Genomic DNA, 57671 nt, shown 5'->3' on the forward strand with positions numbered 1-57671 from the left:
GAATAGAAGATATCCAATTAATATATGTATAAATTATGTTTAATTTGTTAATAATATGTTAATTTTGAATTGTTATAATTCATGCATGGATGTTTTATTTTAAGATCTATTTTAAAAGTGAATTTGGGAAGGCAGCAAAGAAAATGAATTTTTATAACAATCTGGAATCTTTTATTTTTGCCTATGAGTTAGGTTCCTTTTCTAAAGCGGCTAAAAGGCTAAATATAACACAAGCTGCAGTCTCACTTCACATTAAGAACTTAGAAATTTATCTGGGGGAAACGCTCTTCGAGCGAAATGCCAAATGTATTTTACCCACTCAGGCTGCTAAAAAGCTTTTTACTTTAGTTTCAGAACCTTTCGATAAAATCAGAGGGGTAATAGATAATTTCTCGAAATATACCAATTCAATGAGTGGGGAGATACATATAAGCTGTATTAACGAATTCGCTGAAAATCTATTAATAAACTCAATTGGCGTATGCCTTGAGCATGGAATTAAATTAAAAGTTAATTACATTCCTAAAGATTCAACGATTATTGATGATTTACAAAATAATACCATTGATTTTGGTATTACCTCGGTCAAATATGACAATCCTAATCTTGAGTTTATTAAATTATTTGATGATGAGCTTGTGTTTATAGGAACCGAGCGTTGGGAGAAGTACTTAGATAAAACGAGTGAATCTGCTTTTAACAAAAGCCTTAAATCCATGCGATGGCTTGCTTATGAGGATACCATGCCTTTTCTTAAAAGGTATGCTGAACTTGCATTGGATATATCTCCTAATTCCATCGAACCCGCTCTTACATTTGTTGATGTAATGGGATTGATTCGGTCGGTAAGAAATGGTTATGGAGTAGCATGTTTGCCAAAATCTTATTTATTACCTTATTTAGAAGATAACTCAGTCGTTCAACTGCATCATCCACAAACAGCTCCTCGATATACACTTTATTTAGTGTACAGAGCTAAAAGTTTGTTGCATAAGCGTATGAGTTTTTTTAAAGATATTGCTGTTAAATCAGGTCCGAGCCCAAGTCAGATCGTTGTTTGATATGTTGATTTTTTTGTTTTTTATAATTTACAAAATAAATGACAAAATGCTCCAATACTGATACTGAAGAAAATAATTCACTCATTCTCCAGAAAATTTTGTAAATTACCTATGATGTTCATAAGTATTTGATTGAATTGCTCGACTTTGTTGGGAGCAATATTGACAGTAGCAATATCATCCATGGTGTTTGCACGTTCCTCCAGCTTTCGACATGCTTCTTTCGCTTTTTCAGTAAGGTAAAAATTGAACACTCGCCTATCTTCTTTATTCCGTACACGAGTAATCAAATCATCTCGTTCCATCCTATCTAAAATACGAACTACACTGGGTTGTTTTAAGCCTGCACTTCTTGCAAGTTCAATTTGATTTTGTCCATCTTGGTCCCAAAGCCGAACAAGAAAAACAGTTTGTGCGTAAGTTACACCGAGTTCATCAAGATTTTTATTCGCAACTTGCTCAAAAAGTCGAGCGGCTTTTTTGATCAAAATCCCTGTATGTTCATCAATTTTAAATGGCATATAAAGTGCACCTCAAAATAATGCTTGACTATTAAATAGCTGGCTATGTATTATTTTTTTATAAAGTATCGAATTTTAAACTCAGCCGAATCGCGGGAGCAAAATTAGGGGAGATTATATCGCTCTTACTCTTATTGCTCTAGCTCTGTTAGTTATTTGATACATTTAAAAATTAAATTCAACATGTTTTTAACGAGTAAGGATGCATTGTTATGACATTAAAATTAACGAGTTCAATTGATAACTTAAACAATCAATTCATATCTGCTGTAAAAAATCACTTGCATCATTTAAAGCGATTTTCTGAGCCTGCTTTAGAATGGTTGATGATAGAGCATTATCAGTTTTCTTTAAAGAATACTCGATTCCTGTCGACGGCGGCAAACACCACAAGGCTTTTTAAAGAACAAGGTGTTTTCCAAGAGTTACAACGTAATTTTGATGAAGAAAAAAATCATGCAGCCATCTATAAAAAATCATTGTCAGAAATAGGAACTGATGTGGATAAACGTCTTGAGTTTCGTCCCACAACTGAATTTTTTGATGCCATTTCAAATCTCATTGCTACATGCCCATCAAGTACCTTAGGCGCTGTGTATGCAACAGAAACCGCGGCAATATTTGAGCATGAAGTATTCCTTGATATTTCTCATGAAGTAGTTCAACGCAGAGCGATGCAATGGGAAAAATCAAGATTGAAAGCGTTCCACGATATGCATTTGAATGGTGTCGAGCAAGGACATAAAGATGGGCTTGGAATGTTTGTCGATCGCGCGCAAGAAGATAATTATTCTTCATCAGAAGACATGAACTGCGAACAATTCATTCGAAAAAATAATGTACTATCAGGAGCAAAACAAGCGATCGATGCGATGGTTGTTTGGTGGAATGCATTACTTAAGCAAGCAGAACGTATATGACCACTAAAATACCAGCCAGCGGAAAAGTTCAGATTATTTGTGGTAAAGAGCAATTGAACTTGCTTGATAAAGTAAGTGCTTTGCGGAAACGTGTTTGGCCGGATTTTTTGCGTTTAGCTGATGAAATTGTTTTTAAGATGTATGAGTTATATCCTGATTTTCAGATCAGTTTACTTGATGGTAATAATGAGCTAATTGGAATAGCTAATTCTATTCCCTTGATTTGGAAAAAACCACTTTTTGCGCTTTCTGATGAAGGTGTGAGTTGGGTAGTTAATACAGGTCTTTATGAGAAGTATCCCATTGAATCAACTAATCTATTATGTGCCATATCGATCACCGTATCTGATACACATCGTAATAAGGGGCTGAGCAAAATGCTGCTCCAGTATTTAAAAAATAGTGCATGGAAGAGAAATTTTATTTCTTTAGTTATACCTGTAAGACCCAGCCTAAAAAGCATATATCCCTTAATCCCCATAGATGAGTATGTTATGTGGCAAAATAAGGATGGATTAATTTTTGATCCCTGGATAAAAACTCACCTTAATCTAGGGGCGCGAATTGTGAAGATTTGCCATCGCTCCGCCTGTGTCACTGCTTCAAGTTCGCAATGGGAAGAGTGGGCAGGAATGCATTTTCCTGGCGACGGCGATTATGTAGTAAAAGACGCTTTAGCCCCAGTAAAATTTGTTAATGACATAGGAACTTATGTTGAACCCAATCTCTGGGTTTATTATCCAAACGATTAAAACAAATTAAGGTCCATCTTACTTGAGCCTGGAGGATTGTTATTTATCATTACCTTTATTTCTACATCATTTCTACATCCCGTGGCTTGCCTGCGGAATCCTGAAATTTGCACTAGTGCTGGATCTCACGGACAAGCCGCGGGACATAGTAAGTAAAGTATTTTTTGAATAATGGTTCAATACATTAAGGGCTCCTAATCAAAAAGTTGACGCCTCCAGTCCGAAAGGCCTAAATTTTTTCTCGAAAAGTTAGAAATTTATGTCCCAAATAAGTGGTAAACGTAGGTGAGGCGAGCCCAATTGCGTGTGCAATTTCTAAAGATTTAATATCCATAGCGGGCAGAAAATAATGGGCAAACAATAAACTAACAAGTAACGTTTGTGACATGCCAATTAAATTAATCAGAATAAAAAAAATAATGGACCGGGTAAATGTCTGCTGGCTTGCCTTAAATACAAAGAATTTGGTAAGAATAAACGATACAACCATTCCAGTAACATAGGCTAAAATAATGGATGTGGAAAAACTGAATGAATAGCTATAGAGGATTCTGCTACAAAAGTTTACGATAACTGCTATTACTCCTGCCATTAAAAAAGCAATAAATTGTTTTGATTTAAAATAATAGAACACAGAACAATCTCTCTTTTAGTTTTATCTGCTGTATTAAAAAATAATAGTCTGTATTTTGTTCTCTTGGTTTTTTTCTAGGCCAATTTGTCTATTAACGTATGGAAGCTAATGAGGATGTTCTTATTTTTCTTATATAAAACAATATGTTATATGGAAATTCTTACTTTTTGTTTAAATTATTCCAAACTTTTTTTCCTATCCAAAAAACAATCAGGCTGATACAAATCCATAACAAAATTAACGGTAAGAAATACACAAAAAATTCAATTAAACCGTAAGTAACGCTACGTAATTGATCCACTAAGGCATGGTAGGAGTCAATAAATGCTTCTGTTATTTTCCATTGTTTTTGTTGCTCTGTTTGAATTATTGGATTCATATTCAAGTTAATATTGATCAATGAATAAGCTACTGATTCTTTGTAATATTTAATTTGCCCCTGGATTACGTCAATTTGTCCCTGTACATCACTTAATTGTCTGAACACACTAAGAACATCTGCTGTTTCTTTTGCTTTGGCCATAATCTTGGACAGCTGCTCTTTAGCAGTTTGTAAGTTGTTAAGCTGGCTTTGTAAATCGACAAATTGTTGCGTAATGTCTTCGACCGTTACTGATTCTTGGGTGACTTGTGTTGCTAATGATTTCAATGCAGTTAATGCATTATTTAAACCTTGGGCGGGTACTCTTATGCTAATATTTGCAGTGGTATTATTCGCATCGTTATTATCTTGCATTAAATTGGAGCTGACGACGTAGCCTCCTGAGTTTTCCGCTAATTGAGAGATTTTTTCCATTGCTGAATTAATGTTATCAACTTGCAATGAAATATTTGCATTACGAATAATCATACCGCGCATTACATTTTGTGAAGGTTGGCTTGCATTAGACTGATTGTTTACTTGCATTGCCATCGAGCCAACAGCGTAATCAGGCTTTCCGACTGCTGCTTGCATTGGCATGGGACTTCCCGCATACATTGTTCTGCTACTTCTGCCAAACCATTCGGAGACAAGAAATAATAGAGCGATTGTGCCAATGAACGCTAAAAAATAAAGGATAATTTTCTTCATTATTATTCTGCTCTCACAAGAATAGGTCACATAGCCCCCCCTAAGTTCTATACATCGTTGCAAGCTCGTTCGGCTCAGGTTATGTACTTGAGTACACTCCTTCACCTCCCTTTACTAGCGTCTTGTCTAGAATTTAAGGGGACGACGCTATATAAAGTGTGGCAAAGGTTGTTTAAATTGTAAAATAAATGTGTTGTCTGTTGAGGTCATATTTCTGCGGTGTTTAAGGCAATATCTACTACTCCATTTGTTGCAAACATACTGATGAAATGTTCGTAAGATTGAGCTTTATTTCCATACTCTGAGGAGACAGAAAGAATTTCTTGAGTATAAACAGCGATATCCTCTACGATTCGCTCACATCGGTAATAGGCTAAAAGTGCTTTATTGATCTCGGTTTTGCCATAGCCTTTATAGAAAAGAGTTTCTTGATAAGGTTCATTCCAAACATTGGCAATTCCGCCGCCTATAAACATCAGATCGCGCTCTTTTGGTGCCATTATCGGTTCATCCCAATCTACAATGTAGATAGAATGATGAGGACTTATTAATATATTTCCAGCGTGGATATCAGAATGGCATAAGACCAATTGATGCGAAGTGTTTTGTATCTTTTGGACGAGATGTTCCGCGCGCTCTACTAAGTGAACAATCACCGCATGGTTTTTTTTCACAAAGGTGATCAGCTTGAGCGCGTACTCATCTAAAGCAGATGATTTTTCAATGTGCTCCCAAAGTGTTCCTACATACTCTCTCCATTTCGATGTATATAATTCATGTCGAAGTTGGTGTTGAATGAGTTGTGGTACATCGATTTCATGAATTTGCTTTAAAGTTTTCCCAAGTGTGATCCATTGCTCTTTTGTTAAGGTTTGATTAAAACCATTTTGTCCGTGAATAAAGGGGTAAACAATGAGGCTAAATTCATCAGCATACAAAATGGGTTGATTTGCAGTGGTGTTAATGGGTTTAATAATTTGCTGAATTCCCTTCTTGCGCAAAAGATCCAAAACATCAATCGCTACCTCATGATGAGAACCTTTTTTTAGCTTGACGAAATAAGACTGATTTTTTGTGTCTGCTTTGTATAGTGAAGCGTTTATATCTGCACCGATTGAGAGATGGGTCAGGGTAAGTGTATCGATGTGATAATCAATTTTTAGGTGTTCAATAATTTTTTGATGCGTGAGGGATGGTTTTTCAAACATTTTTGGCTACCAAGCAAGGAATCATTTAATACTATGCGTATTAATCGCGAAGAGCCAGTAAAAAACCAGCAATTTATTGAATTAAAAATTGCTGGTTTTTTACTGGTTTTAGCCTAAAGCTTGAGGGTTATTTTTATTGCTGTTTGTCACAGAAAGCAACACATACTTTATGTTCTAATACTTCACCACCACAAGCTGAATAACATGCTCTATAGGTGGATTCGCATCGGCATGAGTTACTACAGCTACTGCTTCGATCAAAATCATTCATTGATTTGTTAATTGGTAAACCCATTCTTTTGCGGTCCTCTTTATACTGCTTGTATTCAAACATGGCGTTTTGTTGTGCTCTCATACGGCAATTGTCATTGTCCACACGACAACTTTGTTCGCAATCATTTTTACCTTGAATACACTGAGCTGTGCACATTTTTGCGATATCTGATTTTGGCGGAACAAAACTGTATTCTGTATTATAAATAGGACCACAGGCAGTCAACATGCCAACTAGAACCATAATGGAAAAAATGAAGAACTTTTTTAGCATATTATCCTCTTTTGATGAGTTATGTGAAGCAATAGTTCTGGCATGGTGGTCACGATGCACGCAGACGAGTGTCAAACAGAACAAATTAGATGTATTTTATTCATGCCCAATTGAAAAATCAAGCTGGGCTCCCATTCGTAAACATGTGGACATGGTTTGCAATCTTAAAAAAGTGTTGTTACTTTTAATCATTTTTTGATATATAATTAACCAACTTATGATTACATCGATGATCATGTTTTTGTACCATCAAAATTTTAATTGAAACAATGTCTATGGATACCTCATTTTTAGTCGGCTTTTTAACGGGTTGTCTTATTACTGCTTTAGGTGGATGGCACATACAAAAATTCATGAATAATAAAAAAAATACTAAAAAGATAAAGAATAAAAAAATATTGGATTTGGATAAGCTTTTTAATGATTATTCTCATTTTATGAATATCATTAAAAATGATGTGACTAACCCTAATAATAAGAACATAAGAGAGTTTCTTGTCGTTGAAAAAGAGGCAATATTGAATTCATTTGTACCTCGGTTTCGCTATGAATTATCTACAGAGATTCTCCCGGCTCTAAATAGATTGGAAGAATTGGGTTATATTGAAAAAATAAAAAACAATTGCCTGCATTATAAAATTGAAGAGGATTTTATAATACAACTCAAATCAATAAGGGCTGCTGATCATGCTACTATTTTGGCTCAATCCAGCGAAATGTAAACAAGCCCCATTTCGCCGTTCACAATATTTCAAAATGAAGTTTCAGAAACCACAATAGGTTTAGCCGACTTTAGATTCACCTGACTCTTGATGTGTCTGTGAAGCAGATAAATGAGTACCGTTCCCAAAAGGGCGCAGGCTGGTATCACCATCAAAGCGTGGTGGTAGGAGGACAGGCTGTATTGCTTTAGCCCATTTTCGGTGAGGTTCCCCTCCCAGTAATAATCCATTATTTTACCTATTACAGTATGAAAAAATGACCCGCCAAGCATATTGATACAATTTAAAAAGGCTATGGTTATTCCTAACTGTTTGTTGGAAACAAGAGTGGAACCTGCCGCAAATACAATTACTTGATAGCAACACATAAGCCCAATAGTGAAGAATAAAGTACTAAGGAGCCACCAATTGCTCACATTTCCTGAGAGAATCATTAGAAACGCTAAGGTTAATCCGATTCCACAAATCCCTATAACAGTATAATTTCCTATTTTTTTACTAAGAAACGCAAGTAATGGTCCTCCAAATAGCATACCTACAAAAATCAATGAGACGAGTAGGGCTGCATCAGATTTAGCAAAACCATAGGCAGCAGTTAAAAAAGATACTCCCCACACATCAGCAAACCCTTCGAGTGCACCGACCATTAACAAATTAGCTAGGGCAAGAACCCATAATATTCTTGAAGTGAACAACACAGATAAATGAGATAGGTTAAACTCATTCGCTTTTACTTTAAAATTCTTGGGAGTACGCAATACCAAATAAGCGAATACACCTACACTTATGGAGCATAATGCAAGCACTAATCCTACCCGTTGACTGCTGTAGGTCGAAAGCAACTGAGTTAATGGTTTGCCACCATAGACAGCTCCTAAAAGCCCAACACTAAAAGAAAATCCAACCATTTGAGAATATCGAGTGCTACTAAACCATTCAGAAATAACTTTGGATACTCCCAAAAAACCAACGGCTGAGCTGGCCCCGATTAAAAATCTGCTTAATAAGGCCAGGTAAAAATTATGAGTCGAGGTAAAGAGCAGGGCGCTTAAACCACAAAGTAGTGCAAAGATAAAAACTACTTTTTTGGCGCCAAATTTTTCGAGCAATAATGCCATAGGAATTTGCATTCCAGCATATCCATAATAATAAAATGCAGCTAAGAGGCCAAAATTGGCTGCATCGATTGAAAACCGAGTCATTATTTCTTGCATCATCAATCCCGGCCATAGACGCAATATAAATTGAAGTGCAAAAAACGATAGTGGAAAAAACCACATAACAAAGGGCAAGCAATTGTTTTTTAGGTTAAAAGAGTTAGTTTGAGTCATGATACCCTCCAGCTTTAATATTCAGTTATTCCAAACACCCGATGTTCCCCCTAGAGAGGTTCGGGAATAAAAAATAACTGACCGCTCTAGGGTAAAGAGGGCAAAATAATAATAATATCTACTGAAGCGATTGCGGTAGGTAAAAAATCATGGCACAGCGATAACTTTGCAGTGAACACTGCAGGAAAGTTAGTGCTTTTGTTCGTATTGCGATGATTCATGGTGATATATTTGATTAAAATTTTATCTACGCAGAATAACATATCAAATTAAACGCCATTGTGTCAATTTAATTCTTTTTGTGTGCAAATTTTGGTTTGATTTATTTTAGAATTTTCGATGAAGAGGTACTTGAAAATTACAGGGGAAAATATTTATGAAACGAATCATACGGTTTTTATTCTCCTTTCTGGTGATTTCATTGAATAATGCCTGGTAATCGCGGTATTCGATTCGAATGGTAAAGTGATTCCTTTAATTTATAGCGGCAATTACGAAGAACAGCAGAAAGCATAACATTTTTGAGTTAAATAGGATGCTTTTGCTGTTTTTTGTTGCACACAAACTTTATTGTATTCCATTTATTTCCAGCCACAATAATAGTTATATTAAAGTGGATAAAATATTTTATGTGTATTATCAAAAAATTATCTTATCTATACAGGAGACCGTCATAATGATAATTGAAATACACGTTGTTCTAGGAGGGATCCTTCTTGGAGTTGCTGCCGGAATAATGCTGTTGGTTCGAGGGAGAATTCTTGGTTGTAGTGGTATCCTTTTTCGGTCATGGGATTTTACAACTTATCGTCCAAATATTGACAATATTTCATTTATTGTGGGATTGTTTTTAAGCGGGGTTCTCTTTAATTTTCTGCAGACAGTCCCCAATCCTGCTGCTGTTTTTAAAACGAATTATGAGCTATTGATTCTTGGCGGAATATTGGTTGGTGGCGGCACCTATCTTGGTAATGGGTGTACCAGTGGACATGGATTATGTGGAATATCACTCTTACGCAAACGCTCAATAATTGCTGTGAGTATCTTTTTCCCTATTGCAATAATTACTTCCTGGCTAACACACTAAGGATATAAAATATGAACTCTCTGATCGCATTAATCGCTGGGTTAATATTTGGTTTAGGTTTAATTTTAACGGGTATGTATAGTCCAGATATTATTATTGCAGGTCTAAAAATTGGAGCTGATACATTTAAGATTAATTTATATGTTACTTTTTTTATGGCTTTATTAGTTACTTTTCTTTTGTTCCAATTGCGTAAATGGTTGACTAAGCCTTTACTAAACAGCTGTTATGAGTTACCTACCAAAGAAAAAATTGATTGGCAGCTTATTCTTGGTGCAGCAGCTTTTGGTGTAGGTTGGGGAATTACTGGGATTTGTCCCGGTCCGAATGTTGTGGGGCTTGGAATTTTTTCCTGGCCGCTTTATTGGATAAATTTTGCAGGAATTATTATTGGCTTCTTACTCACACGTTTTTTAATTTTAAAACAAACTGCTTATTCGAAAAACGACTAGACAAATAGAAGATTATAAATCATCTCATCTTTTTTTAGGAAGCTGAAGTCTCATTTGAGGGATTCTTCAAAGATACTGCTCAAAGGAAAGATGGATCTACCTCATTGTATTAACAGCAATTTTTTTATACGAACAGCTTTCTTCTTTTGATTCCTTGCTTTAAAATTACCCTGAAACACAATATTTTGCCATTAGGTAAATGAATATTGTTCATTGATATTGACTCCATAAGTGAGGCATTCTATGTGGCGTAAGCTCAAAAGATTTTATCTTGCGATAATTTTACTCACAGTAAGTCCTATTCTTTCTGCTAGGGCTATTATTGATGCTGATGTTCTCCATACTTTAAGACATTCCAGAGCTTCTGATAATACTCCTTTATCGATTCTGGTCTTTTTGCATAATATTTCAGAAAAAGAATCATTTATTGAAGAAATAAAAAAAATTCAGAATGTGAACGTTCAAGATTTAGGCTTCATGCCCGCAGTAGCAATCCAAGTTCCCAGGAGTCGTAATTTACTTTATCAAATTGCAGATTTTGATGCTGCTGCACAAATTTCTTCTCATTTTGCTGCTCAATCGGAGCTGGATGTGACTGCGCAAGTTTTAAAACTTGCGCCTTCATCTTTTTATCCTAATGTAAGTAATTGGTGGAACCATGGTTATACCGGCCAAAAAGGAATTATCGGCATAATTGATACCGGTGTAGATCCTTTGCATCCTTCTTTATCCAATAAACGATTAATAGTTCATCAAGAGCCAGGTTCTGGCTATTCTAATCTCATTAATGGCGTAAAAGAGCCCCATGCAACCGGTGTAGCCTGTATTTATGCCAGCAATCATGAAAAATACAAAGGTATGGCTTATGGTGCTTCTACAATTATTTCTGGATTAGCAGGAGAGGAAACCGCCGATCCTTCAAGTATCATGCGTACTATGGAAACTCTGGATTGGATGTTGCATCGTTCTGAACTTAAACCTACGCTTATTAATTACAGCATGGGAAATGGTAGGCTGGATTTAAATTGTCCTGCTTGTCCTGAATGGAGCGGGCTTGCAAAAGTTATAGACTATGTGGTGAATACTCAAAAAATTCTCTGGGTAAAATCAGCTGGGAATGCAGGATATATAGAGCCCACACATCAATTCACCTTTGCCTCTACCCTGACTGTTCCTGGCGATAATTATAATGGGATTACAGTTGCCAACATGAATACGCTTGTTTCTGAAAATGAAACCGTGGTAAAAACTGCAGATAGAAGTAAACATCATATTAAGAACACCAGCAGCCGCGGCCCTACACCTTTTGGTAGACGTAAGCCGGATTTAACTGCACCTGGCCATGATACTATGACTTGTGCTCCCGATCCCAAAGTGTATGGCTTTATCTATTCCAATGCAATGAACTACAAAGATGGTTATCGCCTTATGGGGGGGACTAGTTCTGCTGCCCCGCATGTAGGAGCTTCTGCCTTGCTATTACAAGATGCAGGGATTCAGAATCCTATGGCCATCAAAGCGTTACTCATTAATAGCGCGGATACCTGGACTGATGCAGGTACAGCAGATTCTGGCCATTCTAAAATTATGGGTTCAGCCTGGAATAGAACTTATGGCTGGGGTTATATCAACATGGAAAAAGCGTTTCAACAAAGAAACAATATTATTGAAAGTGAGTTGACTGTAGAAAACCCAATATGGGAATATCAAACCATGCTTAAAAGAGGGGAAAAGGTTACTTTGGTGCACGAACGACGTGTGGGATATACTTCTGAAGGAAACGAATGGGCGCTCAGTCACCTGGAGTTAACTCTTATCGACTTGGAACATCAAAAAGTAATTGATAGCGATACCAGTCCTATAGACACAGTGCACCAAGTTGCAAATTGTAAGCGTGAGCCCCAGGAAATAAAATGCTCTGAGGAGAGCAAAACGATGAGGGTTTTAATAAGGGTTAAATTATTGAATAAAATCATAGATGGTAGTTCCAGCGAACCTTTCGCAATTGTAGTTCCTCCACAGGAAAAAGAACGCTGAAATAAGCGATGCAATTCCTAATAAGTTATTTTTATGAAACAAACGGTTCTTAATAAAAAAAACTTATCCATAACTACTTCGAGGAAAAATACAGAGTTGATAATAAAAACTTTTTCTAAAAAAATTGGTTGTACTAAAAAGTCAAAGTATTCTTATCTTTCCAACAGATAAAAACGGTATTTAAGCATCTTCTTGAATTCAAATTTATATACACTATGATAAATATATGAATCGAATTCATTTTCGAATCAATCTTTGTCTGCTTTAAGCATTCTCTATGAAGAGGAAATTTTTTTACACAAGACAAAATTGAAAAACACACTCATTTGATATCTCAGAGAAAGCAAGGAGTATAAGGTGAAGCAGGGAATGACGCGGTGTAGTATATTTAGGATTTAAATTATGAGAGCTAGATTTTTCAGGCGAGTTTCCTCAAATCATGAACATTATTCCCTCATAAAAGAAGCCATTAGAGCACAAAAACCAGGTTTAATAAGTGGTGCCTTATCAGGTAAGAGTTGGCGTTATAAAAGTATGGAAAAAACCATACAGCTGATAACAATTCCTGAAGAACAAAAAAGATTACAGCAACAGGCAATAGATAATTTAAATCGTTGGGCAAAAAAAAAATCTAAAGCTCCTAAGAGAGTTGACGTTGTACCTCAAGATTGGGGAACTGCAACTCGTGAGGCAACGGAAGAGCATGGTGAAGCTTATGCGGTATTAAATATGGCGAGCTCGCTCTACCCCGGCGGGGCCGTATTAGAAGGAGGAAATGCTCAAGAAGAAAATATGTGGCATCGAACCACATGTGCACTTTCGTTGATGGATAAATGGGTTGAGTTTGATAAAAATACCAACTTATTTTTATATACGGAGGCAGGAAGACAGCTGCTTGAGGCAAGAAAGAAAATGACGGATATGGAAATCGATATCTTAAAAGAACGTTGTCCCGGAGCTTTTTCTTCTGATGAACTCTATAAGACCTTCTTTAGTAAAGAACCTAGAGTCTGTTTCAGAGGAGAGGAACTATATTTTCTCCCATCATCAACAGATGAATTTAGCTCAAGTGGGTATGAGCCTAATCCTGATATAAGCTACTTGTTTCTTCCTCCATCAAGTATTTTTCCTTTTTATGAATTAAGATCAGCTGCTCCTGAGCACTTTTCTGAATCACAATCCCAAGAGCTTCACGCATATGAAAGTAATTTGCGCCGACGAATTGCAGCACAACTGGACACATTAATTCTTGAGGGAAAGCCTTATGCGACCCTCGGTGCGTGGGGTTGTGGCGCATTTAAAAATGATCCTGAATTAGTAGCAAGAATCTATGCTGAAGAAATTAAAAAAAGAGCTCATTTTTTTCAACATATCATGTTTCCCATAATTAATACGAATTCGCATTCCCAAAATTTCGATATATTTTCAGAAATCCTCGCTGGAATAGAACTTGGTGAAATCAGTACCTCTCGCAATATGAATAAATTTTAAATATTTTCTTTGAAGTGTGCTTAATTATTACAGCGTAAGGAAGTGCTTTAAAATAGAATAAAAAATGTTTGGCTTTCCTGCGCTATATGTAGTATTAAAATAAAGTTGATGCTATTGACTGAATATTTGGCTTTTTGAAAAAAATAGGCTAGAAGCACTCAGACATTTCGCACCTTCCTATAAAAGAGTTCCTATTATAAGGACAAAAAATGATTTTAATGAACTCTTGGAATTTCCTAAAAGAACTATTTAATAATTGGAGCCATGATAGAGTTTCAAGCAAAGCTGCAGCACTTGCTTATTATACTTTATTTTCCCTTGCTCCAATTTTATTAATTTGTATTTTCATCGTAGGAACAATATTTGGTGAAGAAGCTTCTCGTAATCAAATTTTAGCCCAAGCAAGCAGTTTAATAGGAAAAGAACCCACGTTACAACTTCAAGAAATAATTCAAAATAGAGCGCATCCAACCCCTTCTTTTTTAACAAGAGTAATCAGCTTTCTAGTTATTTTATTTACCGCCTCAGGAGTTTTTACTGAGATTCAAGTAGGATTAAATGAGATATGGGGTGTCAAAACAAATCCTGATGCAGGATGGTTTGCAAAATTAAAAAGTCGTTTTTTTTCTTTTGTAATTGTTTTAGGAATTGCGTTTTTATTCTTAGTATCATTAATTTTAAGTACCGGTTTCACTCTTTTAAGTAATTATTTAAATTATATGATGAATACAAATATTTTAATGGATTTAATAATAAATCATTTCATCTCTTTTTGTGTTCTCACAGTGTTATTTGCAATGATATTTAAGTTTCTCCCGGATGTGGTATTAAAATGGCGCGATGTGTGGTTGGGGGCATTGATCACTTCTTTATTGTTTAACTTCGGAAAAATTCTCATTGAATTTTATCTTATACAATTTTCTAGATATTCTATATTTGGCGCTGCAAGCTCTTTAATTATTATTTTAATTTGGGTGTATTATTCAGCGCAAATTTTCTTTATTGGTGTGGAGATTACAAAAATCTTTTCTATAAATAAAGGTAAAGAAATTAGAGCAACGAAAAATGCTATTTTAAATAGAAACTAAAGTGAGACGTATAGGGGCTTTTTCTTTGAGTATAAAGATTAGAGCTGGATCTACGCATAAAACGCCGAATAGAGACTCTGGGATTTTCGAAGTGATAGTATTTTGCTTTATATCATGTTACGAGACACGCTTACCCTATACTCTTAAAGTATATTTCAATAAAATGAATGAATATCCCTTTCTTTTGTAACGATTTTTTTATGGGACAACTTTTAACAAAACATTTTTTAAGCCGTGTGCTTAGCTATCTTAAGAAACAAACTGATCCATCAATTATCAAAAAAATCATGGAAGACTTAAAGTTTGATTCGTTTACAATTCGTGATGAAGGGCTTAAGAACTTTTTGATCAAACTTACAGAGGAATCAATTGATTTGAGCAGGCTTATTGAGTCTGTAGAAATTGGTTTACTAAACAATACTCCTCTTTGCGAGTTACTTGCTTTTATAGAGCATGAACAGTTAATTTCAGATCATGAATTGGAAATGATGTCAAAACAGCTGCAAATTCAGCTGAATTTATTATGTTTATTTGAAGCATGTTCTGTGACTATGGTAAATAGTTTTACATTTAATGAAGATGTATATTGTTTTACTAAAAAGCAAAGGAGCACTTCATATCCAGGAAATCCACTCTTTAATTTATTTTTTGCTTCAAACAGATACAATTTTTCGCTTTTTAAAAACCTAAAGTTAGTTTCTGTTGATCCAGTAATGACTTCAGGTGCATTTACGCGTTTATTGGGAAACGATGAGCTTGGCCAAGAAGCAATTCAGGAGAGGTCAAAAGAGTTTATTAAGAAACATGGATTAGCCCTTTGGAATACGAAAATCTGTCCTACACCAATAGGTGAAAAGCACTGTGATTCAGTTAAAAATGTGAGCTTAAATATCTTGGAGGCGATTTGGGAAGAGAAACCTAACGAAGAGGGACAGCCTAATGATAATTCCTTTGCAGGTTCTGTGCTTATTCGTGTATTAGAACATACTCAACCGCCTAATGGTTTTTCCTTTATGAAGCTTGTTTTACCTGCTGGAAGTTCACTAATAGAGGATAAAAAATACAGCCTTCTTCCTGATTTAATTGTGAATCAGCTGCCCAAACGAGTGAGTCAATTTTTTATAAGTACCGAGTGGATGTATTTGTATCAGAGCTGGAACTTACTCTTTGTCATGCAAAATCTAGATTCCAAATTTCTACCAATTAAACTCCTTGTCCCGTCGGTCTTGAATGCTATCTCTGAGCAGTATATGGAAACACGTGTTTTTATGCTTTATCTTGTAGGGAATTTATACCATTACAATAAATTAAGTGCCTTTACAGAAGAGATTCAGTTATCACATGCTCAATCAATCTTAAACAAATGGGGGGAAATCAATAAAAAATATGCGGACTTTTTGTTAAAAACCTTTTGTGCTGATTTAGAGGAATCTCCCGAAGAGATTTATCATAATATTTTTGGAGAGCATACTCATTTTTCATTAGCTTACTATATAACCCATTTTATCCAGGATTTTGCTAATTTTCGAATTACCCGTGATGAATCGCAAGCGTGTAATCTTGAGCTTGCCTGAACTGCAAGAATATACTTTTGTACCTATTCTCCAGAAATCTTATCAGTTGGTGTGTTGGTTTTTATTTATCTTCGTGATACAACTTCATAGTTTTTATTTCCTAGCTTATAGACATCAGATTTAACAAAAGGATTGGGTTCATGATGAGAAAAGCTGCTTTATGTCTTTTGCTTATACTGAGTGCAATGAGTTCATCTCTATTTGCTAAGGATAAAATAAAAAATTCTGTATACCAAGGGAATGAATGTGTTGAAAATATAGAGTCATATGTCAGCGATGGTGGTATATTTATGGATCAATGTAATATACATGATCGGGATATTCCGCAAATTCTATCTTATCTCAAAGAGCATCCCGAAATTACCCGCTTGAGCCTCTCCGATAATCAGATTGGCTTCCAAGGTGCCGAATTACTCTCCACTAATACTTATATTCGCTATTTGTTTCTAAATGGAAATCGCATCGGCTCATTGGGGGCTGAGGCGTTAGCAAAAAACTCCTCATTGGTTTATCTTCTGCTGGGGGAGAATCATATTGGTCCCTATGGAGCTGAAGCTTTAGCAAATAATACTACCTTATTTTTTCTTTCTCTTGATGATAACCCCATAGGTCCTTCAGGTGCTAAATTTTTAGCAAAAAATAAATCACTGATTCATCTTTCTCTAAGAAAAGCTCAAATTGGTACAGCAGGGGCAAAAGCACTGTTTGCGAATAAGACATTGAAAAGCTTATATTTAAGTAGTAATCATTTAGGTAATGAAGGTATAGAATTTCTTGATAGGAATCAATCGCTTAAATTTATTGATTTGGTTGACAATAATATTGATAAAGATGGGGCGAAAATTATAGCAAGAAAACCGAATTTGCTTTATCTCATTATTGATCACAATCCGTTACATAATGATGGAGCAATTTTTTTAGCCCAAGCCGGGATGCTTGAGTGGCTTTCAATTGCTGATTGTGATGTGGGTCGAGAAGGAGCTCAGGCTTTATCTGAGTTAAATCATCTTACCTTGCTGAACATCGACAATAATTTCATTGATGATGAGAGCATCGCTGAATTGGCAAAAATAAGTTCTCTGAATAACTTATATGCAAATAATAATCTTATTGGAGATTATGGGGCAAAAATCTTGGCAAAAGCGGTACAGTTACAAAATTTGGATTTAGGTCACAACTCTATTGGTGATGAGGGTGCTTTGGCTTTAGCTGAAACAACAACTCTTTATACTTTAGATGTAGGGTTTAATCAAATCACTGCAATTGGAGTAAAAGCATTAAAAAACAATGAGGTACTAACTTATTTGAATACGCAGGGTAATCCTGGAGATGAAAAGTAAATACAGGGAACAGCTGTATTTGGCGCATCTTGCGAGAAAACTCTCCTAATCAATGCTTGCATACTGATGTATGCAGCGCTTGCTTGGAAAAATTTTCTCACAACCTGTCCTCAAATCCAACCGTTCGAACAAACATTCATATCGAAAATAATATTTTAAGAATCTGTAGCCTGGGTGCAGCGAAGCGGAACCCGGGTTTTACTGAGGTACATTATTTCCCGGGTTCCGCTTCGCTGCACCCAGGCTACAGATTTGTACTTACTTATTTGTGACTAATTGCATGATTCCATCAATTGCTTTATCCAAGCTTAATTGCTGTGTTTCTCCGCTTGCTCGGCTTTTATATTCCACACAATTTTGTTCCATATTCCGCTCGCTTATGATGATACGATGTGGAATACCAATTAAGTCGTGATCTGCAAACAATACGCCAGCTCTCTCATTACGATCATCAATTAATACATCGACTCCCAGCTCCTTTAGACGTTCATATAATGCATCAGCTTGCTTTTGCACTACTTCTGATCGATGCCCATTTAAAGGAATAATGACTACCTGGAAGGGAGCGATGTTTTGAGGCCAGATAATTCCATGTTGATCATGATGTTGTTCAATGGCTGCTGCAACCACACGAGTGATACCTAAGCCATAGCATCCCATTAACATGGTTTCTAATTGACCTTGTTCATTAATCACTGTGGCATTCATGGATTTAGCGTATTTATCTCCTAATTGAAAGACATGCCCAACTTCAATACCTCGACAAGAGCGAAGTATTCCTTTGCCATCTGGACTGACATCGCCTTCTTTTACATTACGCAAATCAGCAGCAAGGTATTCACTGACATCTTTATCCCAAGCAGCATATTGATAATGTTTATCTGCCTGATTGGCGCCACAAATAAAAGAATCCATAGCAAGCGCATGATGATCCACAATTACTGGAATAGATAAGTTGACTGGTCCTAATGAGCCAATTGGTGCTTTCAGAGTTTTTAAAACAACTTCTTCATCTACAAATTGTAACGGGGAATGTACTGCAGGATGTTTTATTGCTTTAACTTCATTCAGCTCATCATCACCTCTTAAAACCAAAGCGACCATAGGATGCTCCCTTCCTTTTACAATCAAAGTCTTGATGGTTTGACTGCTTGCTACATTCAGGAATTCTGCTACTTCTGCTATGGTTTTTTTGTTTGGCGTATCAACCAAAATCATTTTTTGATTGGTCGGGGTTGCTTTCTCTGGTTTTAAACTCGTAGCTTGTTCGATATTTGCTGCATAATCCCCTTGGTCGCTGTAGAAAATCAAATCCTCTCCAGAATCAGCCAATACCTGGAATTCATGCGATGCGGAACCGCCAATAGCTCCTGTATCTGCTTCAACGGCACGGTATTTGAGTCCTAGACGATCAAAGATACGGCAATAAGCCTGATACATATCTTTGTAGGTCATTTGTAGGCTTTCCAAATTTAAATGGAACGAATAAGCATCTTTCATAATAAATTCACGAGCACGCATTACACCAAAACGCGGTCTGATTTCGTCGCGGAATTTAGTTTGGATTTGATAGAAACTTGCTGGCAATTGCTTATAGGATTGTAATTCATTACGCATAATGTCAGTAATGACTTCTTCATGGGTAGGGCCAAAGCAATAGTCTCTACCATTAGCATCCTTCATGGTGAGAAGTAGGCCGCCAAAAGTATCCCAACGCCCAGTTTCTTGCCATAGTTCAGCAGGTTGTACTGCAGGCATGAGCAATTCCATAGAATTAATGCGATTCATTTCTTCGCGAACTATTTGTTCTACTTTTCGTAATACTTTTAAACCTAGAGGCATCCAGGTATAAAGGCCTGAGCCCAGTTTACGAATCATTCCTGTTCTCAGCATCAATTGATGGGAGACTATCTCCGCATCGTTTGGCGTTTCTTTTAGAGTTGCTAAAAACCATTGAGACGCACGCATTTCTACTCCTGAAATAATATTGTTCTTAATTGCCCAGCATTATACAGGAGTTTGCGTGCAAAAACAGATGAGTTGACATGATGAGATGCAGTTTGAGTGCAGGCGAAGCAGAAACCCGGAAACTTTTACCAAGCCAAAGTTATTCTGAGCTTCTACTTCGCTGTATCGATATGACGTTATATCTGAATTTTGGCTTCTTTTAATAATGCATTTAATTTAGAGGCTAAGTGCTCATAATTTTTTCCACCAAGCTGGTTTAGTTCATACTCATAATTTTTATAATGAACTTTGCCTGTTTGAACATTATAAACAGCACCAACCATAGCAATATCATTTTGTTCTATCATTCCATGCAGGATAGAACTGCGCTCATAAATTTTTTGCATGGTATTGGCCACGTTTAATTCAGTAACATTATTAACAAAGGTTGTATTTTTACTATGGCGATTTGTTTCAGTTTCGTTCTCAGCCTGGATCGCTGGCTTTATTTTATCCAGTAACCCTGTAATATGGCCTTTCTCAACCCCATCACATGCAGATTGAATGGCACCACAGCGTGTATGGCCAAGTACGATAATGAGCTTAACGCCAACAACACTGCACGCATATTCAATGCTGGCTAGAACATCGTTGTTTACCACGTTCCCCGCAACGCGTACACAAAAGATATCACCAAAGCTCACATCGAAAATCGTTTCTACTGGAACTCGTGAATCAATACAGCCAAGAACGATGGCAATAGGGTGCTGTGCTTTGGCAGTATACTTAATATCCAGTTGGTTTGAACGGTGAATCCGGTTGTCATTGAGGAAACGTTGGTTTCCTTCGTATAAAATATTTAATACTTGTGCTGGCGATAAGTTTGATTGCACGTCGTATGTGGTTACATTAATAAAATCAATATAATTATGAATCTTATAATGTTCTTTGAAGCCAATCAGATTCAAGGAGATTTTTTTATTGGGGGCTTGCTCCTCTTTAAATTCTTTTAATAACTCGGAAATTTCCTTATCAATGTACTGAGTATACCGTGCATCAATAATTAATTGTGATTCTCTAGGTATGGAAGCAAGTTCGGCAACCAGAGCTGCTTTATTAAGAAAGGTCATTTGTTGTGGAAGGACCAGGCGGTTAACTTCTCCAGTAGGGTGGATTTCCTTAAGAATGTTAATCCGAGCCTGACTGTTTGACTTTAAGATATAGAACAAACTGACGGCCAGTCCAATCAAAATACCCGTCAGCAGGTTAAATACAATAATACCAATCACCGTAGCTATAAATGGAATAAAGCGATCACTTCCTTGAGCATATATGGAGCGATAAATAGAAGGTTTATTCAGTTTATAGCCGGTATAGATCAAAATGGCAGCTAATGAGGATAAAGGTATTTTATTTAACGTGCCTGGAATCAACAGTACTGCAACGAAAATAAAAATTCCATGTAAAATAGTAGATATTTTACTTTTAGATCCGGCCTGGATATTAATGGATGTTCTAACGATTACAGAAGTAACCGGAATTCCTCCAATTAAACCTGCTGTCATGTTTCCAACTCCCTGAGCAACTAATTCTCTGTTTGTGGAAGAATAACGACGTTTTTTATCCAGTTTCTCTCCTGCCTTAAGATTCAGTAAGGTTTCAAGAGAAGCAACAATGCCAATGATAAAGGCATAGAGATAGACTTTAGGATTAGCCAGGGCAGACCAATTTGGGTATTCCAATTGGCCAAATAGATCATGGAAACCATCCGTTTGAGGAATATTAACCAGTTGCGGCGAGTTTTGTACCAGGCTTGAGCCGGTCCATAAAAAGAGTTCATTCAGAAGTACACCTAAAATAACGACAAGAATCGGTGCAGGTATTTCTTTTAGTACCTTATTTTTGGTCAAATCAAAATAGATTAATGTAGTGATTGAAAGTATCGTAATCAATATTGCCCCGGTATTGAGATGGTGATACAGAGCAAGAATAGGACTTAACGTAATTTCTTCAGTTGTTTCTAATAAATGGGTTTTGAGTTCATTAAAATCTGCAGAAAGGGTGAATGCAAGCGGTAATTGTTTGATTATGAGCAAAATACCGATTGCACAGAGTAGACCCTGAACCACATTCGAGGGAACATAATCTGCTACAAATCCGGCTCTGAAACTTCCTATCACTACTTGGAGCAAACCGGCAAGTACAAGCGCAACTAAAAATGAGTTGAAATCCCCAAGATGAGCTATGGCAGCTACTACTACCGCAGCCATACCTGCAGCAGGACCACTGACGCTAACATGTGAGCCGCTTATGCAACCGACAACAACTCCTCCAATAACGCCACTTAAAATTCCAGAAATAAGCGGCGCACCAGAGGCGAGAGCAATACCCAGGCATAATGGGATAGCAACTAGAAATACGACTATGGCTGCTACAAAATCAAATTTAAAATAGCGTTTCACATAAATTCGAAATATACGTGAGTCAACCGTTGCATTTGTAAACATGGATTTGTTTTCCTTTATATAACAAAACTAAATAAAAATTGGTTAAGAAAAATTATTTTAATTTTAGATTATAGTGTTATTTAATAAAACATTAGTGTAACAAAAATGTTATTAATTTGTTACGGGTTGGTTAAGAATTTGTAGTTCTTATTATCTTATTGTCTCATATCAACACATTATGTGTGTTTGATATGTTCATTAAATGAAATTTGGGTGAAAATTGGGAGGAGGTGTTAACTGAAAGCCCGGGTTTCGTTACACTGCAACCAGGGCCACTGAATGTTTTATGCTTCAACGGGATCAAATTCTTCCAGGCTAAAGAGTTCATTCGTATTGGTTGTTTGATTCGTAATCAATTCATGCTCAAGATTTTTAAAATGCCACATGTTTTGATCCATAAGTTGACTCGGTTTGATACTCTGCAACGCATGAAGAATATTACTTGGAACTTTAGGGTTTTCTTCAGCAAGCTGATTAATTAAATGTGTTACTTTTTTACGCATTAAATTTTCCTGCGAACCACAAAGAGTACACGGGATAATAGGATAAGATTGTTCTTTAGCAAATGTGATAATGTCTTTTTCTTGCACATAGCATAATGGACGAATAACGATATGCTTTTTATTGTCGCTAAGTAATTTAGGTGGCATGGAGCGAATATCGCCATTGTAGAGGATAGACATCATTAATGTACGAATCAGATCATCACGATGATGGCCTAGAGCAATTTTATTGAACCCATGTTCTTCAGCGTATCGGTAGATAATACCGCGGCGCAAGCGTGAGCACAAAGAACAATATGTTTTGCCTTCAGGAATTTTTTCTTTAACGATGCTGTAGGTATCCCGGGTTAGAATTTCATGAGGGATGGAGCGATCGACAAGCCATTGACGCACCGCAGTATCATCCCAACCAGGTTGAGCCTGATCCAGGGTAAAAGAAAAAAGTTCAAATTTATTTCCGGAGCGACGGCGCAACTGATCCAGGATCGTTAGGAGGGTAAAAGAGTCTTTGCCGCCTGATAAACAGACCATAACCCGATCGCCACGCTGGATCATGTTAAAATCTGCAATCGCTTTACCCGTATAATGTAATAGTTTTTTTTCAACTTGAGAGGGATTGGACATTATTAAAAACCTGAATAAAAGTTGTTATTTAGTAGCCTTGCTTTCAGCTGGGGGTAATCTGTCAACCCGGGTTGTTGCTAACCATGAATTGATCAGTTCGAGATCATTTGCATTTAGTGTTCCAGCAAGGTATTTTAGAGTTAAAACAGCATTAATTAAAGTATATTGGTCATTAGCAAGCTGATTCTGAGCTTCAAAAAGCCGCTGTTGGGCATTTACTACATCCACCATAGTGCGAGTACCTACTTCAAATTGAGCCTCTGTACTTTCCAATGAATTTTGCTGGGAAATAATCGTTTGTCTATCAGCCTTTACTTTGCTAATTCCATCAGTAATTGTGTTAAAAGCAATCCGGCTATTGACTACCACATCTCTATAGGTTTGTTCGACTTTTTCACTGGTAGCCTGAAAATTATGCTTTGCTTGCCGTGTTTGCGAGAGTACTAGTCCCCCTTGGAATGCAGGGAAGTTCAAAGCCAAACCAATACTTGATTGCTTTTGATTTGCAGGTAAGAAAGGACTGGACGTATTAACTTCATTCGTTGTTTCTGTTGAGTTGCCTTGAATAGCTACGGTAGGCCAGTTTCCTGCAGAGAGCGCTTTCATATTTTGTCGTGCGACTTCAAGAGTGTATTTGGCAGACAACAATTTATAGTTTTGCTTAAGGCCAGTATCTATCCACTCATCCACATCATTGGGTTCTGGCTTAACGAGGGGAATTGTGCCATCCCGCAGCGGCGCTATGAGTTCATAAACATGATTGGTCAACTTTCTTAAGTTTTCACTTTGATTAATTTGATTGTTACGAGAGGCAATAACTGTAGCTACTGACTGATCATAAGCCGCTTTTGCTTCATAAACCGAGGTAATTGGATCAAGGCCTACTTCAAAGCGTTGTTTTGCTTGCTCGTATTGGCGCATGTTTGCGCGTTTTTTTGCTTCGGCAAAATTTAAGGTATCTTGAGCAAACAGTACATCAAAATAGGCTTTAGCCGTTCTAAGAATTAAATCCTGAGCTGCATCGTTAAAAGTGGCTTGTGCTGCTTTAACCGATGCCCTTGCTTGTTGCACTTTTGCCCAGGCTTGATAATTGAAAATAGCCTGTGATGCAGAAAATTGCCATGTTCTGGATTTGTAATAGTCGTCTTGAATGGTAAAAAAACCATCATTCACATGCAGGAAATTTCGAGTTGTTTGTGCTGTAAGACCTGCTTGGGGAAGCAAGGCAGCCCAAGCTTGAGGCAGAGCTTCTTTATTCGCCATATAAGTATCATAGGCATTTTTGAAGATGGGGTCATTTTCAAGAGCTTGATGATAGATATCCATTAGGTCTGTTGCAGCAAATGATTGCGCCATCAGACCCAAAGTCATGAGATAGCAGATCAACAATTTTTTCATTTAAACTACATCCTAAAATACAAATTCTTTGGGCTTTGATTTATTGATCAGTAAGGGGATGTTTGTTTCAAAAAGCAGTGATTCATGCCAATTTTCATGATGATCCAGTTCATATAATCGACCTTGCATTACAGGTGATGTTCCTTCAATAACAAATAATTTTCCGCCGGGAAGTACCTGTAATCTTTGGGTTTCAGTTATTTTTTCTATTGCACCGGTGAATATGACAACATCATAAGGAGCATCTTCTAACCAACCTTGGTTGGCGTCCCCAGTAATTAATTCAACATTATCGCAGTGATGCTCTTTTAATTTCTGAGCAGCATTGTTCGTGAAATCCGCATAATAATCTATGCTAATTACTTTTTTACACAATTTACTGAGCATCGCAGTAAAAAATCCACTGCCTGTACCTACTTCTAAAACCGTTTCGTGACCTTGCAGATCGAGAGCCTGCAAAATTTGTCCTTCTTCTAAAGGTGTAAGCATGCGTTGGCCATGATTAAGAGGTATCTGCATATCTGAATAAGCAAAATTTGTAAATTGTTCGGGAACGAATTCATGTCTGAGTACTACATCATACAAATCAAGTATGGATTCGTTTAAAACATCGCCAGTTCGAAGTTGTTGCTTGACCATGTTAATACGTGCGCTTTGATAACTCATTTGTTCTACCGTGTTGATTGTTTTAGGTTAAGATTGACTATTCATTTGCCAAAATCCCCGCTTTTGCGATGTGTTCAACGGATTTCACATTTGGGGATTTTGGAATTCCGCAAATATGCTGCGAAACGAATTTGTGGAGCGAATTGTCAACACACTTTAAAAACTTTGGCACAATCTTAGCAAAAAAACAGCGTATGTGCTAAGAAATAATGCTTGAATCCCAAATTTCGTGGTGACTCTGTTTAAAGTTTGCTATGATCCACTATTTTTAATAGTTTTCTTAAATAGATTTTTGATTCCCTCAGAAGATTACTGGTCTGGGGAATTTATGATAATTCAATGAGAGGAGAATGCAGTGCTTGAGCAATTTACTGATTATTTGCAAACTGAAATAGCGACACTTAAAAATGAAGGCTTATATAAATCAGAGCGGGTTATTTCCAGTCAGCAACAAGCCGCTGTCACAGTAAATCATGAAGAAGTAATCAATCTATGTGCTAATAATTATTTGGGTTTGGCCAATGATCCTCAACTTATTGCTGAAGGGCAAAAAGCACTTGCTCAATACGGCTATGGTATGGCTTCTGTGCGTTTTATTTGCGGTACTCAAACGCCTCACAAACAACTTGAACAAAAAATCAGTCAATTTTTAAGTAAAGAAGATACTATATTATATTCTTCATGTTTTGATGCGAACACAGGTCTTTTTGAAACTTTATTAGGTGAAGAAGATGCGATTATTAGTGATGCATTAAATCATGCCAGCATTATTGATGGGGTTAGACTCTGTAAAGCTGCGCGTTATCGATATGCTAATAACGATATGAGCGCATTGGAAGAGCAATTGATCGCCGCTAAAAATGCACGATTTCGTTTAATTGCTACAGACGGTGTTTTTTCCATGGATGGGATTTTGGCAAATCTACCTGCAATTTGTGAATTAGCAGATAAATATGATGCCATGGTTATGGTTGACGATTCGCATGCCGTTGGTTTTATGGGTGAAACTGGCCGTGGAACTCCTGAGCATTTTGGGGTTAGTGATCGCATTGATATTGTTACAGGTACTCTGGGTAAAGCTTTGGGCGGTGCTTCAGGCGGTTATACGGCAGCAAATCAGACTATAGTAGAATGGTTGCGCCAACGTTCCAGACCTTATTTATTCTCAAATACCTTAGCTCCAGTAATTGCACATACTTCTTGTGTTGTGCTGGATAATTTGATGAAAAATAATCATTGGGCTGAGAAATTAAAACGCAACAGCCATTATTTTCGTGAAGGTATGACTCAATTAGGATTTAAATTAATCCCTGGAGAACATCCAATTATTCCTGTGATGTTGGGAGATGCCAGCCTGGCAGGGCGTATGGCGAACCGTTTGTTAGAGTTAGGTATCTATGTGGTTGGTTTTTCTTATCCTGTAGTACCTAAGGGTTTAGCACGAATTCGTACCCAAATGTCGGCTGCACATGAGCTGCATCATTTGGATAAAGCAATTGAAGCATTTGAAACTGTAGGTAAAGAATTTTCTGTTATTTAAAGCAAAGTCATCTTTTCTGGCTCGTGCAGAGAAGATCTTATTTGAGGTACTTTTATGAAATCATTAGTCAAGGCGAAAAAGGAACCTGGAATTTGGATGGAAGAAGTCGCTATACCTGAATATGGCGTCAATGATGTATTAATTAAAGTGAAAAAAACAGCAATTTGTGGTACTGACATCCATATTTATTCCTGGGATGAATGGGCGCAAGCAACTATCCCCGTACCTATGACTGTAGGCCATGAGTTTTATGGCGAAATTGTTGCAGTAGGGCAAGAAGTAAAAGGACTTCATGAAGGACAGCGTGTTTCTGGTGAAGGGCATATAACCTGTGGTTTCTGCCGAAATTGCCGCGCAGGTAAACGCCACCTTTGTCGTAATACTTTAGGCGTGGGTGTCAATAGACCAGGCTGCTTTGCAGAATATTTATCTATACCGGCGAGTAATGTAATTGTTCTTCCTGATAATGTTACTGCAGAACAGGCTTCAATTTTTGATCCATTTGGAAATGCTACTCACTGTGCTTTGGCTTTTGATGTCGTTGGTGAAGATGTATTGATTACTGGTGCTGGACCAATTGGTATTATGGCCGCAGCTATTGTAAGGCATATAGGTGCGCGTCATGTAGTTATTACGGATGTGAATGATTATCGTTTGGAGTTAGCCCGAAAAATGGGTGTGACTCGCGCAGTAAATATTAAGTACGAAAAGCTGGCTGATGTAACTTCCGAGTTAGGAATGCTTGAGGGTTTTGATGTAGGTTTGGAGATGTCAGGGAACCCTATGGCCCTAAATGATATGATGAAAGCAATGAATCATGGGGGACATGTGGCTATGTTAGGTATCCCGCCTCAGGAAACAGCTATTGATTGGAATCAAGTTATTTTTAAAGGTTTAGTAATTAAAGGTATTTACGGCCGTGAAATGTATGAAACTTGGTATAAAATGATTGCGATGTTACAAAGTGGATTAGATATTTCACCAGTCATAACGCATCGTTTCCCAGTTGATGAGTACCAACGTGCATTTCAAATTATGGCATCAGGTCAATCAGGTAAAGTAGTCCTTGATTGGTAGAACGCAGCGAAGATCAATGACTCGTACGTTAAGGATTAAATTAAGAATAGAGTTGTAGCCTGGAGCGAGGGGGATATCGCCATTGCTATGAAGTTAAGGGCCTACATCCTGCAATATGTTCGCAGGATCCAGAAATCGAGCAGGATACTGGATATCGCGAATTCATTGCAGTACGTAGGAGAAGAAAAAATCCTTAACCAATAACAATGGATATCTCTACCCAGGCAACAAAGACAGTTTAAAAAAGACGGAGTAGTTATGTCACAATATATTTTTACCATGAATCGTGTCAGCAAAATTGTTGAAAATCAGCGGTTTATTTTAAAAGATATTTCATTAAGTTTTTTTCCTGGCGCTAAAATTGGTGTCTTAGGATTGAATGGTTCTGGTAAGTCCACTTTATTACGTATTATGGCAGGTGTTGACACGCAATATGAGGGCGAAGCAAGACCACAACCAGGAATTAAAATTGGTTATCTCGAGCAAGAGCCTCAATTGGATCTGGATAAAACAGTACGGGAAATTGTTGAAGAAGGCGTAAAGGATATGAAAGAAAAACTCGCCCGCTTTGACGAAGTCAGCATGCGTTTTGCAGAGCCAATGAGCGATGATGAAATGAACAATTTACTTGCCGAGCAGGGCGAGTTGCAAAATGCTATTGAAGCTGGTGGCGGTTGGGATTTAGATAGAAAACTGGATGTTGCTGCTGATGCATTGCGATTACCTGATTGGGATGCTGTTGTAGGTAAATTATCAGGAGGTGAGCGTCGCCGAGTCGCATTATGTCGTTTATTGCTTTCTAACCCTGATATGTTGTTACTTGATGAACCGACCAACCATTTGGATGCAGAATCTGTAGCTTGGTTAGAACATTACCTTGAAGGTTTTCCGGGTACCGTCGTTGCAATTACCCACGATCGATATTTCTTGGATAATGCGGCAGAATGGATATTGGAGCTGGATCGTGGTGAAGGAATACCTTACAAAGGCAATTATTCTTCATGGCTTGAGCAGAAAGAAGCACGTTTAGAGATGGAGCAGAAACAGGAAGATGCTCATATGCGTGCAATGAAAGCTGAATTAGAGTGGGTACGAACTTCACCTAAAGGACGTCATGCCAAAAATAAGGCGCGTCTTGCTCGATTTGAAGAAATGAATTCGAAAGAGTTTCAAAAGCGTAACGAAACCAATGAAATATATATCCCACCTGGTGAGCGTTTGGGTGAGCTAGTTCTTGAAGGGGAGAAAATTACAAAATCATTTGGTGATCGAATTTTAATTGAAAATTTAGATTTTAAACTTCCTAAAGGCGGTATCTTAGGGATTATTGGTCCTAACGGGGCAGGTAAGTCTACATTCCTGAAAATGATTACTGGTCAGGAAAAGCCTGATGATGGAGTGATTCGTGTTGGTGAAACAGTCCAATTGGCTTATGTAGACCAGATGCGTGATGAATTAAATCCCAATAAAACAGTATGGGAAGAGATTTCTGATGGCCATGACATCATGCAAGTAGGGAGTTTTCAAATGCCTTCACGTGCCTATGTGGGACGTTTTAATTTTAAAGGTACAGATCAACAAAAGAAAATGGCTCAACTTTCTGGAGGAGAGCGAAATCGTGTTCATCTGGCTAAATTACTAAAAAGCGGTGGAAATGTATTATTACTTGACGAGCCCAGTAATGATTTGGATGTCGAGACTTTACGTGCTTTGGAAGATGCAATTCTCAATTTCCCTGGTTGTGTTATTGTGATTTCGCATGATCGATGGTTTTTAGATAGAATTTGTACTCATCTGATGGCTTTTGAAGGTGATTCCCAAATTACCTTTATTGAAGGCAATTACACTGATTACGAAGCGGATCGAAGACGTCGTTTGGGTGATGCAGCAGATAGGCCATCACGAATTAAATACAGAAAATTAGAGTCGTAAGTTTCAAGGTAACTGCTCTCTCTTGCCTACGTCCCGCGGGTTGTCCACGGGATTCAATAATGCTATGGGATTCCTGGCTCTCGCGGACAACCCGCGGGGCATAGTGTGGGGCAAGTAGTTATGTTTCAAGTTTTAATTAAGTGGAGATAAAATGAATAAGTTGTTTTGGGCAGGTTTGTTACTGTGTATTGGAGGGTTAACATCCTGTGTTGAGAATGATCCATCTACTTTAATTACTGATGATGCAGGTTATGTGCATCGGACGGTTCATTATACAAAAGACAAACGAGGTCGTGATTATTATCCTCAGAAGATTCAGGCCACAGGTGAAAAACGTTTTATTTTCGATCCAAAGGTTTCTGCATGGGCTGCTTATGATGAAGAAGGTAATCGCTTACTGACTGGCGGTGGATCAGGAGGTATTGATGCATGTGAAGAAAATTCAAATCAATCGTGCAGAACTGTTACCGGAACTTTTAAAGTTTATAATCGCAGAGGGGTTGATTGTAAGTCTGGGGAATATCCTGTAGATACTAAAGGTGGCGCAAAAATGCCTTATTGTACCTATTTCTATCAAGGATATACTATCCATGCTGCATATGAAGTTCCTGAACATCCATCAAGTCATGGCTGCGTGCGTATCTTCCCGAGTGCTGCCAAATGGTTAAGTGAAAACTTTTTCCAAATAGGTACAAAAGTTATTGTATTGGAATACCCTAACGAGCCTGGCGCCAATAAACCAGCTATTAAATCCGCATAAAACCTAAGGTAAACAATACCTTAATCTAATGTAGCCTGGGTGAAGGCGAAGCCGAAACCCAGGTTTCTGGATAAACATCACTTTTCTATAACCCGGGTTATCACCCAGGCTACCTTTTCCCATCAAGAAAGACAATGCCAAATTAAGGGGTATTAGTTGGAAGTGTGGGTTGTGTGGAGCGATTTTCTGGCAAAGTAGGTTGTCCAGGAGTAGCTGGAGTTTGGGTTGCCGAAGGATTTGCAGAAGTTGGCTGTGTTGAGGTAGTAGGAGGTGCAGTTTGAGTTGTTGGTGTGGTCGTAGTCGGTGCAGTTGTTGTGGGTGTGGCTGTTGTTGGTGTTGGTGTGGTCGTAGTCGGTGTAGTTGTTGGGGTTGTCGTTTCAATATTTGGATTCATTACCGTAGCTGGGTTAGGATTAAAATCGGGCGGTAGTTTTTGAGTTACTGTCCCCCTTGGAGCAGCAATCATTTGAGTAATTCCCAAATCTCCAGTTATCTTACGCCCTACAGTTAAGTCAACGCTGAGTAATTGTGTTACTTTTTCTTTATCATTCTGATAAACAACTTGCAGTGGCAAATTAATTTTCCATTGATTGTCTTTTGCTTCTGTTACTACAATTTGTCCCGTTACTTGACTGCTTACTGTCAGTTTTTGGGATTTAATCGCTTCCAAATTACCTGATTTTTGTAACGCCGTATTAAAACCAGTCCATCCTTGCTCAGTAAAACAGGATTGCAATTTTTGCAGTTGGGCGTCTAAGTTATTTGGATCAAAGTCAAAAGCTTGGGTAACCGCTTTAGCGGCCCATTTCATAACCAATGACTGATCAATAGTTTTAGTATCTGGAGAAATTTTATACTCACAATTGATGGCGGCAGCTGGTGCTGGTGTTGGATTTACGGAGGGTAAATTTTGGCCAGGAGGAGTTGGGGTAACGGGTGTTGGTTGCATGGCGCCTGGGGTTTGAGGAGCAGGTGTCGTTACTGACTGAGTAACATCAGCATGTACTTGAGTACCAATCAGAGCAAAAAGGGTACCCCATAGTAATGTGTTCTTCATGAAATTGACTCCTTAAATAGTATGTAGCAATTCTGCGATAATAAGGGCCGCCAGTCTAGCAGTTTTTTGTTCGTGATCCAAAGGCGGTGACAGTTCAGCAACATCAAAACTAACTACTTTGCCACTTTGAATAATGTATTTCAAGAGCGGTAAAATTTGCCAGGGAGTAAGTCCCAGCGGTTGTGGCGCACTGACACCTGGAGCAAATGATTCTGCTAAAACATCCAAGCATAGAGTCAGATAAATATGATCCAAATTGAGCATGAAATCATCAAGAAAAGCTAAATGCCAGGCTAAACTATTCGCATATAACTCTTCTGCAGTTAGATAATTAACATTAAGCTCATTAGCCCGCTCAAAAAGAGAAGGTGTGTTTCCCATTTTTTGGATACCAAGACAGCAATAATGGAAAGGTTGATTATTTTCTTTACAGTAGGCTGCGATTTGTGAAAAAGGGGTTCCCGATGTACCTGGCTGGTTTTTTTGATGTGGCCTTAAATCAAAATGGGCATCAAAATTAATAATCCCCAATTTACTATAATGAGGTGCCAAACCCTGATAATGTGCCCATGCAATTTCATGTCCTCCACCTAAGGCAACAGTTTGGTGACCTTGTTGATGGCAAAAACTAATTAAATGGGCAAACTGTGCTTGTGCCGTTTCTAGTTCATCCTCTTCACAAAAAATAGTGCCTAAGTCATAAAGAGGTTTATCTATGGAGCAAGGCAGTTTTGCCAATTGCGTTTTGATTTGATCTGGTCCTAATTTTGCTCCGGGTCTTCCCATATTGCGACGAACACCCGCATCACTGGCAAAGCCTAGGAAAACAGTTTTTTTCTCTTTGGTAATGAGATCGGTTTGTTGCACAGGAAAAATAATTTTTTGAAAGAACCGTTCTGCATTGATAGTATCTTTTCTACCTTGCCAAAGTGCAGGATTGGCCCGTTGGTAATTGGAAAGATGTTCAAACATTAAACTCTCCCTATGTTCAGATTATGATCTTTTCTCAAGCTCTTACTAATATATAAAATGTCTCAATCTAGCGAATTGTCTACAGATCCTAAGACAATTGTAGGATGTAAAACTACAATTTTATCTTAAGTGCATTTTATAAAATAAACATTCTTTTTCCTTGCTATCAAGCAGTAAATAACCATCAAAATCACTTTCCCTAAGTAATTGATAACTTAGCCTTTCTGCAGTCAAAATAAATGACTCATTGTTTTGAGCCATAAATTGATTCTTGAATTATCTAAATAAAGCAAATCCGCATTTAAATGCAATTAATAGCCGTTACTTTAGAAAAATCTTTATTATAAGTCACAGTACAGCTTTTTGTTCCATCAGGAAGTTTACGAATCAATTGAATTTTAGTATGTGTATAATCACATGCAACCCAAGTCTCTTGTTTACCAAATGTCCAAGTCAGTTTTTTAACTTTAGAGCGTTCATGATCAGGTGTAAGACTTGCATTTTCTTTAGGATGACCCGAATAAAATGTAATGCGCTCAAATTGATGAATACCATTCAATTCATCCGTAAATACATTCCAATCGTTTATTTCATGTTGTAACGATTGATTTGTTTGAATGACCGTCGGACATTGTATTGTAGCAGCATATGCCGGGTGATATAAAAAGACTAATCCATAAACAAAGTTGATACAAACAGGAACTCTCATTAATCGACCTCAGATATTATTTTATTATTTGAACTTATTATAACAGGATGATCCTATCTCAATAGCACTCTATTAAATTGAATATTAACAGAAACTGCGATGGTTCCTGTCATAAAGCAGGCATAGTAACATAAAATAATTTCAATACTGTTTGGTAAAAGAAAAGCAATACAATCTCCTTTTGAGATACCTTATTTCTAATAAAGAAGCTGCAAGATAATGCGTTAATTCATAAAGTTCCTGACAGGTATAACACTGTTGATTAATTACCAAGGCAATTTTATCGGGAAATTTTTCTGCTGATTTGCTGAGTAACGTGCTTAATCGATACATAGATAAAATCCTTAAAGTTATTTTCTCTATAGAACTTCTAAGATCGTAAAAGTTGAGCCTAACCCAGATTTCTTGCTTACAATCTATAATAGAATTCCTTCATCTGGCAATGCATGCGCATAAAATTATGCCAAGTTTGTTCAATGTCTGGTATTATCTGCGCATGGCAAATCAAAAAGAGTAAGAGGACATTGTGATTGTTATTACCGGTGGAGGAAGTGGGATAGGAAGATCATTAGCTTTTTCTTTGGCAAAACGAGATCAATCAATCTTAATCGTAGGTAGGAGAGAGCAGTTATTGCAGGAAACTGCAGCGTTTTCTTCAAAAATTCAATATGTTTGTGCTGATGTCTCAGCACATGAAGGTTTAAAGGAAATCAAAAATCGTCTGAACCATGTGAATCAAGTGAGTGCTTTAGTTAATAATGCAGGAACTTTAAACCCCTTGGTTCTCCTTAAGGATGTTGAGCCTAAAGACTGGACTCATGCATTCAATACAAATTTGAATGCCGCTCTTTTTCTCCCACAAATGCTCTATGATAAATTGACTCATGGCCGTGTTTTAAATATCAGTTCTGGGGCTGCTTATTTTGCAATTAGAGGATGGGGAGCGTATTGTGCATCTAAAGCAGCATTATCGATGCTAACTAAATGTTGGCAGTTGGAGTCTGATTCAATTGCTTTTGCCAGCGTTATGCCCGGAATAATTGACACAAAAATGCAAGAAATTGCCCGAAGTAATGAAAATCCTGCATATGAGCAGATAAATTTTTATAAGCGCTTGAAAGAGGCAAATCGCCTCATTTCACCGGATACAGTTGCTGAATTTTTGACTTGGCTTTTATTGGATGTGGATAAAAAAACTTTTGTATCCAAAGAGTGGGATATATATGATACCGAGCATCATAAAGCTTGGATCAAACCTCCTCATCAAGTTCTTTATTGGGATTTTTAATGTCTGCCTGTGACAAATTATTATTAAATGCAACTACCATTGATGCTCAGGGTAACCAGTTAACTCAGCAAGCTATTGTGATTAAAAATGGTCTTATTGAATGGTGTGGACCGCAAGCACAAATGCCTTCGCAATTTTATGAATTGTCCCATAAAGAAGAATGTCAGGGACAATTAGTTACTCCGGGGCTTATTGATTGTCATACTCATTTGGTTTATGGGGGAAATCGAGCAACCGAGTTTCAAATGAAACTGGCCGGAGTTAGTTATGCTGAAATTGCCAAAGCAGGTGGTGGAATCTTATCTACAGTACACCACACACGAGCAGCATCTGAAGAGGAATTGCTCCAACAATCCTTACCAAGACTTCTTGCCTTACGTGCTGACGGTGTGACAACAGTCGAGATCAAGTCGGGTTATGGTTTGGACTTACCTAATGAATTGAAAATGCTGCGAGTTGCAAAGCATTTAGGTGAGTTAACAGGATTAAGAGTTAGAAAAACCTTTCTTGGCGCGCATGCAATAGGCCCTGAATTTCAAGGAAACAGCCAGGCTTATATCGATGCTCTTTGCGAAGAAATGCTGCCTGCATTGTGTGAAGAGAATTTAGCAGATGCGGTGGATGTGTTTTGTGAGTCCATTGCTTTTTCACTCAAACAAACAGAGCAAGTTTTTACTGCCGCGCGCACATTAAATCTCCCTATAAAATGTCATGCTGAGCAATTATCCAATCTTGGAGCAAGCGAGCTTGCAGCAGAGTTTGGCGCTTTGTCTTGTGATCATTTGGAGTTTTTGGATGAGAAAGGGGCATATGCTATGGCAAAGGCAAACACAGTTGCTGTGTTACTTCCGGGTGCCTATTATTTTCTGCGTGAAAAACAAAAACCTCCAGTAGAGCTGTTGCGGCGAGCTGGAGTAGGTATGGCAATTGCCACCGATTGTAATCCTGGTTCGTCGCCAACTACTTCATTACGTTTGATGATGAGCATGGCCTGCCAATTCTTTTCATTATCTGTTCCTGAAGCACTAGCGGCAGTTACAAGTCAAGCGGCAAAAGCATTAGGTTTGCAAAAAGAGCTTGGTACACTCGCTAAAGGCATGCAAGCTGATTTGGTATTGTGGTCTGTTAGTGACAGTGCCGCTCTATGTTATTATTTTGCCTATCCCTTATCACATCGTATGATGATTGCAGGGGAATGGGTTTCTATAGAGAATAATTACTAGGAAATAAATGATGTTAAACTCACTAAAAACAATTTGCTTTTTATATTTTATTGTAAGTTCTTTCGCTGTTTGGTCTGTAAATCCAATATCGATTAAAAAAGAGACGCCCGTTTATATTCTTGATATCAAATACCCGCAAGAATTTAAAGATCCCCGCATCAATGCCGCAATACAGGATTTTATTGAAAAAAACAAAAAAAACTTTTTTAAAGAAATTGCTGGTGATACGGATATTCCTGCTGATGCACCAGGGAAATCAGGTTTGAATATCACTTATTCTTTGCCTTATAAAACAAAAAATGCCTTAAGCGTGTCTTTTAATATTTCGATTTACCACCGGGGAGCTGCACATCCTGCAAATACAGTGGCAGTGTTAAATTTCATTAATGGCCGCCAAGTGGATTTAGCTGATTTATTTCGCCCTGAAGTGAATTATTTAAAACCTATTGCCAGTTTCTGCTACAAAAAAATTGCTGCCAAGAAAAATTTTTCGGACAAAAAATGGATTGAAGAAGGTACCAAGCCTGTAGATAAAAATTATAAGATTTGGTCTTTTTCCTCAAATGGAATCAATATTATTTTTGATACGTACCAGGTTGCTGCTTATGTTTATGGTCCGCAGACGGTAAAAATACCTTTGTCACAAATTTCTTCTTTACTCAATCCTGAAATAATGCATCGTGTTTGGGGTCGTTAATGGCTGATACTCCTTTTATACCTGCTGATAAAAATATCGCAGAACTTTCTTTTCGAGTGATTTTTCTTGCAATCATACTGACTGTTTTGTTGGCCATGTCCAATGCGTATCTTGCTTTGAAGCTGGGGATTTTGACTTCTGCCTCCATTCCAGCTGCAATTATTTCTATGGGTATTTTGCGCTTTTTTAAAAATTCGACCATTCTTGAAAATAATGCGGTGCAAACTGCAGCATCTGCCGGTGAAGCAGTTGCAGGAGGAATTGTTTATACCATTCCAGCATTGATCATTATCGGTTTTTGGAATCATTTTGATTACCTCACTAATTTTTTCATTGCGGTTTGTGGTGGGGTTCTAGGCGTATTATTTTCCATTCCGCTCCGTCGGATTTTGGTTCATGATCAATCTTTAAAATTTCCTGAAGGAAGAGCAATTGCAGAGGTATTAAAATCTTCTGTTGAAAAAACAGGCCTTAAAGACATATTAATTGGAGGAGCGGTAGGTGCCGTTATTGAATTATTCCAAACTGGATTTAAAGTAATTGCTAACAGTTGGGGGTATTGGTTCGTCGTAAAACGATCGCTCTTTGGTCTTGGCGCTGGTTTTTCTGCTACGATGATCGGTGCTGGCTATCTTGTTGGTCATGATATGGCAATCAGTATCTTTCTGGGAGCAGTAATCTCTTGGCTAGTAGCATTGCCTGTAGTCAGCCACTTTTATCCCGAATTTATAAATCATTATCCTGCTGAACAAGCTGCAACATTTTTATGGAACAGTGAAATGCGCTATCTGGGCATAGGTGCTATGTTGTTTGCAGGGGTATGGACTTTTTTAAAATTAGTTAAACCACTCTCTAGAAGCATTCGGGCTTCACTGAAAGCATATATGTCCAAAGGGAAGGTTGATGCTGTGTTGCCGCGAATTGATAAGGACATCCCATTACCTTATATTTTAATAGGTACTGGTGCATTTGCTGCAATCTTGTTTCTCTTTTTTCAGCTTGTTCTTCCTTTAGGACAAGTAGGATTGGATAATCAATATTCACCAACTCTAGTTTTCCTTGCTGTGCTTTATGTCTTATTTATAGGGTTTATTTTTTCAGTTATTACTGCCTATTTTTCAGGTATGGTAGGTGTTACGGCAAGTCCTGGGAGTTCCGTTGTCATTTCAGGAATGCTTTTTGCTGCGTGGCTGTTGTTAGTCGCTATTGATCATTTATTGCCATTACCCTTAAGTACGCAACAAATCCAGGCAGCTGAGGCAATTACGATTATTATTGGAGCTGTAGTTACCGGCATTGCGGCAATTGCGAATGATAATACCCAAGATCTCAAAGTGGGCCAGCTTGTCGGGGCGACCCCATGGAAACAACAATTGATGTTGTTGTTGGGTGTAGTGATTTCTTCCTTAGTTATTCCGCCGGTAATGCAGTTGTTATTTAATGTGTATGGAATTGCAGGAGTAATGCCTCATTCTGATATGGATATAAGCCAATCTTTGCCTGCACCAACAGCTGCTTTAATGGCTGCTATTACGGAGGCTGTTTTCAGAAATTCATTACCTTGGACCATGATGTTGATCGGTTCTGCAATTATTCTGATTATTATTTTTCTCAATTATATTTTTAAATTACGGCGTTATTTAAATTTATCCATTTTAGGAATTGCTATAGGAATGTATTTACCACTTTCCTCTTCGTTTCCTCTTTTCATTGGCGGTATGATTGCATTGTTCGTTAAAGAACGTTTGAAACGTACAACTCCTGTTAAAGAAGAAGCAGTGATTCGCAAACAAAGAGGGACTCTGATTGCCTGTGGTCTGGTAGCAGGTTCTGCAATTATGGATGTCTTGCTTGCTATTCCTTTTTCACTTTTTCAAAGCCCAGATGCTTTGCAATTGGTTGGTGCGGGCTGGGAAAATATAGGTGTGTATTTAGCAGTTTTATCTACTTTGTTACTTGCTTGGTGGATCACTCATAGAGTCGTTGGAAAAAGAAACGATTCAGTTTTATAATTTCGTAATCTGAGTGCATGTAATGTGTAGCCGGGCTGCCTGCAGTAAGGCTACACAGGAATAATCTGGAAGGAAACCTAAATCTTGTTTTGGCATGATTTAGGTTTATAGAGTAAAGCAAATTACTTATTAAAGTGATTCTACCCGATTTTTATGTTGGAGTAGCTTTTCTTTAGTTTGCTGTGCCTGAGCTAATTTTTCACGTTCTTTAGCAATAATTTCTGCAGGTGCTTTATCAGTAAATTTAGGATTATTTAATTTACCTTCAGCAAGCCCAATGTCTTTATCTAATTTAGCTAATTCCTTTGTTAAACGCGTCAATTCCGCATCTTTATCAATCAAATCAGCCATAGGAATGAGTAATTCAATTTCACCCAATATCGCAGTTGCAGATACAGGCACTTTTTCATCTGCTCCCAGATAATGAATCTGATTTAATTTACTCAGCGCTTTTAAAGTATGCTGATATTTTTCCACTCTTTCTTTAAGTACTGGTGTAATATTACGAATATAAAGTGGAATAAGCTTAGCCGGTGAGATCGACATTTCACTACGTATGGTGCGTACGGCTTGAATCGCTGATTTTAACCATTCCAACTCCTCTTCAATTGTGTCATTGATGAATTCAGGATTCACTTGAGGATAAGCGCTAATCATGATACTTGAGCCATTATCACTGGTTAATTTTGTAGTACGTTGCCAAATTTCTTCTGTAATGAATGGCATTAAAGGATGCAACATTTTAAGAATTTGATCAAGAACGTGAATCAAAGTTCTGCGAGTTCCTCGTTTTAAAGCACTCAATGCATGTTCATCTTGTAATATGGGCTTGGATAATTCCAGATACCAATCACAATATTCGTGCCAAACAAATTCGTAAATAGTGTTTGATAACAAATCAAATCGATACGTTTCAAAATAATGATGTACTTTGCTTATAGTGTGTTGCAAACGAGATAAAATCCACTGATCTGCTGGGGTATACTGAAACGCTCCATCATCGAAATCTATTTGTTCTTCATCAGTATTGAGCAATACGTAACGTGCAGCATTCCACAATTTGTTGCAAAAATTGCGATAACCTTCCACACGTCCTATATCAAAGCGTACGTTACGACCTGTAGATGCAAGAGAGCAATAGGTAAAGCGAAGGGCATCTGTTCCATAGGCACTAATGCCTTCAGGGAATTCTTTACGTGTGTTTTTGATTATTTTGTCACGAACTGATTGTAACATCAGATTAGAAGTTCGTTTTGTAATAAGTGATTCGAGATCAATCCCATCAACAATATCCAACGGGTCAAGCACATTACCTTTAGATTTGGACATTTTATGTCCTTCACTATCTCGGATTAATCCGGTAATAAAGACTTCTTTAAAAGGAATTTTTCCGGTAAATTTTAAGCCCATCATAATCATACGGGCGACCCAGAAAAAGATAATATCAAAGCCAGTAACAAGTACCGAAGTGGGGTAGAACTGTTCTAATTCTGGAGTACGTTCGGGCCAGCCCAAAGTTGAAAAAGGCCAAAGTGCTGAAGAAAACCAGGTATCGAGAACGTCTTCATCTTGCTTTAGCACAGTTGAATCTTTAATTTTGTATTTAAAACGTACATCGTTTTCACTATAACCTACATAAACATTACCATTGCTGTCATACCATGCAGGTATTCGATGTCCCCACCATAATTGGCGACTGATGCACCAATCTTCAATGTTGTCCATCCATTGAAAATAGGTTTTGGTCCAATTTTCCGGAATAAAGCGAATTTCCCCATTTTTCACAGCAGTGATTGCTGGCTCAGCTAAGGGTTGCGTTTTTACATACCATTGATCAGTGAGCAGTGGTTCTATAATGACATGCGATTTTTCACCACGAGGTACTTTTAACTTGTGTGGTTCTGTTTTAATTAATAAGCCTGTGTCCTCCAGATCTTTAATAATTTGTTCTCGAGCTATAAAACGATCCATACCTTGATATTTTAAAGGAGCATTTTTATTAATAGAGGCTTTTTTAGTTAAGATATTTATAACAGGAAGCTTATGACGTTTACCTACTTCATGATCGTTAAAGTCGTGGGCTGGTGTAATTTTAACGCAACCACTGCCAAACTCTTTATCGACATATTCATCAGCAATAATGGGGATGGTTCGATCGCAAAGTGGGAGATGAACCTGTTGCCCAATGAGATGTTTGAAGCGTGGATCGTCAGGATGAACAGCAACTGCTGTGTCTCCTAACATGGTTTCAGGTCGAGTGGTAGCTACAATAAGCGATTCAGTTGAGTCAACAACAGGATAGCGGATATGCCATAAAAAACCATCTTCCTCTTCAGACAGTACTTCAAGATCAGATACTGCAGTACCTAATTTAGGATCCCAATTCACTAAACGGGTTCCACGGTAAATCAGTCCTTCATCATAGAGTTGCACAAATACTTTTTGTACAGCCGCTGATAATCCCTCATCCATAGTAAATCGTTCGCGACTCCAGTCCACAGACGTACCCAAACGTCTCATTTGCTGCGTGATGGTATTACCTGATTCATTTTTCCATTGCCAAACGCGCTCTAAAAATTGTTCACGGCTAAGATCTTTTCTAGAGATTCCCAAAGCCTCGAGCTGGCGCTCAACAACAAGTTGCGTTGAAATTCCTGCGTGGTCAGTACCTGGTTGCCATAAAGTTTTATCACCTAACATTCGATGATAACGGGTCAAAGCATCCATAATCGTATGCTGAAAACCATGTCCCATGTGCAGGCTGCCCGTGACATTAGGAGGAGGAAGCATGATGCAATATTTTTTACCGTCACCATGAGGTTGGAAATAATGATGATTTTCCCAATTCTTATAGCATGCTTTTTCAATTGCTTCAGGGGAATAGATTTTATCCATAATTAAACCTGTACTGATAAAAGACGAAATGTTATCACAAATTCAATCGTAAGTTGAGTTAATTAGAGGCAACAATGTTAGGTGCTTAAATTAATTAATTTCATTAGAATTAACTAAATGCCCTTTTTCTGCAGCGAGCCTAAAAGCTAAATAGTTATCCGCAGCAATCATCCCTTGCAATGAACTTGTTGAATATTTTGTCATTAAATCCTTAAAATAATTCTCATCACTTCTTTAAATATTTATTAAAAATTGATTATTTATATGTGGGGTATACAAATTTCTTATGAAAGACTCATGGGGGTTGTTCTATTCGCAGTAATTCTGATGGAGTGTGAAAAGGTTGTGTGTTTACTAATTTGGATAACCAATGCACTCCCTCGTCATATTGACTCTTACTGTGTATCACAAGATAAATAGGAGTTGGTTCCAGATTGAACGGTAAGGTTGCATTTTTAAATTAAATTGCTTTGAAAAAATATCAATTAAAAAACTTGGAGCCGTGGAAATAAATAGCAGGCAAAATATTTTTTACAAAAACACATCATTGCGTACCTTGATTAAAACTAAATGTAAACTCTGGGTTTGGCTAGCCTCACCCAGCTATTATTTTTAATGATTATGATTAGGTACTTGGACATCTGGAATTTTTGCTTCCTCAAACTGAGGCTCAGATTTTTTTGAGCGATGGTCTTCTGCAATGTACGTATATAAAGTAGGGACTACAAACAGCGTGAATCCTGTGCCGATTAACAAGCCAGTTGCAATAACTAGTCCTATATCAAAACGACTCACTGCGCCTGCTCCGCTGGCAATCAAGAGAGGTAATACCCCAAACACCATCGCAGCAGTCGTCATGAGAATAGGCCTTAATCTGATTCCAGCAGCTTCTTCTACTGCTGCTCGTCTATCCAGATTTTTTTCACGCTGTAAATGGTTGGCAAAATCAACGATTAAAATTCCATGTTTGGAAATTAACCCAATTAGAGTAATCAAACCGACCTGGGTGTAAATATTGATACTTGCCAAACCCAAATTTAAAGGAATTAAAGCGCCGCAGATGGACATGGGCACACTGATTAAAACGATTAGCGGATCGCGAAAACTTTCATACTGGGCTGAAAGCACCAAAAAGATAATGATGATTGCAAAAACGAATGCAAAGAGCAGGGCGCTTCCTTCTTGGATAAATTGTCTTGACTCACCACCATAATCAGAGGAAAAGCCTTTAGGCAAAGTATCATTGGCGGCATTTTGTAAGAATGCCAGACCTTCGCCTAACGTTTTTCCAGGCATCATTACTGCTTGAATGGTCGCTGAATTCATTTGTTGGAAATGTGACGCTGCGTTAGGTGCAGTTTTTTCTTTAGCAGTGACTACTGTTGAAAGAGGAACCATGGTGCCGTTAATAGTTTTTACATATATTTGTCCCAATTGTTCGGGAGTCATACGATAGGAGCGGCTTAATTGGGGTATTACCTGATAACTGCGTCCTTCTAAGTTAAAATAATTCACGTAACCGCCTGATAAAGCACTGGTTAAGCTGCTTCCTACTGCTTGCATATCTAACCCCATTTCTGAAGCTTTGGAACGATTAATATCCAATACAATTTGTGGCTTATTGAATTTGAGTGAATTATCGACATAAATAAATAAACCACTTTTTTGGGCTTTTTCGGTAAGTTTATTGGAAACATCGAGTAAGCTTTGAAAGTCATTCGTTGTTTTGATGACGAATTGAACTGGTGTACCGCCCCCACCGCCTGGAAGGGGAGGTGGGACAATTGCAAAAGCATTTAAGCCTGCAACTTGTGATAATTTATCTTGTAATGGTTGTTTTAAAGCAAACTGGCTTTTGCTGCGTTGATTCCATGGTTTCAATACCATTCCTGAGATGGTTTGGCTGCTGTTGTTTACAGTAAAATAATTTTCTGTTTCAGGGAAACTTTTATAAATATCATCAAATGGTTTGGTGAAGGATTCAATATAATTAAGTGTCGCATATTGAGGGATCATCGCCATGACAAAAAAGAAGCCCTGGTCCTCATCGGGGGCTGTTTCTGCTGAAGTATGAGTATAGAGATAAGGCAGCATAAGTATAACAACCGCTGCAAAAAACAACATAATTACCCGAGTATTCAGCAAACTATGTAATGCATTTTGGTATTTTACTTTTAGTTTATTGAAAAAAGTATCGAGAAAATGAACAAACTTGCCGCTACTAATATCTTTAGATAATACCCTTGAGCACATCATGGGAGAGAGAGTTAACGCGATAACTCCAGAAATGATTACTGCACAGGCCAAAGTAAAAGCAAATTCTTTGAACAAGGCCCCAGTCAGTCCTCCCATAAACCCAATTGGTGCATACACAGCAGCAAGTGTAATAGTCATTGCAATAACAGGGGTGGCTATTTCTCGAGCCCCAATCAATGCAGCATCAAAAGGAGTTTTCCCCTCCTCTATATGACGATGAACGTTTTCTACGACCACAATTGCGTCATCAACTACTAAACCAATGGCCAGAACAAAAGCAAGTAAGGTAAGTAAATTAATGCTGTATCCGAGCATAAGCATCAAAGTGCATACGCCAACTAGTGACAGAGGAATAGTGACAATAGGAATAAATACTGAGCGAATCGATCCCAAGAATAAAAAAATGACTACGATAACAATTAAGCCTGCTTCAATAATGGTATGAGTCACTTCATCCAAAGATGCTCTAATGAATTCTGTTGCATCATAGACTATTGTTCCTGATAGAGATGGGGGGAACTCCTTGATAATTGAAGGAAGTATTTTTCTTACGTCACTAATAACTGTAAGAGGATTTGCTGTGGGCGTAGGGGTAATGGATATAAATACTGCTTTTTTTCCATTGAAAGTGACCGAAGTATCATAGTCTTGTGAGCCTAATTCAACCCTGCCAATATCGCGCAAACGAACTATAGATCCTTTATCGCTTTTAACAATCAGATTACTGAATTGCGCGGTGTCATTAAGATCTGTTTTTGCAGTGACACTGATTGCTACGTATTCACCTTTAGTATTTCCGGCAGCAGTGAGGAAATTATTTTTAGCAAGTACAATGGAGACGTCTGAGGGAGAAACACCCAGTGCAGCCATTTTAATGGGATCAAGGAAAATGCGCATGGAGTAAGTTGCACCCCCTAAAATCTCTGCTTTAGCTACTCCATCTACAGTTTGCAACTGTGGTTGTACAACACGAGTTGCATAATCCGTAATTTGCTGTGGTGTCATTTCTGTACTGTCCAAACTGATGTACATTAATGCCGTGGAACTATCAGATGCTTTTAATATAACCGGTTGTTGGGATTCTTTAGGGAGTTGGTTCAAGGTTTGTTGCACTTTGCTCATTACATCAGTAAAGGCTACTTGCGGATCAAAATTTAATTTAATATTCAGGGTGATGGTGCTTAAACCTTGCGTACTTGAAGAGGTCATGTAATCAATCCCTTCGGCACTGGCTACAGCTTTTTCTAGAGGTGAAGTAATGAATCCTGCAATAAGATCGGCATCTGCTCCCGGGTAAGCGGTCATAATGGTAATTACTGTATTATCCATGCGGGGGTATTGGCGAATTTGCATGTTATAAATGGAGTTAATACCAAAAAGAAAAATGAGCAAACTAATTACCATGGCAAGTACAGGCCGCTTGATAAAAAGATCGGTAAATTTCATAACTGTTCCTGAATAAAAATTGTGTAACAGGGCTATGCCCATCTTAAAACGTAGCCTGAGGGCAGTTCTGCTTTACTGCATTTAAGCGACGTTACTACATTAGCATTCAACTGATTTTACTGTCCCAACATATCCGGATTACTGATTTCATTTAATTTGACATTATTATTGATTACAACAGGGGTACCATTTTGTAATTTTATTTCTCCGGCGCTTACAACTAATTGTCCTGCCTTAATTCCTTTCTTGATTACGGTATAATTTCCACGTTGTTCACCCGTGGTGACAAAAACGCGCTTGACCGTAAGCAGATCGGAACCATCTGGGTTTTTCTTACCGTCTGCATTTTTTTCTATAATGTAAACCGCATTCCCATATAAGCTGTACGACACAGCTGTTGAAGGAACAATGATGGTATTCGGTTCAGGAGGCTGGCTTATCTCAATCGAAGCAAACATACCTGGTACAAAGGTAAAACTATGAATTTTATTCTTACTGTTTAAATCGGTATTGCAAGAGATAATTTGCTTATTTCCCATAGGTTCTTTTCGTGTTGTGATTAATGAGGATTTTTGGGGATCTTTAATTGCAGCTGTAGGGCAATTTGCAAGAGTACCCTGAACTAACATGTTATGTGTGTTGACATCCACTTTAGCATTAATCGCAGTGACTTTCGCCTCAAAAAGAGCATTAGGGAATGCTTCTACGGAAAAGGTAATGGTTTGATCTGGGCGAATACGTTTGTAGAGTTGTTCTGGGAGATAAAATTCTAAATACAAAGGATCTAGTGATTGCAAGGTAACAATTGTTGTTTGTCCTGGGCTGATAAATTGGCCTAGGTTGACTTGTCGAATACCTAATTTTCCAGCAAAGGGGGCAGTGATATGCTTTTGATTGATTTGTGCTTGAGTTTGATCCAATTTTGCCTGGGCTTGATCAAGATTTGCTTTGGCTTCATCGACCATGGAAATTGGGGAGGCGCCTCGTTTGAATAAATCATTTTGACGTTTATAACTTAAGGTTTTCAGGGTCAATTCTGCTTGATTAAACTTTAATATCGCTTGATCAACACTGTCATCAATCGTAATTAAAGGTGCATCTTTATCAACGTATTGCCCGGATTCAAAATCAATTTTGACCACGTTTCCCGAGGCTTGAGAGCTGACCTCAACCCCATTAAATGCAACGAAATTACCTACTGCATTAATAGTCGGTTGCCAGTCTACTGCTTGGGCGACAGCTGAAGCGACAGAGACAGCAGGTGGTTGATAGTTTGCAAAGAAACGCTTAATCAATAACCCCTTGATCAGGTTAAAAGCAATGATTCCACCAAAAACAATCAATAAGGCTATTCCCATGATGATCATTCGCCTTTTCATTAATGCTCCCCCTGAAATACTTAAACCTAAATACTTAAACTTAAAAAAACAGTTGAAACCCACAGTGCTATGGGGCCAACTGCTTTTTCTAAGTTAAAAAACGATAGGTTTTTGAAATTTGCCAAATATAACATGAAAGATGAATTTATTACCCTTATTGTGCTTATAAGTTTCAATTTTATTTATTTCATGGTTATAAAAATATCCTATTGACTAAATACAACACTTTGCTACTATGCAGCTTTCATCACACAAAGGAGAAACCATGAAGTTGAAGTCCTTGTTATTTGCTCTTTGTTTTTGTTTGATTGGTCAAGTTTTTGCAGCAAATGCACATTTGCACCCAAAAGCTACCGAAGCTGACAAAAACCATAAGTCTGCTGGTAAATCAACGATGTATCCAGGTTATTGTGAAATTGAAATCATCAATAACAGCATCGACAATGTCCGTGTATATGGTTCTTTTGATGATGGGGCTCCCTTAGATCCTTTTACAATATTCTATTATGATGCACCTCATTACATCAGCTTGTATTACTATGGTTACTGCCATTCTGGTATGAATCTTTTAATTCAAGGCCCTTACGGCACTATTTATTCCGGTTGGACTAACGTAAATAGTACTGTACGTATCGTTAACTACCTGAACAAAGGTGTTAAAGGCGAGAAAGTTGAGATTACAGCAAAGAAATAAGTAATTTAGTAAAATTAGTAAAATAAGCAATAGCTTATTTGATAATAGGGAAGTTGCATTCAATTGCACCTTCCCTTTTTATTTGTGTTTCAGGAGTTGTTCATGAAGCGTTTAATCCCTTGTCTTTTGTTAGTATCTTTTTTAACTGCGTGTGCAATGACCGAACCGGAATATTATGAGGCAGGTTATTATCACTCGGTTCCTCCTCGCTCTGAAATTTATGGTTTTGATGAGCGTCCACATGATTATCGTCATCCTGTCCCTCATTATCGAGATCACAAAAAAACAAAAGGGACTTCTAAGCAAGCTAAGACACATGGCCATCATGCAAATGATCAGAAGCAAGTTATCGTAAATAATGCCAAGCCAAACAATGTTCATGGACATGACAAGAAAAATAACCAGGTAGTGAAACATCCTTCAGAAACTGGAACCAACGTCATGGTTAATGATTAATTGGAAGAACTCACGGAGAATAAAAACCTAATGTTCCCGGTTATGTTTTTGCAGCTGGGGACAATTTTTAATCAAAATAAAAACATTATTTTCGATTTGTATTCACAATTCGTAACCAAGTAAATTTTGTGGTAGTCTTATGACGTTTTTTCTTTAGGGAGTTTTTGGATGCGTAACTCACTTAAAATGCTGTTTGTGGGACTTTTATCTATACTTATCATAGCATGTGTTGCATCTCCAGGTAGTGAAAGCACAGGAGAGTTTTTGGATAGTTCGACTACTACTGCTAAGGTAAAAGCAACATTAGTGAATCAATTAGGGCGTACAGGCTTAGCAATACAAGTTAAGACCTTTAAAGATGAAGTACAACTCAGTGGTTTTGTTGCTTCCCCAAGATTGAAACAAAGAGCAGGGATTATTGCTGCGAGAGTGGATGGTGTTAGCAGGGTACGTAATGACATCATCGTTAAGCCTTAACCATTTTCCCAAGGATTACTCATGTTTGACCAAAGCTATACCATAGAAAATTTTGATGACGAATTATATCAAGCTATTGTTGATGAACAACGCCGACAAGAAGAGCATATAGAACTTATTGCATCGGAAAATTATGTAAGCCCACGCGTTTTGCAAGCCCAAGGTTCTGTATTAACGAATAAATATGCTGAGGGTTATCCTGGTAAGCGTTATTATGGCGGATGTGAGTATGTTGATGTCGCTGAAGAGCTTGCTATTGCGCGTGCAAAAAAACTTTTTGGTGCGGATTACGTTAATGTTCAACCCCATTCGGGTTCACAAGCCAATGCTGCTGTAATGATGGCTCTATTAGCTCCTGGTGATGTTATTTTAGGTATGGCATTACCGCATGGCGGTCATTTAACCCATGGTTCCAAAGTTAATTTTTCAGGGAGGCTTTATGAAGCGATACCTTATGGCGTTGATGCACAAACTGGTTTAATTGATTATGATGTTTTGGAGCGTTTGGCTCTGGAGCATAAACCCAAATTGATTATCGCGGGATTTTCCGCTTACTCACGCATCCTTGATTGGCCTCGATTCAGAGCAATAGCAGATAAAGTAGGCGCTTATCTCATGGCAGATGTTGCGCATGTTGCCGGCTTGATTGCAGTAGGTCTTTATCCTTCTCCAGTCCCTTATGCTGATGTAGTAACAACTACGACTCATAAGACTCTTAGAGGACCAAGAGGTGGAATGATTTTATGCCGTGCCAATGAAGAAATAGAGAAAAAATTAAATTCTTCTGTTTTTCCTGGTAACCAAGGTGGTCCATTAATGCACGTAATTGCTGCCAAAGCGGTTTCTTTTGCTGAGGCCTTATTGCCCGAATTTAAAACTTATCAACAACAAGTATTATTGAATGCCAGAACCATGGCCTCAGTACTTATGAGCCGTGGATACAAGATTGTTTCCGGCGGTACAGACAATCATTTATTATTGGTTGATTTAATTGATAAGAACATCACAGGTAAAGATGCGGATTCGGCTTTAGATAAAGCAAACATCACCGTGAACAAAAATACGGTTCCAAATGATCCTCGTTCTCCTTTTGTGACCAGTGGATTACGTTTAGGAACTCCAGCGGTAACCACAAGAGGATTTAAAGAAAAAGAAATCACGCTTTTATCCAATTGGATAGCAGATATTCTTGATGATATTAATAATGAAACGACTATAGCAAAAGTTAAAGAGCAAGTATTGCTTTTATGTCGTGAATTTCCGGTTTATAAATAATTATGTTTTGCCCTTTTTGCCATGCGGAAGAAACGAAAGTAGTAGATTCACGCCTGGTCGCTGAAGGCGCCCAGGTGCGTAGAAGGCGAGAATGCCTTGTATGTCATGAACGTTTCACTACTTTTGAGACAGCTGAATTAATCATGCCGTTAATCGTTAAGCGTGATGGCAGGCGCGAGCCATTTAACATCGATAATTTACGCTCAGGTATGTTGCGCGCTTTGGAAAAAAGACCAGTAAGTGTCGATGCATTGGAAGCATCGATTATTTCGATTACTCAAGAAATTCGCCGTAGAGGGGAGCGAGAAATTGATTCCCAGATCATTGGTGAGCTGGTTATGAAAGAATTATATAGTTTGGATCATGTTGCCTATGTACGGTTTGCCTCCGTATATAAACGCTTTAAAGACGTCAGTGATTTTAGACAGACAATTGATCAGATGAATAAAGAATAGGACTTGTTTTCCTTTCTACTATTTTGACCAAACGGTCTTGGTTTTCTGCACTCTGATGCGCCACATACTCCGTGTATGCTGTGTCGATGCTCGAAAATCAGGCCATTTTGCCCCGGATCAAGTTCGGGGGAAATGAAAACAGGTTCTCCCTGGTAGTAATTTTTTATCCCTTCTCTTAAAGTTAAGAGAGAAGGACTTTATAGATGTTTAAGAAGAGTTCATGAGGTTAAGGTGGAAAAGCAGTCAATAAGCGGTAAAAGAAAAGCCCGGAAATTAGCACTTCAGGCTCTTTATCAATGGTTAATGTCCGGAAGTGAATTGCATGAAATTGAGGCACAATTTCGTATCATTAATAATATGAATAAAGTGGATGTAGATTATTTTTGCCGTATTTTACACGGTGTGCCTGCCCATGTTGAGATTTTGGAAGCACGTATTACTCCTTTTCTTGACAGAGAAATTGCCGGACTTAATCCCATTGAACTGACTGTATTACGTATTGGCTCTTTTGAATTACTCTTTTGTCCTGAAATTCCTTATAAAGTTGTTCTTGATGAATCAATATCATTGACTAAAGAATTTGGTTCCCAGGATGGATACCGTTATGTTAATGGTGTATTAAATAGTTTGGCACAACAGGTGCGTTCAATTGAAATCAATCATAAATATGGATGAATTTTCACTTATTGATCACTTTTTTAAACCACTTGATTGCAAGCGAGATGATGTATTATTAGGTATTGGTGATGATGCAGCTTGCGTACGAGTTGCTCAAGAAATGAACTTACTGGTGAGCACGGATACTTTAGTTTCAGGAGTTCATTTTCTCCCACAATGGAGTGCTTATGATATTGCTTACAAGTCAGTTATGGCCAATGTAAGTGATATGGCTGCTATGGCAGCAGATCCTTGTTGGGTTACTCTTTCTTTAACTTTGCCTGAACTCAATCAACAATGGCTTACTTTATTTGCGCAAGGATTAAAAGATTCACTGAGTCAATTTGATATGGCTTTAATAGGCGGTGATACAACACGAGGTCCTTTATCAATAACGCTAACTGTTTTTGGTACTACGCCAAAAGACAAAACGATATCACGGAATGGTGCTAAACCTGGGGATATAATTGTGGTTTCAGGTGAGTTGGGTGCTGCGGCCTTAGCAATTAAATTTCTTGAAAATCAGAAAATGCCTCAAGAAGATAAATCTGAATTAATGAATAAATTACTGCATCCCAAACCTCGAATTGATTTAGTTGATTTTTTACGATGTTATGCAACTGCGGCTATAGATATTTCAGATGGGCTTAGTGCTGACTTAAATCATATCTGTGTTGCGAGCAATGTTGGCGCATGTCTTAATGAAGGGGCAATTCCAGTGCATACTCTACTGGATAAGTATTGGCCTGATAATGCAGTTGATTTGGCATTGACTGGTGGAGATGATTATGAGTTATGTTTTACAGTACCAGAACATCGATTGGTTTCATTGATGGATGATTGTAAAGAAGTTCATTTACATTGTTATCCTATTGGAGTAATTGAAGCAACACCCGGTTTGAGAATGAAAGATGTGAACAATCACTGTCATGTGGTAAAACCAGCAGGTTATTCACATTTTTAGTAGACTTAGAAGCAAAAACTGTCTCTGGATCGCATCTCTGCTTATGCCCCGCGGACAAGTCGTGGGAGCGTGATGTCGGAATAGAGCCGGTCTGATTTTGCAGGGATGTGTAGAAGATTCAGTAGCAAAAACTAGGGTTTGATCTATGGTACGTTAGCAGCGTATTTGGATACAACCTGTAAAATAAGCTAAGTATAGAGAAAGAGAAATGAAACAAATAAATTTAGCAAAAAATGTGTTCCAAGATCCAATTTATTTCATCGCTTTTGGCTTTGGTAGTGGTTTAATGTCTACTGCTCCAGGCACCTGGGGGACATTAGCTGCAATACCTGTCTATTTACTACTTATGGGAACCAATTGGGCAGTTTATCTTTTTTTTACGCTGCTTGCATTTATATTGGGAGTTTGGGTTTGTGAGAAAGTTTCCCGGGATTTGGGGGTACATGATTATAAAGGGATCGTTTGGGATGAGGTTGTCGGTTATTTATTAACTATGTTTTTGGCTCCCAAAGGAGTGATATGGATGCTCTGGGGATTTATTTTATTTCGAATTTTTGATATTTGGAAACCACAGCCAATAGATTATATTGATCAAAAAGTGCGCGGTGGATTTGGGATTATGTTGGATGATGTATTAGCTGCGGTGCCTTCTTGGTTAATAATGCAACTTTTAGCATGGAGTTTTGCATAAATGAATGAGAACCATAAAGAACTCATTAGTATGGGTTTGACTGTTGGAATTGTAGTTCTTAGTTTATTTATTATTCATCGTTTTATTCCATCGTTGATCTGGGCATCCATAATTGTTATTGCTACTTACCCCTTATATGAAAAATGGCGTTATTTTTTTGGGAAAAAAGATAATTTATCTGCTTTACTTTTTACAACGTTAATCGGTTTATTGTTTCTACTTCCATTAAGCTGGTTATTGGGTTTATTGATAAAGGAGTTACAGATATTTATTAATTTCTTACAAGCTATAAATCAACAAGGTGGAGCGGCGCCTGAATTTTTAAAAGACTTTCCCTTTATGGGAAATGATTTGGTGATGTATTGGGATAATCATATTGGTAAGCCAGGAATGATTAAAAGCCTGCTGTCTAATGTTCACTTATCATTAACGCCAACGAGCTATTATGTAAAACAAATAGGCTCCAATTTAGCGCACCGAAGTGTTCAACTGGGCTTTACCCTGTTGAGTTTGTTTTTCTTTTATCGTGATGGCGATCGATTGATATTGCAGATTTATCAAGTAGGGGAATCTTGTTTGGGGAAAAGGTGGTTTCGTTATGCAGACAGACTCCCTAGAGCATTGAGGGCTACAGTAAATGGAACAATTGTTGTTGGGTTAGGTGTGGGTGTCCTAATGGGGGTTTGTTATGGTCTGGTAGATTTCCCAGCACCTACTCTCGTTGGATTTATCACCGCACTTGCAGCCATGATTCCCTTCGTTGTGCCTATAGTTTTTATTACAGTAGCGATTATTCTGTTTTCATTCGGTAGTATGATTGGCGCAATTATTGTTCTGGTTTGGGGAACTTTAGTAATGTTTGTTGCTGATCATTTTGTTAAACCGGTGTTAATTGGTGGTGCTATAGAGTTGCCTTTTTTAGCTGTGTTATTTGGAATTCTTGGGGGAGTAGAGACTTTAGGTCTGCTTGGTTTGTTTGTAGGGCCTTTAGTTATGGTCTTATTTATGACTTTGTGGCAAGAACCGCAAATGTTAGACTCCACAAAAGTTCATCAACTTACAGATAAAAAATAAGGGTGTCCAGACTGAGATATCCTGAGCTTTTTAATTTGTTAATCATGTAGACTCCTACGTCCCGCAGTTTGTCCGCGGGACGTAGGCAATGAGAGACGTGTTATGCTCAATTACTTATAATTGCAGTTATCAAAACGATAAATAACGCCAGCGCTGCCCATGTGTGCCTGTAATGTTCGACCAAAATTGCCAGAACTCGCTGTTGCTAAATAACGATAAGCAGCATTTAATGCCCAGTTTTCTGCAAAATTAAAAGTAAGTCCCGCAGTTCCTTGATAAGCGAAGGCATTTTGCTGATCGTCAAAAAGGGTTACGCCAAAGGGGCCTGTACTGTTTAAAGAAGTTTGAATGTAAGCATATCCTACGCCCGCTCCTACGAAAGGAGAAATTGTGGGTAGGATAACATCGGGGAAATCATAATAAATATTAAACATACCTATGTTGGCAGTGGTATTTCCTGATACCCCGGTTTGATCGATGAAATCAACTTGAAAGCTTTGGGTATTGGCACGTAAGTAAGTATATTCCAATTCAAAGCGCATAGGGTTGCTTTGATAGCCTAAGCGTAATCCAGCATTAAAACCACTTTCATAATCAACGTTATCAAACTGAAATCCCAAAATGTTTTTAGATACATTTCCATTTAAATGAGTATATCCACCAAATGCGCCGGAATACCATCCATTGACTGGAGTTGCTGCTGCAGCAATACCACTTGCTAATAATGTAACTGAAAAAAATGCAAATTTCATAACATCCCTTTGTTATTATTTTTTATCGAATCATGTTAACTCGTTACTTTAAATTTGCAAGTACTAGAAGCGCATATTTTGGAAAGGAGGAGTGCGTAAGTATTTTTTATCATCAAAAAATGTTTTTGCTTCCATAGAAAAAATTTTTTAGTTCTGGAGTATGTATTGGCATCAACAGAATCGATGACACTAATATGCTCAAAATTCAATCGATACATTTTTATGGCAGAATTTAAAACAGAGACTATACTTCCAATTGGCATCTTTGTATAAAAATACTTTATGTGGGATGCTGCAGTAAGTGTAACCAATCGAGATAATGCGGCTGTGACAAAACTTTGTTAGTGCATAAGTTTCAAATCTAAAATGAGTCCAATTTTGCCTTTAAAAAGTTAGTCTAAACCATTCAGTTTATGGAAAGATATTTAGGGGAAGATAATTATTATAACCTCGCATGATGTAGAAAAATTAACATGATTATACGCATGCGATCAATTTAGCATAATAATTTTCTACTTGTATGAAATTAATATTAATGTAAAGATAAATTTGCATCATGAAAAGGGAGTTTCAAAAAATGCCAAAAAAAAAACCATTAAAAATATCTAAAGAATTTGTTGAGCAGGTAGTGGCTATAATTGCAAATGAGTCAGAAGAGGGACGCAAAAGAATAGTTGCTATTGCTCGAAGAGCAGAAGAAAAATATGAACAACCCGTAAAATCATGGATAACTGGTTGGATTTATCAATACACCAGAACTCGCGGTGAAAAAATAGGACAATCAATTAATGTGATGAAAGATTTTCCTGATGCTTATACTCGCTTGCAAGAATTAAAGCTCATGATCAGTGACGGTGCGTGGAATGTGAAAAGTTCCTATAATTATTACCTCTTTCTTGAATTAATCGACGCAGTCCCTGATTATCAGCCTTTAGAAGATCATCTTATGCCTAACTTTATCATGGATCTTAAAGACGAAGTATTGATAGAGATTAATAATTTTATGGCTCAATATAAGGCTACATTAGAAGATAAGAAAGCACGAGAAATTGAGCGTCAAGCAGCTCGCGAAAGCGCACGCCAGTTAACTGAAAACGTGATGGTTTTTAATAATCTGGTTGCTGCGAAACAATATCAATCCACGCAACAAGACAAAACTGTTTTTGTTATAAATTATAAAAATGATCAATGGCATATTTCTTGGATCGATGTAACTGGCGAGGTTTATCCGCTTACTCCAGGCGATGAGTTAGCACAAAAACTGGCGACATTAGAAGGTCAAGATATAGAAAAATTAAACCCAGTACATTTAAAACGGATTAAACTAGAGTGTCTCAAAGCAAGAGAACAATATCTTGCTAAAGTTCAATTAGTTATCAATCCAGAAAATCCAAAAACTCATAGTGCTTTGACAAACGATGAGCTTATAACAAATGGGATGACATCAACCTTTGTTTTACGATGTACAAAGAGTGAAACAAGTCTTTGCTGGATAAATAGTATGGGAGTCCCAAAGGACATTACTTTATCTGAAGGTTCAAAGCTGAATTCCTGGCTAGCTGATCATAAAGATTCCTTACTTGAAGGGGATATTTTGCAATTAAAAGCTTATTTACTGCAATTAAATACTGCCCAATCAATTGCTTCATCAAAACTGCATGAAATGAATAACAAGTTATCTCATGTATTGCAAGCAAATAGCATGTTATCTCAAGCATTGCAAAGGAGAAATGATCACGGAGAGCTGGTAGTTGATAAAACTAAGGAATCTAGAGGCAGAATAGACCTAAAACAATTTGCCTTACTAGAACAACATATGAAGGCCCGTTTGGAGAAAATAGCCACTGATAAAGTTAATCCATCTAAACTAGAAGTCGTTGAAGAACCTCAAAAAGAAATTCCCAAGAAATTAGATAAAAGTAGATATGCGGCGCTTTCACAATTACCTACTTTTTGGCAACAACACAAAGTTGCTGAGGAACAATCAGAAGTACGTGAAACTAAATCTTTAAATAATTAGCTAATATCTTATGCCCCAAGTGTAACGCAAGTTATTTTTCCCCACATCCCGCATCTGCGGAATGTGGGGAAAAAAATTACGATCCTAAAAAACCATTGGTAATTGGATAACGCCAGTCTTTCCCAAAAGCGGTTGGGCTTATTTTAATTCCTGGTGCGGATTGGCGTCGTTTGTATTCATTACGTCTAATTAATTGAATTACTTTAGTTACGGTTTCTGGGGCATAGCCTTGCTGAACTATTTCTTTGGGAGTTAAGTTTTTCTCCATATAGGCAACAATGATTGCATCTAATGTTGTATAGTCAGGCAAACTGTCCTGATCGGTCTGATCGGGTCTTAATTCAGCTGACGGAGCGCGGGTTAGAACGCGTTCGGGAATGATTTCAGATAGGCGGTTACGATAGCGTGCTAGGGCATAAACTTGGGTTTTAAGTACGTCTTTTAATACAGCAAATCCTCCGACCATATCTCCATATAATGTAGCATAGCCTACGGCAGATTCACTTTTATTCGAAGTGGTAAGTACCATTTTGCCAGTTTTGTTAGACAATGCCATAATCAACACGCCGCGAATCCGTGCTTGAATATTTTCTTCAGTTATATCGGGAGTTCGCCCTGTAAATACGGGTTCAAGAGTGGCCATTAGAGCATTAAAAGCGGGTTCAATCGAAAGCGTGGAATGGGATACGTTCAATTTTTCTATTTGCGTTAAAGCGTCTTCGTTACTCATTTGCGCAGTGTAACGTGAAGGCATAAGCACCGCATGAACCCGATCCGCTCCTAAAGCATCGACTGCTACAGCTAAAGTTAATGCTGAGTCAATTCCTCCAGAAAGCCCAATCAGAACTCCAGGGAAATGATTTTTATTCACATAATCTCGAGTGCCGCAAATTAATGCTTCATAGATTAATGGCTCAAATTCAAGAAGGGGAGACAAGGCACCTTCAACATGATTTGCCTGGATAGCTACAGTACATAAATCCTTTTTAAATGCAGGGGAGCGCGCACAAACCCTGCCTTGTGAATCAATTGCTAATGATTGACCATCAAATAATAGTTCATCCTGACCACCAATTTGATTTACATAGATTATTGATATGCCGCGTTTTGCATAAGATTTTAAAAGGTCTTCTCGTTTTTGATATTTACTGTAATCAAATGGAGATGCATTTAAAACGAGTAAGACAGAAATTCCTTTCTCAATTAAATCTTCTGCGGGACCTGGATACCATAAATCCTCACAAATAATCACGCCTATTTTGTAATGATTTACATCCAGAATACATGGATTTTTTTCTCCGGGGGTAAAATAACGTGCTTCATCAAAAATTTGATAGTTAGGTAAATTTTGCTTGTGATATTCTGCAACTTTTTGTCCCTTAAAAAAAATACTCACGCTATTGTACAGTTGTTGTTCTTTCAGGCTTGGGT

Annotated in this window: 50 protein-coding genes (1 of these 50 only partly in view); 29 read left to right on the forward strand and 21 right to left on the reverse strand. The window is 37.7% G+C overall.

Going from position 1 to position 57671, the window contains the following annotated elements; translation table 11 throughout:
• Window positions 1–143 precede the first annotated feature (143 nt).
• Window positions 144–1061 (forward strand): LysR family transcriptional regulator, encoded by a 918-nt coding sequence (locus DY223_RS04650; RefSeq protein WP_160116274.1) that lies wholly within the window; start codon window positions 144–146, stop codon window positions 1059–1061.
• A 77-nt stretch (window positions 1062–1138) separates the two neighbouring features.
• Here DY223_RS04650 and DY223_RS04655 read toward each other — a convergent pair whose 3' ends face one another.
• Window positions 1139–1582 carry a MarR family winged helix-turn-helix transcriptional regulator gene (locus DY223_RS04655; RefSeq protein WP_058460315.1) on the reverse strand — a complete coding sequence of 148 codons (444 nt, stop codon included), beginning with the start codon at window positions 1580–1582 and terminating at the stop codon, window positions 1139–1141.
• Between the two features lie 212 nt (window positions 1583–1794).
• On the opposite strand from DY223_RS04655, the gene DY223_RS04660 reads away from it, so the two are divergent.
• Both DY223_RS04660 and DY223_RS04665 read left to right on the forward strand, forming a co-directional pair.
• Window positions 1795–2502 carry a DUF3865 domain-containing protein gene (locus tag DY223_RS04660; protein WP_058460316.1) on the forward strand — a complete coding sequence of 236 codons (708 nt, stop codon included), beginning with the start codon at window positions 1795–1797 and terminating at the stop codon, window positions 2500–2502.
• Window positions 2499–3254, forward strand: a complete 756-nt coding sequence (locus DY223_RS04665; RefSeq protein WP_058460317.1) for a hypothetical protein — start codon at window positions 2499–2501, stop codon at window positions 3252–3254. The genes DY223_RS04660 and DY223_RS04665 overlap by 4 nt, the downstream gene beginning before the upstream one ends.
• Window positions 3255–3483: 229 nt before the next feature.
• Here the strand turns inward: DY223_RS04665 and DY223_RS04670 are convergent, their stop codons facing one another.
• From DY223_RS04670 to DY223_RS04685, 4 genes are all read right to left on the reverse strand, one after another.
• Window positions 3484–3888 carry a GtrA family protein gene (locus DY223_RS04670; RefSeq protein ID WP_115684280.1) on the reverse strand — a complete coding sequence of 135 codons (405 nt, stop codon included), beginning with the start codon at window positions 3886–3888 and terminating at the stop codon, window positions 3484–3486.
• 160 nt (window positions 3889–4048) lie between these two features.
• Entirely contained in the window at window positions 4049–4960 is a 912-nt protein-coding gene (locus DY223_RS04675) for a DUF4349 domain-containing protein (protein WP_058460318.1), read from the reverse strand.
• Between the two features lie 206 nt (window positions 4961–5166).
• Window positions 5167–6168, reverse strand: a complete 1002-nt coding sequence (locus DY223_RS04680) for a phosphotransferase (RefSeq protein ID WP_058460319.1) — start codon at window positions 6166–6168, stop codon at window positions 5167–5169.
• Between the two features lie 133 nt (window positions 6169–6301).
• Window positions 6302–6715 (reverse strand): hypothetical protein, encoded by a 414-nt coding sequence (locus DY223_RS04685; RefSeq protein WP_058460320.1) that lies wholly within the window; start codon window positions 6713–6715, stop codon window positions 6302–6304.
• 275 nt (window positions 6716–6990) lie between these two features.
• Here DY223_RS04685 and DY223_RS04695 point away from each other — a divergent pair, with 275 nt between their 5' ends.
• Window positions 6991–7437 carry a hypothetical protein gene (locus DY223_RS04695; protein WP_058460322.1) on the forward strand — a complete coding sequence of 149 codons (447 nt, stop codon included), beginning with the start codon at window positions 6991–6993 and terminating at the stop codon, window positions 7435–7437.
• A 29-nt stretch (window positions 7438–7466) separates the two neighbouring features.
• Here DY223_RS04695 and DY223_RS04700 read toward each other — a convergent pair whose 3' ends face one another.
• A complete protein-coding gene (locus tag DY223_RS04700; protein WP_058460323.1) occupies window positions 7467–8768 on the reverse strand; it encodes an MFS transporter in 1302 nt (433 codons plus the stop codon).
• Window positions 8769–9444: 676 nt separating this feature from the next.
• Between DY223_RS04700 and DY223_RS04705 the strand changes: the two genes are divergently transcribed.
• From DY223_RS04705 to DY223_RS04735, 7 genes are all read left to right on the forward strand, one after another.
• Complete coding sequence (locus DY223_RS04705; protein WP_058460564.1) at window positions 9445–9855, forward strand: YeeE/YedE family protein; 411 nt, start codon at window positions 9445–9447, stop codon at window positions 9853–9855.
• 11 nt (window positions 9856–9866) lie between these two features.
• Window positions 9867–10307 carry a DUF6691 family protein gene (locus DY223_RS04710; protein WP_058460324.1) on the forward strand — a complete coding sequence of 147 codons (441 nt, stop codon included), beginning with the start codon at window positions 9867–9869 and terminating at the stop codon, window positions 10305–10307.
• 243 nt (window positions 10308–10550) lie between these two features.
• Window positions 10551–12344 carry a S8 family serine peptidase gene (locus tag DY223_RS04715; RefSeq protein ID WP_058460325.1) on the forward strand — a complete coding sequence of 598 codons (1794 nt, stop codon included), beginning with the start codon at window positions 10551–10553 and terminating at the stop codon, window positions 12342–12344.
• Between the two features lie 402 nt (window positions 12345–12746).
• The gene (locus DY223_RS04720) at window positions 12747–13835 is read left to right on the forward strand and encodes a poly(ADP-ribose) glycohydrolase domain-containing protein (protein WP_058460326.1); all 1089 of its coding nucleotides are present in this window, start codon (window positions 12747–12749) and stop codon (window positions 13833–13835) included.
• Window positions 13836–14044: 209 nt separating this feature from the next.
• On the forward strand, window positions 14045–14923 hold the full coding sequence (locus DY223_RS04725) for a YihY/virulence factor BrkB family protein (RefSeq protein ID WP_064115051.1): 879 nt from the start codon (window positions 14045–14047) through the stop codon (window positions 14921–14923).
• Between the two features lie 200 nt (window positions 14924–15123).
• Window positions 15124–16497 carry a hypothetical protein gene (locus DY223_RS04730; RefSeq protein ID WP_058460327.1) on the forward strand — a complete coding sequence of 458 codons (1374 nt, stop codon included), beginning with the start codon at window positions 15124–15126 and terminating at the stop codon, window positions 16495–16497.
• A gap of 140 nt (window positions 16498–16637) precedes the next feature.
• On the forward strand, window positions 16638–17837 hold the full coding sequence (locus DY223_RS04735) for a leucine-rich repeat domain-containing protein (RefSeq protein WP_058460328.1): 1200 nt from the start codon (window positions 16638–16640) through the stop codon (window positions 17835–17837).
• A 258-nt stretch (window positions 17838–18095) separates the two neighbouring features.
• Here the strand turns inward: DY223_RS04735 and DY223_RS04740 are convergent, their stop codons facing one another.
• The 5 genes from DY223_RS04740 to DY223_RS04760 form a co-directional block, all read right to left on the reverse strand.
• Window positions 18096–19805 carry a proline--tRNA ligase gene (locus tag DY223_RS04740; protein ID WP_058460329.1) on the reverse strand — a complete coding sequence of 570 codons (1710 nt, stop codon included), beginning with the start codon at window positions 19803–19805 and terminating at the stop codon, window positions 18096–18098.
• Window positions 19806–19981: 176 nt separating this feature from the next.
• On the reverse strand, window positions 19982–22291 hold the full coding sequence (locus DY223_RS04745) for a bifunctional SulP family inorganic anion transporter/carbonic anhydrase (RefSeq protein ID WP_058460330.1): 2310 nt from the start codon (window positions 22289–22291) through the stop codon (window positions 19982–19984).
• 284 nt (window positions 22292–22575) lie between these two features.
• Window positions 22576–23418, reverse strand: coding sequence for a tRNA 2-thiocytidine(32) synthetase TtcA (ttcA, locus tag DY223_RS04750; protein WP_058460331.1), 843 nt, complete (start codon window positions 23416–23418; stop codon window positions 22576–22578).
• A 24-nt stretch (window positions 23419–23442) separates the two neighbouring features.
• Window positions 23443–24816 carry a TolC family outer membrane protein gene (locus DY223_RS04755; RefSeq protein ID WP_058460332.1) on the reverse strand — a complete coding sequence of 458 codons (1374 nt, stop codon included), beginning with the start codon at window positions 24814–24816 and terminating at the stop codon, window positions 23443–23445.
• 12 nt (window positions 24817–24828) lie between these two features.
• Window positions 24829–25482, reverse strand: a complete 654-nt coding sequence (locus DY223_RS04760) for a protein-L-isoaspartate O-methyltransferase family protein (protein WP_058460333.1) — start codon at window positions 25480–25482, stop codon at window positions 24829–24831.
• 355 nt (window positions 25483–25837) lie between these two features.
• Between DY223_RS04760 and DY223_RS04765 the strand changes: the two genes are divergently transcribed.
• The 4 genes from DY223_RS04765 to DY223_RS04780 all read left to right on the forward strand — a co-directional run bounded on the left by DY223_RS04765 (window position 25838) and on the right by DY223_RS04780 (window position 30791).
• Window positions 25838–27022, forward strand: coding sequence for a glycine C-acetyltransferase (locus tag DY223_RS04765; RefSeq protein WP_058460334.1), 1185 nt, complete (start codon window positions 25838–25840; stop codon window positions 27020–27022).
• Between the two features lie 54 nt (window positions 27023–27076).
• Window positions 27077–28099: an L-threonine 3-dehydrogenase gene (tdh, locus tag DY223_RS04770; RefSeq protein WP_058460335.1), complete on the forward strand. Its 1023-nt coding sequence runs from the start codon at window positions 27077–27079 to the stop codon at window positions 28097–28099.
• A 258-nt stretch (window positions 28100–28357) separates the two neighbouring features.
• Entirely contained in the window at window positions 28358–30031 is a 1674-nt protein-coding gene (gene ettA, locus DY223_RS04775) for an energy-dependent translational throttle protein EttA (protein ID WP_058460336.1), read from the forward strand.
• 151 nt (window positions 30032–30182) lie between these two features.
• Window positions 30183–30791 carry a L,D-transpeptidase gene (locus DY223_RS04780; protein WP_058460337.1) on the forward strand — a complete coding sequence of 203 codons (609 nt, stop codon included), beginning with the start codon at window positions 30183–30185 and terminating at the stop codon, window positions 30789–30791.
• A 142-nt stretch (window positions 30792–30933) separates the two neighbouring features.
• Here DY223_RS04780 and DY223_RS04785 read toward each other — a convergent pair whose 3' ends face one another.
• From DY223_RS04785 to DY223_RS04800, 5 genes are all read right to left on the reverse strand, one after another.
• Window positions 30934–31848, reverse strand: coding sequence for a DotI/IcmL family type IV secretion protein (locus tag DY223_RS04785; RefSeq protein WP_058460338.1), 915 nt, complete (start codon window positions 31846–31848; stop codon window positions 30934–30936).
• 12 nt (window positions 31849–31860) lie between these two features.
• Window positions 31861–32820 (reverse strand): formimidoylglutamase, encoded by a 960-nt coding sequence (hutG, locus tag DY223_RS04790; RefSeq protein ID WP_058460339.1) that lies wholly within the window; start codon window positions 32818–32820, stop codon window positions 31861–31863.
• 120 nt (window positions 32821–32940) lie between these two features.
• Window positions 32941–33081: a hypothetical protein gene (locus tag DY223_RS19075; RefSeq protein ID WP_154669228.1), complete on the reverse strand. Its 141-nt coding sequence runs from the start codon at window positions 33079–33081 to the stop codon at window positions 32941–32943.
• 40 nt (window positions 33082–33121) lie between these two features.
• Window positions 33122–33529, reverse strand: a complete 408-nt coding sequence (locus tag DY223_RS04795; RefSeq protein ID WP_058460340.1) for an STY0301 family protein — start codon at window positions 33527–33529, stop codon at window positions 33122–33124.
• Between the two features lie 141 nt (window positions 33530–33670).
• Window positions 33671–33862 carry a hypothetical protein gene (locus tag DY223_RS04800; protein WP_058460341.1) on the reverse strand — a complete coding sequence of 64 codons (192 nt, stop codon included), beginning with the start codon at window positions 33860–33862 and terminating at the stop codon, window positions 33671–33673.
• A 193-nt stretch (window positions 33863–34055) separates the two neighbouring features.
• Between DY223_RS04800 and DY223_RS04805 the strand changes: the two genes are divergently transcribed.
• The 4 genes from DY223_RS04805 to DY223_RS04820 are packed head-to-tail and all read left to right on the forward strand — an operon-like array spanning window position 34056 to window position 38749.
• Window positions 34056–34817, forward strand: a complete 762-nt coding sequence (locus DY223_RS04805; RefSeq protein WP_058460342.1) for an SDR family NAD(P)-dependent oxidoreductase — start codon at window positions 34056–34058, stop codon at window positions 34815–34817.
• Window positions 34817–36040, forward strand: coding sequence for an imidazolonepropionase (gene hutI / locus DY223_RS04810; protein ID WP_058460343.1), 1224 nt, complete (start codon window positions 34817–34819; stop codon window positions 36038–36040). The genes DY223_RS04805 and hutI overlap by 1 nt, the downstream gene beginning before the upstream one ends.
• A gap of 10 nt (window positions 36041–36050) precedes the next feature.
• A complete protein-coding gene (locus tag DY223_RS04815; protein WP_058460344.1) occupies window positions 36051–36737 on the forward strand; it encodes a DUF3298 and DUF4163 domain-containing protein in 687 nt (228 codons plus the stop codon).
• Window positions 36737–38749 (forward strand): OPT family oligopeptide transporter, encoded by a 2013-nt coding sequence (locus DY223_RS04820; protein WP_058460345.1) that lies wholly within the window; start codon window positions 36737–36739, stop codon window positions 38747–38749. The genes DY223_RS04815 and DY223_RS04820 overlap by 1 nt, the downstream gene beginning before the upstream one ends.
• A gap of 129 nt (window positions 38750–38878) precedes the next feature.
• Here the strand turns inward: DY223_RS04820 and DY223_RS04825 are convergent, their stop codons facing one another.
• From DY223_RS04825 to DY223_RS04840, 3 genes are all read right to left on the reverse strand, one after another.
• Entirely contained in the window at window positions 38879–41644 is a 2766-nt protein-coding gene (locus DY223_RS04825) for a valine--tRNA ligase (protein ID WP_058460346.1), read from the reverse strand.
• Window positions 41645–42256: 612 nt separating this feature from the next.
• Window positions 42257–45346 carry an efflux RND transporter permease subunit gene (locus tag DY223_RS04835; protein WP_058460347.1) on the reverse strand — a complete coding sequence of 1030 codons (3090 nt, stop codon included), beginning with the start codon at window positions 45344–45346 and terminating at the stop codon, window positions 42257–42259.
• Between the two features lie 116 nt (window positions 45347–45462).
• Window positions 45463–46725, reverse strand: a complete 1263-nt coding sequence (locus DY223_RS04840) for an efflux RND transporter periplasmic adaptor subunit (protein WP_058460348.1) — start codon at window positions 46723–46725, stop codon at window positions 45463–45465.
• A 265-nt stretch (window positions 46726–46990) separates the two neighbouring features.
• Here DY223_RS04840 and DY223_RS04845 point away from each other — a divergent pair, with 265 nt between their 5' ends.
• The 9 genes from DY223_RS04845 (at window position 46991) to DY223_RS04885 (ending at window position 53468) form a co-directional block, all read left to right on the forward strand.
• Complete coding sequence (locus DY223_RS04845; RefSeq protein WP_058460349.1) at window positions 46991–47419, forward strand: hypothetical protein; 429 nt, start codon at window positions 46991–46993, stop codon at window positions 47417–47419.
• Window positions 47420–47521: 102 nt separating this feature from the next.
• The gene (locus DY223_RS04850) at window positions 47522–47875 is read left to right on the forward strand and encodes a hypothetical protein (RefSeq protein ID WP_064115050.1); all 354 of its coding nucleotides are present in this window, start codon (window positions 47522–47524) and stop codon (window positions 47873–47875) included.
• Window positions 47876–48043: 168 nt separating this feature from the next.
• Entirely contained in the window at window positions 48044–48352 is a 309-nt protein-coding gene (locus tag DY223_RS04855) for a BON domain-containing protein (RefSeq protein ID WP_058460350.1), read from the forward strand.
• A gap of 21 nt (window positions 48353–48373) precedes the next feature.
• Window positions 48374–49627, forward strand: coding sequence for a serine hydroxymethyltransferase (glyA, locus tag DY223_RS04860; protein ID WP_058460351.1), 1254 nt, complete (start codon window positions 48374–48376; stop codon window positions 49625–49627).
• A gap of 2 nt (window positions 49628–49629) precedes the next feature.
• Window positions 49630–50082, forward strand: a complete 453-nt coding sequence (gene nrdR / locus DY223_RS04865) for a transcriptional regulator NrdR (protein ID WP_058460352.1) — start codon at window positions 49630–49632, stop codon at window positions 50080–50082.
• Window positions 50083–50313: 231 nt separating this feature from the next.
• Window positions 50314–50757, forward strand: a complete 444-nt coding sequence (gene nusB / locus DY223_RS04870; protein WP_058460353.1) for a transcription antitermination factor NusB — start codon at window positions 50314–50316, stop codon at window positions 50755–50757.
• A complete protein-coding gene (gene thiL / locus DY223_RS04875) occupies window positions 50750–51703 on the forward strand; it encodes a thiamine-phosphate kinase (RefSeq protein ID WP_058460354.1) in 954 nt (317 codons plus the stop codon). Before nusB ends, thiL begins: the two co-directional genes overlap by 8 nt.
• A 208-nt stretch (window positions 51704–51911) precedes the next feature.
• Window positions 51912–52394, forward strand: coding sequence for a phosphatidylglycerophosphatase A family protein (locus DY223_RS04880; protein WP_058460355.1), 483 nt, complete (start codon window positions 51912–51914; stop codon window positions 52392–52394).
• Window positions 52395–53468 carry an AI-2E family transporter gene (locus DY223_RS04885; protein WP_058460356.1) on the forward strand — a complete coding sequence of 358 codons (1074 nt, stop codon included), beginning with the start codon at window positions 52395–52397 and terminating at the stop codon, window positions 53466–53468.
• Window positions 53469–53578: 110 nt separating this feature from the next.
• Here the strand turns inward: DY223_RS04885 and DY223_RS04890 are convergent, their stop codons facing one another.
• Window positions 53579–54220 (reverse strand): outer membrane protein, encoded by a 642-nt coding sequence (locus DY223_RS04890; RefSeq protein WP_058460357.1) that lies wholly within the window; start codon window positions 54218–54220, stop codon window positions 53579–53581.
• Window positions 54221–54797: 577 nt separating this feature from the next.
• Between DY223_RS04890 and DY223_RS04895 the strand changes: the two genes are divergently transcribed.
• Window positions 54798–56240, forward strand: a complete 1443-nt coding sequence (locus DY223_RS04895) for a hypothetical protein (RefSeq protein WP_058460358.1) — start codon at window positions 54798–54800, stop codon at window positions 56238–56240.
• Window positions 56241–56316: 76 nt separating this feature from the next.
• On the opposite strand, the gene DY223_RS04900 is transcribed toward DY223_RS04895, so the two are convergent.
• Window positions 56317–57671, reverse strand: the 3' portion of a protein-coding gene (locus tag DY223_RS04900; protein ID WP_058460359.1) for an NAD+ synthase. 253 nt of this gene lie beyond the right edge of the window; the window shows 1355 of its 1608 coding nt (coding positions 254–1608); the start codon falls outside the window, past its right edge; the stop codon is at window positions 56317–56319.

It is taken from the genome of Legionella bozemanae (assembly GCF_900450575.1).
GTDB classification, from domain to species: domain Bacteria; phylum Pseudomonadota; class Gammaproteobacteria; order Legionellales; family Legionellaceae; genus Legionella; species Legionella bozemanae.

Excerpts from the sequence above, each read along its gene's own strand:
- DY223_RS04650 (WP_160116274.1), top strand. The coding sequence starts at position 144 with ATGAATTTTTATAACAATCTGGAATCTTTTATTTTTGCCTATGAGTTA.
- DY223_RS04655 (WP_058460315.1), bottom strand. The coding sequence starts at position 1,582 with ATGCCATTTAAAATTGATGAACATACAGGGATTTTGATCAAAAAAGCC.
- DY223_RS04660 (WP_058460316.1), top strand. The coding sequence starts at position 1,795 with ATGACATTAAAATTAACGAGTTCAATTGATAACTTAAACAATCAATTC.
- DY223_RS04665 (WP_058460317.1), top strand. The coding sequence starts at position 2,499 with ATGACCACTAAAATACCAGCCAGCGGAAAAGTTCAGATTATTTGTGGT.
- DY223_RS04675 (WP_058460318.1), bottom strand. The coding sequence starts at position 4,960 with ATGAAGAAAATTATCCTTTATTTTTTAGCGTTCATTGGCACAATCGCT.
- DY223_RS04680 (WP_058460319.1), bottom strand. The coding sequence starts at position 6,168 with ATGTTTGAAAAACCATCCCTCACGCATCAAAAAATTATTGAACACCTA.
- DY223_RS04685 (WP_058460320.1), bottom strand. The coding sequence starts at position 6,715 with ATGCTAAAAAAGTTCTTCATTTTTTCCATTATGGTTCTAGTTGGCATG.
- DY223_RS04695 (WP_058460322.1), top strand. The coding sequence starts at position 6,991 with ATGGATACCTCATTTTTAGTCGGCTTTTTAACGGGTTGTCTTATTACT.
- DY223_RS04700 (WP_058460323.1), bottom strand. The coding sequence starts at position 8,768 with ATGACTCAAACTAACTCTTTTAACCTAAAAAACAATTGCTTGCCCTTT.
- DY223_RS04705 (WP_058460564.1), top strand. The coding sequence starts at position 9,445 with ATGATAATTGAAATACACGTTGTTCTAGGAGGGATCCTTCTTGGAGTT.
- DY223_RS04710 (WP_058460324.1), top strand. The coding sequence starts at position 9,867 with ATGAACTCTCTGATCGCATTAATCGCTGGGTTAATATTTGGTTTAGGT.
- DY223_RS04715 (WP_058460325.1), top strand. The coding sequence starts at position 10,551 with ATGTGGCGTAAGCTCAAAAGATTTTATCTTGCGATAATTTTACTCACA.
- DY223_RS04720 (WP_058460326.1), top strand. The coding sequence starts at position 12,747 with ATGAGAGCTAGATTTTTCAGGCGAGTTTCCTCAAATCATGAACATTAT.
- DY223_RS04725 (WP_064115051.1), top strand. The coding sequence starts at position 14,045 with ATGATTTTAATGAACTCTTGGAATTTCCTAAAAGAACTATTTAATAAT.
- DY223_RS04730 (WP_058460327.1), top strand. The coding sequence starts at position 15,124 with ATGGGACAACTTTTAACAAAACATTTTTTAAGCCGTGTGCTTAGCTAT.
- DY223_RS04735 (WP_058460328.1), top strand. The coding sequence starts at position 16,638 with ATGATGAGAAAAGCTGCTTTATGTCTTTTGCTTATACTGAGTGCAATG.
- DY223_RS04740 (WP_058460329.1), bottom strand. The coding sequence starts at position 19,805 with ATGCGTGCGTCTCAATGGTTTTTAGCAACTCTAAAAGAAACGCCAAAC.
- DY223_RS04745 (WP_058460330.1), bottom strand. The coding sequence starts at position 22,291 with ATGTTTACAAATGCAACGGTTGACTCACGTATATTTCGAATTTATGTG.
- ttcA (WP_058460331.1), bottom strand. The coding sequence starts at position 23,418 with ATGTCCAATCCCTCTCAAGTTGAAAAAAAACTATTACATTATACGGGT.
- DY223_RS04755 (WP_058460332.1), bottom strand. The coding sequence starts at position 24,816 with ATGAAAAAATTGTTGATCTGCTATCTCATGACTTTGGGTCTGATGGCG.
- DY223_RS04760 (WP_058460333.1), bottom strand. The coding sequence starts at position 25,482 with ATGAGTTATCAAAGCGCACGTATTAACATGGTCAAGCAACAACTTCGA.
- tdh (WP_058460335.1), top strand. The coding sequence starts at position 27,077 with ATGAAATCATTAGTCAAGGCGAAAAAGGAACCTGGAATTTGGATGGAA.
- ettA (WP_058460336.1), top strand. The coding sequence starts at position 28,358 with ATGTCACAATATATTTTTACCATGAATCGTGTCAGCAAAATTGTTGAA.
- DY223_RS04780 (WP_058460337.1), top strand. The coding sequence starts at position 30,183 with ATGAATAAGTTGTTTTGGGCAGGTTTGTTACTGTGTATTGGAGGGTTA.
- DY223_RS04785 (WP_058460338.1), bottom strand. The coding sequence starts at position 31,848 with ATGAAGAACACATTACTATGGGGTACCCTTTTTGCTCTGATTGGTACT.
- hutG (WP_058460339.1), bottom strand. The coding sequence starts at position 32,820 with ATGTTTGAACATCTTTCCAATTACCAACGGGCCAATCCTGCACTTTGG.
- DY223_RS19075 (WP_154669228.1), bottom strand. The coding sequence starts at position 33,081 with ATGGCTCAAAACAATGAGTCATTTATTTTGACTGCAGAAAGGCTAAGT.
- DY223_RS04795 (WP_058460340.1), bottom strand. The coding sequence starts at position 33,529 with ATGAGAGTTCCTGTTTGTATCAACTTTGTTTATGGATTAGTCTTTTTA.
- DY223_RS04800 (WP_058460341.1), bottom strand. The coding sequence starts at position 33,862 with ATGTATCGATTAAGCACGTTACTCAGCAAATCAGCAGAAAAATTTCCC.
- hutI (WP_058460343.1), top strand. The coding sequence starts at position 34,817 with ATGTCTGCCTGTGACAAATTATTATTAAATGCAACTACCATTGATGCT.
- DY223_RS04815 (WP_058460344.1), top strand. The coding sequence starts at position 36,051 with ATGTTAAACTCACTAAAAACAATTTGCTTTTTATATTTTATTGTAAGT.
- DY223_RS04820 (WP_058460345.1), top strand. The coding sequence starts at position 36,737 with ATGGCTGATACTCCTTTTATACCTGCTGATAAAAATATCGCAGAACTT.
- DY223_RS04825 (WP_058460346.1), bottom strand. The coding sequence starts at position 41,644 with ATGGATAAAATCTATTCCCCTGAAGCAATTGAAAAAGCATGCTATAAG.
- DY223_RS04835 (WP_058460347.1), bottom strand. The coding sequence starts at position 45,346 with ATGAAATTTACCGATCTTTTTATCAAGCGGCCTGTACTTGCCATGGTA.
- DY223_RS04840 (WP_058460348.1), bottom strand. The coding sequence starts at position 46,725 with ATGAAAAGGCGAATGATCATCATGGGAATAGCCTTATTGATTGTTTTT.
- DY223_RS04845 (WP_058460349.1), top strand. The coding sequence starts at position 46,991 with ATGAAGTTGAAGTCCTTGTTATTTGCTCTTTGTTTTTGTTTGATTGGT.
- DY223_RS04850 (WP_064115050.1), top strand. The coding sequence starts at position 47,522 with ATGAAGCGTTTAATCCCTTGTCTTTTGTTAGTATCTTTTTTAACTGCG.
- DY223_RS04855 (WP_058460350.1), top strand. The coding sequence starts at position 48,044 with ATGCGTAACTCACTTAAAATGCTGTTTGTGGGACTTTTATCTATACTT.
- glyA (WP_058460351.1), top strand. The coding sequence starts at position 48,374 with ATGTTTGACCAAAGCTATACCATAGAAAATTTTGATGACGAATTATAT.
- nrdR (WP_058460352.1), top strand. The coding sequence starts at position 49,630 with ATGTTTTGCCCTTTTTGCCATGCGGAAGAAACGAAAGTAGTAGATTCA.
- thiL (WP_058460354.1), top strand. The coding sequence starts at position 50,750 with ATGGATGAATTTTCACTTATTGATCACTTTTTTAAACCACTTGATTGC.
- DY223_RS04880 (WP_058460355.1), top strand. The coding sequence starts at position 51,912 with ATGAAACAAATAAATTTAGCAAAAAATGTGTTCCAAGATCCAATTTAT.
- DY223_RS04885 (WP_058460356.1), top strand. The coding sequence starts at position 52,395 with ATGAATGAGAACCATAAAGAACTCATTAGTATGGGTTTGACTGTTGGA.
- DY223_RS04890 (WP_058460357.1), bottom strand. The coding sequence starts at position 54,220 with ATGAAATTTGCATTTTTTTCAGTTACATTATTAGCAAGTGGTATTGCT.
- DY223_RS04895 (WP_058460358.1), top strand. The coding sequence starts at position 54,798 with ATGCCAAAAAAAAAACCATTAAAAATATCTAAAGAATTTGTTGAGCAG.